Origin of the sequence: Micromonospora sp. CPCC 205546, assembly GCF_036902715.1 — a bacterium.
Lineage (GTDB): Bacteria > Actinomycetota > Actinomycetes > Mycobacteriales > Micromonosporaceae > Micromonospora.
Genome location: NZ_JBAKHL010000011.1, coordinates 1 through 57,671 on the forward strand (window position 1 = coordinate 1; position 57,671 = coordinate 57,671).

Consider the following 57,671-nt stretch of genomic DNA (forward strand, 5'->3'; position numbering starts at 1 on the left):
GGATACCTCATACCGCCGATCTACCCGACACCACAACCGTCACACCAGCAACGCCATCCACATCAGACGAACCTGGCCTTTCAAGATCTGTACTCGTCGCCGGCGAGCGCGACCTGACCGACAAGGACCTGACCGGCGCTCCCGACTTAAGAATTGGGCCGACGGCCTGCGCGAACTCCCGCCGGGCATGCCGCCTACCTTTGAATCCTAAGTCTCACGGACGCTCGGTGAGCGCTGCCGTCCTCGGTCGACACGCGCTCGCGGCGACGACCAGCGAGGGTCCTTGGCGGCAGACGACGACGGTGCCCGCCAGGCGCGACGACGTCGATGGTCACCAGCCGTGATGGTGCTCCGGTGGTGCTCGGATGTTCGGGACTTGGCCAGCACGCTCGGAACAGGAACAGCACAGCACGTCCTGCAAGGGCCCGACAGCCGCCTGCGGGATGTCGCACCTGCTCGCGGCACCGCCCTGACCAGCAGACACTCAGCCGCCTGTTTCGGCACGCATAAGCACACAGCAGCACGCGCGAAGCTGCCCTTACGCAGCGTAGAGATCATCTAACGGGTTCGGACTACGGATCAGAAGGTTAGGGGTTCGAGTCCCTTCGGGCGCACTTCACGATCAAGGCTGTGACCAGCGGAAACGCCGGTCACAGCCTTGATTGCTTCTGCGCCTTGGGACGGACCTTCCCAATTTTAAGTCTGGTGCCCCGATGGTGCTCCGTTGTCGCTGTGCGTCAGCGGCGCCAGCGTCTCTTGCGTGTAGCCGGCGGCCCTGCGTGGCTCGGTGAGCCTCTACCTGCTCGCGGGTGTTTCAGGTGCTACTGATGCTGATCCGGTGCGGGAACTTGTCCCGCGAGTACCCGGTCGTCGAGCCCTCGCCCGGCCGGACGTCCGGAGTGCGCCGTCTATTGGGGACGTTCAGGTGAGTCGGCCAGGGCAGACGGTCATCTTGGCTAGATACTCATGTTGCTTGTATATTCGGCGCCATGCGATCGACTTCGCGTCCCGCGCTGCGGGAACCGTCGTACTTCGTCCTTGCTGCCCTGCTCGGTGGCCCTCTCCACGGGTATGCCGTGATCAAGCGGGTGACCGAGCTGTCCGACGAGCGGGTGACACTCGCTGCCGGCTCGCTGTACTCGGTGATCGATCGGCTGCTCGGCGAGGGACTCATCACCGCCGACGGTGAAGAGATCGTCAACGGGCGTGCCCGCCGCTACTACCGGCTCACCGACGAGGGCTACCGCGTACTCGCCGAGGAAGCCGACCGGCTCGCCCGGGCCGCCCGGGTGGTCATGGATCGCCTGCCACACCGCAGCTTCCCGCAGGGAAGCGCCCATCAACCTTCTATCGCGAGGATCAGACCAGCATGAGTTCTGATGTTCTGGAGAAGCGTTACCGCATGCTGCTGCGGGCCTATCCGGCCGGTTATCGCCGCGAACGTGCCGACGAACTGATCGACACGTTGATCGGCGAGGAACCGACCACCCGCCGCTGGCCCAGCGTCCGGGAGGCGGCCTCGCTGATCCGGGGCGCCCTGCAGGTGCACGGTGGCAGCACCGCGGCCCGTCCCACCGCCGTGCTGATCTGGCAGGGCATCCACCTGGGTGCCATGGCGGTGCTGGCGCTGGGTGCGCTCATGGGCCTGGACGACCTCGTCGAGGCGTTCCAGTTCGGCGGATTCCTGGACCCCCTGGCCGTCCTGCGGGACCACGGCGTCTACGCGGTCATGATGATCGCGGCGCTGGTGGCGCTCGTCGCGGGCCATACCCGCACCGCTGCCGTCCTGGTGGTAGCTGCGGTGGTGGTGCCGACCGCAATCTCCCCGTACCTGTTCCTCAACGGCCTGCCGCAGTGGTGGGCACCGGTTGTCGCCGCGCCTTTGATCATGGTGGGCCTGCGGCGTCCGTCGGACGTGCCGCCGGCGCCCCGGGCCAACGCCGTTCTGGTCACCGCCGGCATACTCGCCCTGCATCTGATCCCTGCGGAAGGCTTCCGCCGCGTCGACATGAGCTCGCAGATCGTTGCCGCCACCATGGTGATCGCCGGGGCAGCTGCCTTCCTGTGGGTGGCGACGGCCGACCAGCGACTGCTGATTGCCGTCGCTCCCACCCTCCTGCTGGGCACGCTCTACCAACTGGGCAACGCCGGGTCGACGGTGGAACTGCTGCACCGGCCCGACGCCCTGCCGTCCCTGGTCGTCGCGGTCCTCATGGTAGTCGGCGCGGTCGTCTCAACCCGGGTGCGGCAGCGTACCCGCGCCTGACCAACCGACGGGCGGTCCGGCCCACGGCCGGACCGCAGCAGGGCCAGGCCGATGGTCACCCGGGCCCACCGGAGCGGGGCGAAGGAGTGCACGACGGCGGCAGGCTGCCACGCCATCCAGACGACGATGCCGGTGGCCGCGAACGCTCCGAAGGTCGGTACGGCCCAGGACGCCTGCCCAGCGATGTGTTCGGCTGCCGTCCAGATGCCAGCGAGCGCGGTCGCGGTGGTGAACGAGAGGACGGCGCCGAATCGCCTCAGGTGGCTGCCGCCGAGCACCCGCCCGCCTTCTCAACGTCGCTGCGGGCGAGTGCTTTGGTCAGCAGCGTGGCGAGTTTGGCGGCGCGGGCGGGGTGGCGCTGGCCGATCCAGGTGACGCGTCCGGCGAGGTGTTCGGCGAAGGCGGGGTGGCCGGTCCGGTTCTGCGCGTCGATGCCGGTGCGGGTGGCGTTGTGGAGGACGGCGCGGAGCTGGTCGTACTCCTCGCGGGGTGTGGCGGGGTGTTGGTTGACGACGAGTCCGGCGAGGAGTTGCCGATCGGCGCTCCCACGGACGCGGGTCTTGTCCGGGTGGATGCGGAAGCCCTCGTCGCGGGCGATGTCGGTGACGGCGGCGATCAGGTTGCGGGCCCGGCGGGTGGGGAGGTCGCCAGAGAAGGCGAGGTCGTCGGCGTACCGGGTGTAGGTGATCTCGTAGGCGTCGGCGAGGCCGGTGAGGCGGCGGTCGAGCCGGTAGGCGCAAAGGTTGGCCAGCGCGGGGGAGGTGGGTGCCCCCTGGGGGAGGTGGCTGGTGCGCAGCGCCGCGAGCCGCGTCGCCCGGTGCGGCAGGTCGGTGGGTGCCTGGCGGAGTACCGGGTGCGGGGTGCGGGTGGTGCACAGGCCGGTGAGGGTGTGGGCGACGGGTTCGGGGTAGCCGGCGGTGCGGAACAGTCCGTAGGCGCGTGTGCCGGGGACATGGGCAAAGAAGGCGAGCAGGTCGATTCGGACGACGACCGGCTGTGCGGTGTGGGGAGCGGCGAAGGTGTATGCGGAGCGGCCGGGTACGAAGCCGTGGGCGGCGGGGTGGACCGGGATGGGGCCGAGGACCTCGGCGAGAAGCCGGCGTTGCAGGGCACGGAGCCGGGACTTGGGCGCCTCGATCAGCCGGCCGCGGTAGTGGTGCAGGCGCTGGTCGGTGGCGCAGCGGTTCATGGCGCGTCGGTCGGCGTACCAGTCGAGGTGCTCGACGCTCAGACCGAGCATCGAGGCCAGGGCGCCGACATCGTCGACGACCGGGGTGTGCCAGGGGCGGCGGACGGTGCGGGTCGGCGTCACGGGCCGGCTCCGGATGACGATCGGCCGGTCGTGCTGGCGGGCGGCGACGACTGCTGCGTGTAGCGGGTCGAGGGTGGTCAGGAAGTCGGCCAGTTCGCGTGGCCGGTCGGTAGGTGGGTGGGGGTAGGCGACCAGAACGGCGTCGGTGACCGGCCACAGCCATCGGCGTCGGACGCCGAGGACGAGGCCGCCGCGGTCGACGAGATCGGTGCGGCGCCAGTTTTCGCTGGCGAGGAACGCGTCGGCGAGTGCGGTGGCGAGGGCGTGGACGGTGGTCACGGGCGGGCCGGTATGGATGGCGGCGTGTCCCGACGATGCCCGGTCGTGCGGGTGCACAGGCTCGCGGAGCGTGCCGACGCACCTGTGGTGTGGTGCCGAGGTGAGTGTCGCGTCCCCGGGGTTGCCCCGGAGAGACCGTGACCGGACCCCGCGTGGGGGAGCGGCCTGGCCAGCTCGAGACACGCTGCCATTCGGGCAGCGTAACGAACCGAGACCTTCCTCGGCGTCGCCCCCCGTACGTGGCGCGATGAGAGAACCATTTCGCAGAGTGATGCTCCCTAACCCTGCGTGACAGGCGTGGGCGATGAGGAGCTGTCGCGGCCACCGGTGGAACCCGGTCCGTCCACGCGCAGCCTGCGGGCAACCGCACGCGAATGCCAGCCGGGGGTACGCCGCAACGCGACACCGACCTCGTCAATCACCTCTGCCGGTACTGGCGTCCAGGCTGTCGGATCAACGAGGTTGCGGAGAAGGTCGCGTGTGCTCTGCTGGAGTTCCCGACCAAGCTCGTGACGTTCGGTGCGGATCCGGTGTCGGCGACTTGCCGTCGCGAGCAGCAGGCACGCGGCAGTGCCCACCCCGATCAAGAGGCTCGGAGCCAGCCGTCCGGCCGGGACGCCCGTCGCCATCCGGTAGATGCAGAACACCACCAGCGACACCGGCGGCACGAGGGCCAGGGAAGTGACGACGACCAGCCACCGGCGTTCCCGGCCGAGTGCGGCCCGCCAACCGCCGTCGTCGAAGGTGGCAAGCCGACAACCAATGCGGTTCACCCGCACCAATTTGATACGCATCGCCTCGCGGGAACGCAGGTCGGGTTGGATGGGTTCGGCCAGCGTGGCCTTGGCCCGAGCCACCACTGTCCGATAGCGGACCTTCGGTGTCAGCCGGTTGTAGCTGCCAGCGGCGTATCGCGAGAGGTACCAGCCTGCCAGCCCCACTCCGACCAGCACCCAGAAAAGGGGCAGATCTGATCTGCTCGTGCGTTAACCTCACCGTCCCTCCAGCGCGTTCATGTGGTGGGAGGTGCATATGCACATGCGACGGCCCCGGGAACTGACACCGCCGGACGGCTTCGCCGAGTTCGTGGCGGCGCGCTCGGATGCGCTGCTGCGTTCGGCCTGGCTGCTCACCGGTGACGCCGGGCGGGCCGAGGACCTGTTACAGACGGTCCTGGCAGACCTCTGGGGTCGTTGGGCCACGATCAAGACGGTCGGGCATCCCGAGGCGTACGCGCGCAAGGCGTTGTTCACCACGTATGTGTCCTGGTGGCGGCGGCGCTGGCGCAGCGAGATTTCAAGCCAGCCACCGGACAAGTCCGAACACGGCGACATAGCCGCGGAGTCCGCCAACCGGGACGCGGTACGCCGCGCTTTGGCCAGGCTCAGCCGCCAGCAGCGGGCGATCGTGGTGCTCCGCTACATCGAGGACCTGACGGTCCAGCGGACAGCGGAAGTGCTCGGCTGCTCGCACAACACGGTCAAGGTGCAGGCCTTCCGTGCCCTACGGATTCTGCGTACCGATCCGCACCTTGAGATGCCTGCCACCTGGAGGTCACGAAATGAGGCATGAAGATGAGGACATCAAGCGCCTGCTGACCGAGGCTGTTCCCCGGCTGACGCCGCCGATGGATCGGGTTGGCGCGGTGGCGGCGCGGGTCCGCCGGCGCCGGCAGCGCCTGATCGGAAGCAGCGCGCTCGCCGTGGCCATGGTTGTTGCGCTCGGCGTCGGAGGGGTGCAGATGAGCACCGGCAACCACGCCCCTCCACTCCGAACGGCGGGCGGCTCCGGCGGAGAAGGGCGCTGGACGTCGTGCGCCGAGGCGGCACCGGGGATGGCCAGGCTCGGCTTCATGACCCCGGAGGATGATGCGGCCGCCCTGCCCCGCCTGGACGGTGACTTCGCCCCAACCGGGGTTGTCATCTGCGAACGAGAGCCGCAGCGACGCGCTGACGGGGGCGAGGACCTGGTGCTGACGGAACGTCGTGGCGATGACGTTGCCGCCCTCGTCATCGCGCTCCGCCTGCCGGACGAGTCGAGCACAGCCCGGAGCTGCACCTTGGAGATGCCGATGCTGCCATGGCTGGCGGTCGTCGACGCCGACGGCCGGTGGATGCGGCCCAGGATTCCGGTCGGTGCGTGCGGAAAACTGCGGCCCGAGGTACGTGAGGCCCTCGCCGCACTGGAGTTGACCACCGTGGCGACCCGGCCGGTTGCCGAGATCGAGTCCGCCGAAGCCGCTGCGGCCGGTTGCAGCCAGAGCTGGAAGGACGTCGTGTCGGTGGAGACGACGAGGAAGCCCGGCCCCCGCACCGGTGCCCTGCCGGAGCCGTTCCCCGCCCGGCAGCAGGTCCGGCTGTGCGTCTATGAGGTGTCGAAGAGCGAGACCGGCAACTTCGTGCACGGGACGGTGCTGGAGGCGGACCGCCGGACGGCGATCGAGAAGGTCCTCAAGGCTGCCGGACCGGCCGAGCCCTGCAGCGCACACGCCAGCCGCTTTGCGTTGCTGCGGTCGGTGACGGGCGGTGACCCGCAGACGTACGTCGAACTCGACGGCTGCCGCCGGATCATGGTGGTCACCTATCCCGGCGCCGGCGGCCCGGTCATCGCGCAGGGCGACGACGCACTGGCCAAGCTGATCGACAAGCCGTGACCTGTCGGCGAGGCCGCCTTCGGCGGCCTCGCCGCGGTGGTCTGGCCTCGGCCGGGTGCGAGCCGGGCGCCGAGTCGACGTGCTCGGACGGCATCGCCTTCAGCGGGCAGGGTGGCGATCTGTGCTGCGGGGCGCTGCTGAGCCAACCGCGGCGACAGCAACTGGAGTCCGGACGAGTCGCTTTCGTGTCATTTGGAGCAGAGCCACCACAAATCGTTGATCCGACAGACATAGGCCCGGGCGGCCGGCCTGACCGCCGAACAGGCGAGCGCCCTGCAGGGGAAGGTCGACACCTATCTGGCCAAGCTCGGCGCGGAGGCTGCCCAGGCGGACTTCAACACGATCGCGCTCAGGGGCGCCGACCTGCACGTCGCCGTGCCCGGCGAGGCGCACCCGTTCGGCCTCGCGGCCGTGCCCTGCCCCTCCCTGTACTTCTGCGCGTACAGCACCCAGTGGCAGACCGGCGATGCGATCTTCATGACCATCTGCGGCAGGTACAACGCCATCCCGTGGGTCACCACGGGCTCGTGGGTGAACAACCAGACCACGGGCACCCGTCCCCTCCTGACGTTCACCATCGGGTCCACGTGGACCATGCCGGCCGCGCCCTCCAGCCAGGCGACAGGCGTCGACTGGCTCCCGGTGCGGAACATCAAGCCCTGCTGATCCAGGCAGCGCCGGCTCCGGGATCACCCGCGCCCGCCGGTTCTCGTGAGTGGGTCCGGGTCGCGAGCCTGCTGACAGAACCGCGCTGACCTGCACCGTGGGATGTCGTCAGGTGGTGAGGCAGCACCAACCGGTCGGTCTGTCGAAACGCAGAAGGCCCCGCCGAAGCGAGGCCTTCTGCGTTTCGACACTGGTGTCGACGCCGCGCCGGAGCCGCCGCGGGCAGGTCGGCGCACGACGTGGTTGGACTCGACCGACGTACGGTAGCTCGGCGCGGTCAGTCGCGGGCGCCGAGCGGGCGCATGTCGGTCCAGGACCGCTGGATGTACGCCAGGCACGCCGCCCGGGAGTCGTCGCCGTGGACCACCCGCCAGCCCGTCGGCACGGGGATCGCGCTGGGCCACAGCGAGTGCTGCTGCTCGTCGTTGACCAGCACCTGGAAGACACCCTCGGGATCTTCGAACGGGCTCACGGCCAGTTCACCCCCGGATCCGGCGGTCGATCCGTACCCGCACCCCGCGCCGGGGCACCGGGACGATGTTGCGCATCGTCATCTGCTCGTCGGCCATCCGGTCCGGGCTCAGCTCGACGTGGAGTAGCACGGTACGCAGGATGTTCTCCAGCTCGGCCTGCGCGAAGATCGCGCCCAGGCAACGGTGCGCGCCGCCGCCCCACGGCAGGAACGCCCGGGTCGGCGGGTCAGGTTCCAGCCAGCGTTCGGGCCGGAAGGCCGCCGCGTCCGCCCCCCAGTAGCGGGGGTCGCTGTGGATGGCGCCGATCGACGCCCAGACGAACGTCCCCGCCGGCACCCGGTAACCGCCCAGTTCCACCGGCTCGGTGGTCCGGCGGCCCACGTTGTAGCAGGTCGGGCGCAACCGCAGCGTCTCGTTGACCACCGCGGTGCGGTACTCGTCCTTCTCCTCCGACAGCCCGGCCCTCACCCTGGCCAGGGCGGCCGGGTGGCGCAGCAGCCGCTCGAACATCCACGCCGCGGACACCGCGGTGGTCTCGTGCCCGCCGGCCAGCATGGTGACCAGCTCGACCCGGACCAGCTCGTCGTCGGGATCGCCGTCGAGCAGCATGGACAGCACGTCCCGGCGCTGCCGCCGCCCCGGGTCGCGGCGGTGCCGGTCGATCTCCTCACAGAGCAGGTCGTCGGCGTGGTCCAGCCCCTGCACGGCCCGCCGCCACGGGCCGAACCCGGCCAGCTTCGGCCAGATCCACATGAGCATGTCCAGCGTCCCGATGTCCACCACCCGGCGCAGCGCGACGACGAACTGGTCGGCCCGTTGTGGGTCCTCGACTCCGAGGACCACCCGGGTGATCACCCGGAGGGTGAGTTCGCGCATCCGGTCCAGCAGCGAGAAGGTGCGGCCCACCGGCCACTTCGCGACCTCGTCGGCCGTCGTCTCCCTCATCTGCGAGATCACCCCGGCGACCCGCTCGCTGTGGAAGGGCGGCATCATCCGCCGCCGCTCGGCGCGGTGCTCTGCCCCGTCGAGGGCCAGCACGTTCCGCCGGCCGATCACCCCGTCGAACAGCGAGTTGTTCTCCCCGATGGGAAAGACGGCGGGGGCGCCGAGGGCGACCTTGCGGACGTCCTCCAGCCCGCAGACGATGACGACCTTGCCCACCGGCGTGATCCGCAACAGGAAGGTGTCCCCGTACCGGCGCTGCATGCGGGGGAAGTAGGTGTTGCGACCACCCCAGACGCGCAGGGACTGCACCGCGCTGGCGGTGCCCGGTCCCGGCGGCAGGGACTCGCCGGGCCCCGGTACCGGGTGGTGGATGTCCGGTCGCCAACCGTGCAGCCGTTGGCGGGCGTACGTCCGGGTGGAGGTGCTGCCGTCGTCCATGGTGGTGCTCCGCTCCTTCGAGTTCACTTCCAGCCCGGGAAATAGGGGTCGACGCGGAATCGTGGGACGGGCTTGGCGTTGTCGGGGTCGAGCGCGTTGAGCACGTGCAGCCAGGCGCGCTCGTTGTAGATGATGCCGGCGTGTTCGCACAGGTCCTCGGGGCAGCCGTCCTGCAGGAGGATGTTGGTGACGTTGTCGCCGTGGAGGAACGCCTTGTGGTACGGCGTGACGATCTGGTCGTGCTCCGTCATGATCACCGTGTACTGCGGCCCGGGGCGGGTGTCCCCCTTGCCGTAGATGAGCTCGATCATCTCCGAGTCCGGCGCGCCCTGGTCGCAGAGCGGGAAGAGCTTGCGGGCCATCAGGTGGTACGACAACGGGAACGCGTTGCGCATCACGTAGGTCATGGTGCTGAACGAGACGCCGTGGTTGGACGGCGCGATCGAGACGGCCTTCTCGACGTTGGGGTAGCCCTCCAGGACATTGAGGTAGTACTGCATCAGCAGCCCGCCGCCGCCGGAATGCCCGACCAGGTCGATCTTGGGAACGCCGGTGAGCTTCTTGATCCGCTCCACCTCGGCGGCCAGTTGCTGGCCGCTGTGCCGCAGGTCGGCGTTGCCGTGGAACGGCACGCTGAACGGCCCCGACCACTGCGGCTTGCCCCAGTTGAAGGTGAACACGCAGTATCCGTGGTTGCGCAGGAAGGGCGCGCCCGCCTGGAAGTTGAACGACTGGTTGGACATGAACGCGTGCAGCAGCAGCACCGGCCGGGGGTGCTCGGGGGTGGGCCGGAAGGTCGGGTCGTTGGCGCCCGGCGGCGGCTTGTCCGGCGTCCACCAGGCCCGGACGCCCGTCCGCATGTCCCAGACCACCGGCAGCGGGCCGCTCTTGCGGGCCGACCCCTCGGACGTCGTGGCTGCCGTTTCGGTCATGACACTCCTCCTGTTCCGTGCTGCGTTCGGGTGACGGGCGCCGGCGTGGCCGGCAGTTCGTAGCGCATGGGAGCCAGGTTCTGGCGGCGGACGACGGACATCGGCAGCCAGCGCAGGGCGAGGTCGCGCAGCCCCACCGCGACCGGGTGCTCGATCTGCTCCATCCGGCTCAGCCGGCGGGACGCCGAGACCAGCCATCGGGTGCGCTCGCGGCGGCTCCGCTCGTAGCGGCGGAGACTCGTCACGATGTCGTCGCCGACGGTGAGATGGTGGGCCAGCGCGTGACCGTCCTCGATCGCCGAGCCGGCACCCTGACTCAGGCTGGTCAGCATCGGGTGGGCCGCGTCCCCGACGAGGGTCGTCGGTCCGTCGCCCCACGATTCGAGGAAGGGGCGATCCTGGGCGGGCACGCTGACGATGTCGGCCTGGGGGGTGAGCGAGACGGCCTGGCGCACCTCGTCCGCCCAGCCCGCGAAGCAGCGCAGGATCTCTTCCTTGCTCCCCTGGCGCAGCCGCACGTCGTCCGGGCGGACGTTCCTCGTGCCCCACCAGTACGCGTGACCACCCCCGACGTCGATCAGGCCGAACCGCTGCCCCCGGCCCCAGTAGTGCCGCGCGCCGCCCGGCCGTAGCCGGGGGTGGTCGAACGGCACGGTGGCGATCCAGCAGACGTAACCGTGCTCGGTGAGCTGCTGCGGGCCGGCGATCCGGGCGCGGACCACCGACCGGATCCCGTCCGCGCCGACCAGCACGTCGCCGGTCGCGCTCCGGCCGTCCGCGCAGGTGACCGACACGCCGCCGTCGACGTGGTCGTAGCGCGTCACCGCCGCGCCGTGGTGGATCGGCGTGCCGGCCAGCGAGTCGCGCAGCAGCGTCACCAGGTCGTTGCGGCGCACGTTCACCACCGGCGACCCCAGCTCCTCGGCGATGGACCGCAACGGCAGTTCCCGCAACGGCCTGCCGGTGGGGGTGCACAGGTCGAACCGTTCGCACACCCGGCCGACCCCGGCCGCCACCAGGTCGACGTCCAGGGCACGGAGCACCTTGGTGGCGTTGCTGGCGATGCCCAGCCCGCCACCGGAGGTACGGGCCTTCGGGTCGGCGTCGAACACCTCCACCTCGACGCCCCGGCGGCGGAGGGCGATCGCGGTGGTCAGGCCGGCCACACCGGCGCCGACGACCAGGACCTTCATCGCACGGACTCGCGCCGCCGGCCGTCCGCGGCCGGGCCGGTGCCGTCGCCGTCGGGTCCGGTCGTCGGGAACTGGCGGCCGATCACCGCGTCGAGCATCCGGTCGGGCAGCAGCCGCGCCGCCACCGAGGCGGCCCACGAGTCCGGTCCGACGCGGTAGCGCGTCCGCGGGCGTCGGACGGTCATCGCGTGGCCGATGGCCCGGGCCACGGCCTCCGGTCGGGTACGGCTCTGCCGGGCCCGCTGCGCGTTCAGCGCGAGGAAGCGGTCGAACCGTTCCCGGTACCACTCGGTGACCTCGTCGGGGGCCTCGTCCACCACCCGGTGCGCGGTCGAGGCCACCTTGGACCAGATCGGCGTCATGATGGCGCCCGGTTCGACCACCGAGACGCTGACCCCGAGCGGGGCGAGTTCCCGGCGCAACGCGTCGGACAATCCCTCCTTGGCGAACTGGGAGGCGGCATAGGCGCCGAGGAAGGGGGCGGCGACCCGACCGATGCCCGAGCTGACGTTGACGATCCGCCCGACCGGGCCGGTCGGGGCGGCGGCCGGCCGGGCGCGCAGCATCGGCAGGAACTCCTGCGTCACCGCCACCGCGCCGACCAGGTTCACCTCCAGCTCGGCCCGCAACTCCTCGACCGGCAGGCACTCCAGGGGCGCCGACACGCAGATCCCGGCGTTGTTAACCAGGCCGTGCAGGCTGGCGTCGCCGGTCCACTCGCGTACCTGGCGGCCCGCCTCCCTGATGGACTCGGCGCAGGTGACGTCGAGGATCAGCGGTCGGATCTCCGGTGTGGCGCTGGTCAGCCGCGCGGCGCTCTCCGTCGACCGCACCCCGGCGTACACGGTGAAGCCGGTGGCGGCCAGGTTCCGCGCGGTCGTCTCGCCCAGCCCGGACGAGGCGCCCGTGACGAGGACCGCACCCAGATCGTTTCCCATGTTCAACCTTTCGTCGCAGTGCCGGCCGGCGTCGCGTCGTGCAGGCCCGACAGCAGGGCCCGGACGGCCGCGTCCGCGATCTGCCCGGCGCGCTCGGGACTCACCGCTCCGTCGATGTACGTGAAGTTCCAGTGCAATTTCCCGTGGCTGGTGTTCACCGCGGCGACCACCTGACCACTGACCGAGATGCCGGCGACGAACTGCGCCCCGGAGAGCCCCCAGCCACCGACCCGGTCGGGCAGGTCGACGCGGCCGAGGTTGGACAGGCAGACGTTGCCCGGCCCCATCCGGTCGACCACGGCGACCGCCCGGGCGCTGCGTGCCACCGACGGGGGCGACATCCGCCGCAGCAGGGAGACCAGCGCCAGGTGCTGCCGCCACCGTCGTCGGCGGCGCAGGTCCCGCGACGCGCCCCGGGCGGCCGTCCACAGGTCGACGGAGGGGCCGACCCGCACGTACGACGGCACGGTGGCGACGTACGCGCCGGCGTCCTCCCGGGTCACCGGGGGATGCAGTTCGGTGCGGAAGTCGACCGGCGAGCCGACGCAGATCCGTCCCGTCCACCCCGGCGACGCGACCTCCGCCACCCCCGCTGCCATCGCCGCGGCCAGCGCGGTGTGCACGGTCACGCCCTCCCTCGAGCACCGGCTGACCAGCGCGTCGAGCTGGTCCGCGGTCAGCTCCCGGCGCAGCAGCCGGCTCCGCCTGCGGTCGACGGGCACCGGCGTCTGCGGGGTCAGCCGGCGGGGCCGGGCGACGGCCGTGACCGCGCCGTCGGCGAGCACCGCCGCGACCAGGTGTGCGGCCCGGGGCAGCCCGGCGACCCGCCGGGGCAGCAGCGCCTCCGGCGCCGGCAGCGGCCGTCGTGGTCGCGGTGCCCCACCGGCGGTCAGCTCCACCAGCCGGCGCAGCAACTCCAGCGCGGTGGTCCCGTCGGCGATCACGTGGGACGCCGTCAGGACCAGGTCGTGATGTTCCTGGTCGGTGCCCACCGCGTGGCCGACGTCGACGATCCGGGCCAGTGGTCCGCTCCGCCAGTCGACGGGGGTGGCCAGCTCGACGTCGTCGACCTCGCGCTCCCACCGGCGGCCGTCGGCGGGGTCGGCCCGTACGGTGCGGACCGGGATCCCGGCCTGCCGGGCGGGTACGAAGCACGGGTCTGCGCCGTCCGGCCCGGCGGCGATCGCGACCCGCAGGAGCGGATGCTCGCGGGCAAGCGACGCGCCGGCGCGCACCAGGTCCTCCTCCGGGTACGCCCCGGCCACGCGCACCCGGGCGACGACGTTCAGGGGCGAGACCTGGTCACAGACCCAGTACCACCGCTCCATCGGGCTCAGCGGTCGACGCACCTCGCCGGTCATCGCACGGCTCCCCGGGCGCCGGCGTCGGCGGCCGCATCGCCACCGGCCTCGGCGTCGGCGAGGGCCGTGCCCAGCCGCTGGGCCAGCACCTCGACCTGGGGGGAATCCATCATCGACAGGTGGTGGCCCGGTACCGGGACCGTCGTCACCGACCGGTCGGCCAGCCGCTGCCAGCCGTTGCTGGCGCTGTCGAACATGCCGCCGAACGTCCGGTGCACGGCGGCCAGGCCCGCGGGCAGTTCCTCCGCGGCCTTCAGCAGGCGCAGCGGGTGGCGTATCCGGTCGGGGCGGTAGTCCAGCGCGGCGCGGTAGTTCGCCCGGAACACCCCGTAGAGCCGGCGCAGCAGCCTCGGCGAGCCGTCCGCGGGCAGGATCCCCAGGCCGACGGCGCGCTGGAACATCGCCCCGAACAGCTCGTCGAGGGTCCCGTCCGGCAGGTCCGGCCGGTCCGCCACCGCGGTCTCCCCGGCGGAGTACAGCAGTTCGCGGAAGAACAGCTCGACCAACTGCCGCTCGTCGATGACCGGCCGGACGTCGTCGGCCAGGGCGACGGTGTCCAGCAGCGTCACCGAGGCGACCTGCGGCTCGTCGAGCCGGCGGGCGATCTCCACCGCCAGGTAGCCACCGAAGGACCAGCCGGCGAGGTGCAGCGGGCCCTCGGGCCGGATCCGCCGGATCGCCGCCAGGTAGGCCTCGGCGAGCGAATCCATCGAGGCCAGCGGCGTGGTGCCCGGCTCGATCCCGGCCGCCTGGAGGCCGTACACCCCCCGGCTGCCGGGCAGGTGGCCGGCCAGCTTCCGGTAACACAGGACGGTGCCGCCGATCGGGTGCACGAGGAACAGCGGCGGTCCCTCCCCCGGTTCCCGCAGGGTGACCACGGGATCGAAGGCGTGGCGGACGCCGCCGGCGCGGACCACCGCAGCCAACTCCCGCGCGGTCGGCGCGGCGAGGAACGTCCGCAGCGGCAGGTCCACCCCCCACTGCCGGGCGATGGTCATCGCGACGCGGGTGGCCCCGATCGACGTGCCACCGGCATCGAAGAAATCGGTGTCGACGTCGAGCGACTCGACCCCGGCGAACTCCGCCAGCAGCTCGGCCACGGCTCGCTCCAGCCCGGTCCCGGCCGGTCCGGTGGCCCGGGACGCGGGCGGAGCGAGGGCCCGCAGCGCGGCGTCGTCACGCTTACCGCTGGGGGTCAGCGGCAGCGCCGCCACCCAGCGGCAGTGGGCGGGAACCATGTACGCGGGCAGGACCCGACGCAGCTCGGCGCGGAGCGCGTCGAGGTCGACCAGGTGGGGATCGCCCACCAGGAACGCCTCCAACACCGCGTCGGAGTCACCCAGCTCGCGCGGGAGCACCGCCACCTGGCCGATCCCGGGGTGCCGGGCGGCGAACTCCAGGACGGCGAGCTCCACCTCGGCGCACTCGACCCGGTGGCCGCGTATCTTGACCTGGCCGTCGGTCCTGCCCAGGCACACCACCTCGCCGTCGGGCAGCACCATCCCGAGGTCGCCGGTACGGTACCGGACCCGCCCGTGCGGCCCGGCGACGAACCGTTGGGCGGTGAGGGCGGGACGGCGCTCGTATCCCTGGGCGAGGCACGCACCCTCGACGTAGATCTCGCCCCGCACGTACGGCGGCACCGGGCGCAGCCGGTCGTCCAGGACGGTGACCACGGCGCCCGGGACCGCCCGGCCGACCGGGGGCAGCGCCGGGTACGCCGCGGCGTCCGCCGGCAGGCGGTGGGCCAGCACCACGTGGGTCTCGGTCGGTCCGTACTGGTTCTCCAGCACGATCCCGGGGTGGGCGGCGCACAGGCTCCGGATCTCCGGGGTGACCCGGAGCTGCTCGCCCGAGGAGATGATCGTCCGCAGCGCGCCCGGGTACCGGCCGGTACCCGCCGCGACCTCGGCCAACGCCTGCAACGCCACGTACGGCAGGTGGATCCGGTCCACCGCGCCGTCGTCGATCACCCGGAGCAGGGCCGCCACGTCCCGGTGCACATCCTCGTCGATCAGGTGCAGGGTCCCGCCCGCGCACAGCGTGGAGAAGATCTCCTGGAAGGCGACGTCGAAGCTGAGCGGCGCGTACTGCAGGGTGGTCCGCCCGGCCCCGCCCGTGGTCCTGTCGTTCTGCCACCGCACCAGGTTGGCCAACGCCCGGTGCGGCATGGCCACCCCCTTGGGTTCACCGGTGGAGCCGGAGGTGAACAGCACGTACGCGATGTCGTCCGGCCGGATCCGGGGTAGCGGGACCGGGTCGTCGGCGTCCGGGGCGACGAACAGCGCGGCCGCTTCGACCGACGTGGTCCCGCCGGGATCGGTGGCGTCACCGCCCGCCGGGTCGGCCGCTTCGGCGACGGTCAACCGGGGCGCGGCTATGTCGATCATCGAGCGGAGGCGTGCCGCCGGGTACGTCGGGTCCAGCGGCACCACCGCTGCCCCGGCCCGCATCACCCCCAGCACCACCGCCACCACCTCGGCCGAACGCCTCAGGCGGACCGCCACCCGGTCACCGCGCCGCACGCCCCGACGGGCGAGCTGCTGCGCCACGACGTCCGCCGTGTCCGACAGCCGGCGGTGGTCCCAGCGCTGCCCGAGCCCGACGAGGGCCGGCCGGGTCGGGTACCGGGTCCCCGCGTGCGCGACCTGCCCGGTGACGTCGGGCTCGCGGAGCACCGTCAGGTCGACGTCGCCGTCCGGATCCCGGACGAGCTCCGCCAGGACGCCGACGAGGAGGCGACCGAACTCCGCGCACTGGGCGCCGACCAGCCCGGTGGCGCCAGCGCTGAGCCGCAGTCGGAGCCGGCCGTCGCGGGGGTCGACCAGCGCGGTCGTCAGCAGCGCGAAGTTCGTCTCCTCGCGCACCTCGACGTCGACGAGCGTGACCCGCCCTTCGGTCAGCAGGTCTTCGAGGCTGTGGTAGTTGACGAAGTTGAACGCCGTCTCGACGACCGGAGCCCCGGGCTTGCCCATCTCGCTGACGGGGAAGCGGCGGTACGGGAAGGCGTCACGCTCCCAGCGGACCACCTGGCGCACCGCCTCGAGCCAGCTGCGCTCGCGTCCGTCGAGCCGTACCGGGACGGTGTTGAGGAACAGTCCGGCGCAGCGCTCGGCGTCGGGGCGTTCCGGCCGGGTGTGCGTGACGCAGCCGGTGACGACGTCGTCCGTCCCGGACATCGCCCGCAGCGCGAGGCAGTGCGCGGTCAGCAGCAGCGACTTCAGCGGTACGCCGCGCTCCCGCACGAACCGCCGCAGGCAGTGGTCCAGCCAGGCGGGCAGCGCCACGTCGTGCGTACCGTCGTCGGTCTCCGGTCCGACGTGGGGCCGTGCCGGTTCGATGGTGGTGGGACGGCTGCCGGCCAGGGCCCGGGCCCAGAACGTCCGGGAGGCGGCGTCGTCCAGCGACTCGCGTTCGGCCCGTACCTGCTCGGCGAGCAACAGCGTGCTCCCCGCCGGCGGCTCGTCCCCGCCGGGCGAGAGGTAGTCGTGCAGCAGCTCGCGGACGAGGTTGGCGACGCTCCAGCCGTCCAGGATCGCGTGGTGGAAGCTGATCACCAGGTCGACGCCGTCCGGCCGGACGAAGACCCGCACGGCGTGCAGGCCCGCGGGGGCGGCCTCCTCGCCGGCCAACGGATACCGGACCCGGCGCATCTCGTCCAGGTACGCGTCCACGTCCACGTCGGTCGCGTCGACGATCTCCAGCCGGTCCGGGATGTCGTGGTAGACCAGTTGCAGTGGCGTCGACCGGCCGGTGAGATCGAAGTTCGCCCGCAGCGCGGGCTGGCGCCGCACCAGCCGCCGGTACGCGTCGCGGAACGCCGGCTCGTGCCAGGGCATGGTCAGCCGGTACCGGAAGACGTCGTGGTAGAGCGGCGAGTCCTCCCGTTGCAGGCTGTGGTACAGCATGCCGAGCTGGAGCCGGGAGGCGGGGAAGGCATCCTCGACGTCCGGCAGGGCCGCCAGGTCGATCAGCGGCACGAGCGCGAACGGGGCGGTCACCGCCCTGTCGGCCGTACCGGGCCGGGCATCGGCGGCGACCTGGGCGGCGAGTCCCGCGATGGTGGGGCGGGCGTGGAAGCGCTCGACGTCGAAGGGCAGCCCGCGTCGTTCCGCCTCGGTCCGCAGCCGCAGCACCAGGATGGAGTCACCGCCCACGGTGAAGAAGTCGTCGTGCACCCCGAACCTGTGGGACCCAAGCACCGCGCGCCAGACCTCGGCCAGTTCCGCCTCGATCGGGCTGGCCGGCTCGTCCGGGCCGGTCGTGGAACGGTCCGGTGCGGGCAGCGCCCGCCGGTCCACCTTGCCGCTGTGGGTGAGCGGGAGCCGGTCGAGGCGGACGAACTCGGCCGGGATCATGTACGAGGGGAGCCGGTCGGCGAGGAAGGCGACCAGGCCCGCCACGAACGCCCGCCGATCCTGCGGGGCGGCCTCCCCGGTCGGGACGACGTACCCGACCAGGCGTGTCCCGGTGTCGGTGCGCTCGTCGACCACTGCGGCGGACGCCACCGTCGGACACCGGGTGAGGGCCCTCTCCACCTCACCGAGGGTCACCCGGTTGCCGCGGACCTTCACCTGGTCGTCGAGTCGGCCGAGGTACTCCAGGGTGCCGTCGGCCAGCCAACGGGCCATGTCACCGGTGCGGTAGCGGCGCCGCTCCGGGAGGGACTCGTCGACCACGAAGACCTCGCTGGTGCGGGCGGGCTGTCCGAGGTATCCCCGGCCGACGCCCACGCCGGCGATGTTCAGCTCGCCCGGCACTCCGATCGGGCAGCGCCGGCCTGCGGGGTCCAGCACCAGCAGCGCGACGTTGTCGATGGGCCGGCCGATGGGCACGCGGGTGACCGGTCCGGTGGGCGGCACGTCGTACCAGGAGACGTCGACCGTCGCCTCGGTCGGCCCGTACAGGTTGACCAGCTGCACCCCGGGCTGCCCGGCCGCTGCGAACACCGACCGGAACCGTTCGGCCAGCGCCGGGGTGAGCGCCTCGCCACTGCAGAACACCCGGCGCAGCGAGCGCACCTGCCTGGCGGCCCCGGCGTCCTGCGCCAGGTGGTCCAGGAAGGGACCGAGCATCGACGGAACGAAGTGCACGACGGTGACGCCGTGCCGGGCGATGGCCGCGGCCAGCTCGCGGGGATCACGCTCGGCGTCCACCGGCGCCAGCGCGACCCGGCTGCCGGTGTGCGCCCACCACATCAGCTCCCAGACCGAGACGTCGAACGTGGCGGGGGTCTTGTGCAGTACGACGTCGTCGTCCCGCAGCGGGTAGCGGCGCTGCATCCAGGTCAGCCGGTTCACCACCGAGCGGTGTTCGATCATCGCCCCCTTCGGGGCGCCGGTGGAGCCGGAGGTGTAGATGACGTAGGCCAGGTCGTTCGAGCGGGTGGTGGTCGGCGGCGCGGTGTCCTCCTCCCCGGCCGCCTCCGCCGGCACCGGCACCGCCTGGATGCCCAGGCCATCCAGCAGCTCCTCGGGCGCTCCGATCGCCATCCGCGCCCCGCAGTCGGTCAGGATGACCCGGTTGCGCTCGCGGGGGTGCTGCGGGTCGAGCGGCACGTACGCGCCACCCGCGGCGTGAATCGCGTGCACGGCGACCAGGAACTCCAGGGAACGGGGCAGTACCACCGGCACGCACTCCTCGGGGCGTATCCCGGCCCCGCGCAGCCGACCGGCGAGGGCGCCGACCCGCCGGAGGAACTCCCCGTAGGTGACCGTGAACGTCCCGCCGTCGGCCGCGAGGCCGACCACCGCCGGCCGGTCCGGGGTGCGCCTGGCCTGCTCGGCCAGAAGCCGGTCCAGGGTCGCCGTCTCGTCCAGCTCGGCCGGGGCCGGACGTTCGAACCGGCTGATCCGGGCGGTCTCGTCCGGGCCGAGCATGGTCAGCGTCCGCAGTGCCGCGTCGGGACGGCGCAGCCCTTCGTCGAGCAGCGCGGCGACGTACCCGATCGCGGCCTCGATCCGCAGGTCGTCGTCGAAGACGTCGGCGGCGTAGAACACCTCGATGTCCAGGGAGCCGTCCAGTTCGTGCTCCCGGACGACGACGTTGACCGCGTCGAGGGAGTACCCGGAGGCCAGCACGGTCATCTCGACGTCGTCGCCCCCGCCGGGGACGGTGATGTAGGAGTAGGTGACATCGAACAGCTCGCGGGCCGGGTGACCCTCCTCGCGCAGCGCGGCACGCAGGTCACCGAGCGCGAACCGCTGGCGGGCGGTGAGGTCCCAGACGTCGGCCCGGATCCGGTCGGCCAGGTCGAGCAGGCTGTGCTCCTCGTCGACCGGGACGGGCAGCGGCAGGATGGAGGTCACGTCGGATACGGTGGCCAGCTCCTCCGGGGTACGCCGGTTCAGCAGCGGGACGCCCAGCACGACGTCGCCGTCGCGGTGCAGCCGGTGCAGACAGGTGGCGAGCGCGGCTGCGGTGACCGAGAAGATCGAACGGCCGGTGGCCCGGACCCGGTCGGCCGTGCGGGCGTCGACGTGCAGGGACCGCTGCCGCCTGCGGTGCTCGCGCACGGTGGCGGTGCGTGGGAACAGGGCCGGGTTCAGCCCCGCGACGGCAGCCACGAGCGCGTCCCGGTCCGCCCGCCAGTCCGGCGAGTGCCGGTACGCCTCGTCCGCGTCGACGACGTCGAGGCAGCTCGGCGCCGGGTCGGGCGGAGTCGGGTCGTCGGTCGCCCGGTAGCCGGTGCGGATCTCGTCGACCACCAGGTTGATTCCCCAGGCGTCCGCGACCACGTGGTGGAACCGGCAGTACAGGATCAGCGAGTCGGGGTCGTCGACCAGGATCGCGAACTGCGCCAGCGGCCCGTCGAGCGCGACGACGGTGTCGGTGGTCCGGCTGATCCAGCGCCGGCACGCCTCGGCCGGATCGGGTTCGGCGAGGAAGGACACCACCTCGGGCTCGCCGATGTCGGGCAGCACCCGCTGTCGCCACTCGTCGCCGCAGCGCACCAGCCGCAGCCGCAGCGCGTCGTGTCGCGCCACGGTACGCCGGACCGCCGCCCGGAGCCGGTCCACGTCGGTCGCGCCCCGCAGCCGCAGATAGCCGCTGGGCTGGGCGAGCGGCAGGTCGGGGTAGGTCAGCGCGACCGCGACGACGTCCCGCTGGTGCCGGCTCAGCCCCCGGTCCGCCGTGTCGCGGTCTGCCGTGTCGCGGTCCGCCGTGTCCCGGTCCGCCGTGTCGCGGTCCGCCGTGTCGCGGTCCGGCGGGGTCGCCACCCGTCCGGGGGCAGCCCCCCGGCCGAGGTCTGCAGGTGTCGGTCCGGCAGGGTCGGGTGCCGCGATCGGTGTCGGCGCGGTGTCCCCGACCGTCGGCTCGTCGACGGTCGGGCCGAGCAGGTCGATCAGGTGCCCGGCCAGCGCCGTGGGCGTCCTGTAGGTGAAGACGGCCGTGGCGGCGATCGGCAGGCCGGTGGCCTGGCGCAGCCGGTTGCGGAAGTCGACGGCGCCGAGCGAGTCGAATCCGATGTCCCGGAAGTTCGCCTCGGGCTGCACCGCCTCCGGTGAGTCGTGACCGAGCACGGTGGCGGCGACGCGCCGGACGAGGTCGAGCACCGCCACCGACCGCCGTGCCGCCGGCATGTCGGCCAGGCCGTCGACCGACTCCCCGGCCGGACGCCGGCCGTCGCTCGCCGCGCGTAGGCCAGGCCGGACGGGTCCGCCGAGGATTGCGGGGCGCTCCCCCGGCTCGGCGCTCCGTCCGGCGGTGGGGGCGAGGCGGGCCGGCACGAGGAACGACCGGCCGGTGTCCAGCGCGGCATCGAACAGCGCCAACCCCTGCTCGTCGGAGATCGGCGACCACCCGGTCCGGCGCAGCCGTGCGTGGTCCCGGTCGTCGAGGTGGCCGGTCATTCCGCTCGCCTGCGCCCACAGCCCCCAGGCGAGGGAGGTCGCGGACAGGCCGAGATGACGCCGGTGCGCGGCCAGCGCGTCCAGGAAGGTGTTCGCCGCGGCGTAGTTGGCCTGGCCGGCGGTGCCCAGCACCCCGGCGGCCGACGAGAAGAGCACGAACGCGGCCAGGTTCAGATGACGGGTGGCCTCGTGCAGATGCCAGGCCGCGTCGAGCTTCGGCCGCAACACCCGGTCCAGCTGCTCGGGCGACAGGGTTCCGAACAGCGCGTCGTCGAGCACGCCCGCGGCGTGCACCACCACGGTCAGCGGGTGCCGTGCCGGCACCGCGGCCAACACCGCGTCCAGGGCGCTCCGATCGGCGGTGTCGCAGGCGACGATCCGCACCCGGGCGCCCAGCGCCCGCAGGTCGTCGGCGAGCGCCCGCGCCCCGGGGGCCTTCGGGCCGCTCCGGCTGAGCAGCAGCAGGTGCCCGACGCCGTACGCGGTGACCAGGTGCCGGGCGAACAACGCGCCGAGTGCCCCCGTTCCGCCGGTGATCAGCGCCGTTCCGGCCGGGTCCGGCCGCCGGGGCAGGGTGACGGCGAGCTTGCCGGTGTGTCGGGCCTGCCCGAGGTGTTGCAGCGCCGCCGGTAGCTGCCGGACGTCGCGCACCGAGACCGGCAGCGGCCGCAGCTCCCCGCGGTCGAACATGGCGCCCAGCGTGCGCAGCATCCCCTGGGTCTCCTCCGGCCCGACCAGAGTGAGGTCGAAGTGGCGGTAGTGGACGCCGGGGTGGCTGTCGGCGACCGCGCGCGGGTCGCGGACGTCGGTCTTGCCCAGCTCGATGAAGTGGCCTCCGCGGGGCAACAGGTCGAGGGAGGCGTCGACGAATTCGCCGGCGAGCGAGTCGAGCACGACGTCGACGCCGGCACCCCCGGTCGCTGCGAGGAACCGGTCCCTGAACTCACAGGTACGCGAGCTGGCCAGGTGCTCCTCGTCCACCCCCAGCGCGCGCAGGACGGGCCACTTCGACGGGCTGGCGGTGGCGAAGACCTCGGCGCCGGCGTTGCGGGCCAACTGCACCGCGGCCATGCCGACCCCGCCGGCACCGGCGTGCACCAGCAGCCGTTGCCCGGCGTCCAGCCCGGCCAGCCTGTGCAGCGCGCAGTACGCGGTCAGGAACACCGCCGGCGTGGTCGCGGCCTGCGCCCACGACCACTCCGCCGGGAAGCGGGTGAGGAACCCGTGGTGCCGCACGACGCGCGGACCGATCCCGAAGAAGATGCCCATCACCCGGTCGCCCGGCCGCAGCGTGCGTACGTCGTCAGCGACCTCCAGCACCACGCCGGCGCCCTCGTTGCCCAGGTCGGCTCCGGCATCCGGGTACAGGCCGTAGGCGATCATGACGTCCCGGAAGTTCAGGCCCACCGCGCGGACGGCGATCCTGACCTCCCCGGCAGCCAGCGGCTGGGCGGCCTCGGGCCACGGCTCGAGCCCCATGTTGCCCGCGTCGAGGGTGCCCTCGCCCCGGGTGCGGAGCTGCCAGTCGTCGTCGCGCAGCCGGTCCAGACCAGCGGTCACCGATCCGGCGGCCCGGGTCAGGCGCGGGACCCGGAGCTCGCTCCGCCGGACCGCCAGCTGCGGCGCGCCGCTGGCCAGCACGGTCGGCACCAGGTCCGGCCAGCGCGTCTCGGCGTCCACGTCGACCAGGACGATCCGGCCGGGGTGCTCGGTCTGCGCGCTGCGCAGCAGGCCCCACACCGGCGCGTACGCCAGGTCCTCGACGTTCTCGCCGTCGTGGGTGGCGACGGCCCGCCGGGTGAGCACCACCAGCGGCGCGCCCTCGAACCGGGGCTCGGTCACCCACCGCCGGGCCACGTCGAGGACGTCGGTGAGCGCCCGGCGCACCCGGTCCGGCAGGCCGTCGCCGGGGGCGGCGGCGCAGCTCAGCACAGCGGCGGCGCCCGGCGCGGTGTCCGGCCACCGCGTCCACGGCTGCCCGCCGCCCGCCGGAGCCGGCACGGTGACGGGGGTCCAGTCCAGACCGAGGAGCATGTCGTCGGTGTCGGCACCGGCCGCGAGCAGCCGGTCGCGGGCGATCGGCTGCAGGACCAGCGACTCGACGGTGCAGACCGGCTGCCCGTCGGCGTCGTCGATCCGCAGTCGGTAGCCGTCCGGCCCGTTCGCCCGGATCCGCACCCGGGCGACGGTCGCGCCGACGGCGTGCAGGCGCACCCCGGACCAGGCGAAGGGCAGACGGACCGGGGCCGCCGCCGCCCGGTCCGGATCGAGGTGCTCCAGCGCGTGCAGCGCGGCGTCGAGCAGGGCCGGGTGCAGTCCGAAGCCGCCCGGGTCGACCCCGTCGGGCAGGGCCACCTCGGCGAGGACCTCGTCGTCGCGGCGCCACACCGCTCGCAGGCCACGGAAGGCCGGGCCGTACTGGTAGCCCCGCGCCGCCAGCCGTCGGTAGGCGTCCGACACGTCGATCCGCTCGGCGTCGTCGGGCGGCCAGGAGATCGGATCGTCGTCGGTGGTCGGGCCGGTCGGACCCGGCACCAGGACCGCCTCGGCGTGCCGGGTCCAGGCCGGCCGGACGTCGACCGCTGTGGACGACTCGCGGCGCGAGTAGATCCGCACCGTACGTCCCCCGGCGGACTCCTCGGCGACCACCAGCCGCACGGCGACGGCGGTGTGTTCCGGCAGGACCAGCGGATGGTGCAGCACGAGTTCGTCGACGACGGGACAGCCGACGTGCTGGCCGGCGGTGACGGCCAGCTCGGCGAGGGCCGCGCCGGGCAACAGCACGACCCCGTCGACGGCGTGGTCGGCCAGCCAGGGGTGCTGGTCCGTCGACAGTCGGCCGGTCAGTTGCGTCCCCTCCACCTCGGGGTGGTCGTGCGCGGCGTCGAGCAGGGGGTGCGCCACCGCGTCCGGGCCGGCGGGCTTGGCGGCCGGGCCGGGCGCCAGCCAGAACCGCTTGCGCTGAAAGGCGTACGTGGGCAGGTCCACCGGGCGGGGCCGGTATCCGGCGAGGTGGCTCCCCATGTCGACCGTCCGGCCGGCCACGTGCACCTGGGCAGCCGAGAGCAGCAGCCGACGCAGCCCGCCCTCGTCCCGGCGCAGGCTGCCGACGACCAGGGTCGGGTCGGTCGACGGGGCCTCCGGCAGGGACTCCTCGGTGCCGACCGTGAGCACCGGGTGCGGACTCGCCTCGATGAAGATCCGGTGCCCCCGGTCGTACGCGGTGCGCACCGCGTCCGCGAACCGCACCGGCTGGCGGAGGTTGCGGTACCAGTACCTCGCGTCCAGCGCGCTGCCGTCGACCGGGCCACCGGTCACCGCGGAGATGAACTCGGTCGGGCAGTCCACCGGGGCGATGTCGGCGACCGCCCCGCGCAACGTCTCCTCCAGCACCTCGACGTGTCGGGAGTGGGACGGGTAGTCGACGGGGAGCCGGCGCGCCTGGACGTCGGACGCCGCGCACTCGGCCATGAACTCCTCGATCGCGGCGACGTCGCCGGACACCACGGTCGCCCGCGGGCCGTTGACGGTCGCGATCTCCAGGCGCCCGGCCCACCGGCGCAGGCGGTCGGCGACGTCGGCGGCGGCGAGCGGCACCGACACCATCCCTCCGGTGCCGGCGATGGCCATGATCGCCCTGCTGCGCAGGGTGACCACCTTCGCCGCGTCGCGCAGCGAGAGGGCTCCGGCCACGTACGCCGCCGCGATCTCCCCCTGGGAGTGTCCGATGACGGCGTCGGGGCGGACGCCGAACGCCTCCCAGCAGCGGGCGAGCGAGACCAGCACGGCGAAGAGCGCGGGCTGCACCACGTCGACCCGGTCCAGGCGCGGTGCGCCCGGGGCGCCACGCAGCACGTCGGTCAGCGACCAGTCGACGAACTCGGCGAACGCCCGCTCGCACGCCTCGATCTGCGCGGCGAAGACTGCGTCGCCGGCCAGCAGGTCGGCCGCCATGCCCGGCCACTGCGAGCCCTGGCCGGGGAAGACGAGGACCACGCCCCCGTTGACGCCGGCCCGGCCGGTGAGGCGGCGGTGCTCGTCCGGTCGGTCCTCGGCGAGCGCGGTGAGCGCGGCGAGTGCCTCGGTCCGGTCGCCCACCACCAGGGCGGCGCGGTGGTACAGGTGCGCGCGGCGGGTCGCCGTGGCGTGGGCGACGTCGACCGGGCGCACCGACGGCCGGTCCCGCAGGTAGGAGTGCAGCCGGGCCGCCTGCTCACGCAGCGCCGCCTCCGTCGCGGCCGAGAGGAACAGCGGTACGACCTGCGGCTCCGTTTCCGCTGGGCCGGCGTCGGGCTCCGGCGGGGGCTGCTCCAGGAGGACGTGGGCGTTGGTGCCGCTGATGCCGAAGGCCGACACGGCCGCCCGCCGCGGCCGGTCGCCCGTGTCCGGCCAGGGGGTGTTCCCGGCCACCACCCGGACGCCGCCCGACGACCAGTCCACCGCGTCGGTCACCCGGGACAGCAGCGCGGTGCCCGGCACCTCGGCGCGGCGGATCGCCTCGACCATCTTGATGACGCCGGCGATCCCGGCGGCGGCCTGGGCATGGCCGATGTTCGACTTGACCGATCCCAGCAGCAGTGGCGGGTCGCCGGCCGACCGGGCCGCGCCGTAGGTGCCCTGCAGGGCCCGCGCCTCGATCGGGTCACCGACCTTGGTGCCGGTGCCGTGCGCCTCCACCACGTCGATGTCGGCGGGCGACAGCCCGGCGTCAGCGAGCGCCGCCCGGATCACGCGCCGCTGACCGGCCTCGCTCGGCGCGGCGAGGCCGTCGGAGGCGCCATCCTGGCCGAGCGCGGTCCCGCGCAGCAGGGCCAGTACGGGGTGTCCCCGGCGGCGGGCGTCGGAGAGCCGTTCCAGGACGACCACGCCGGCGCCCTCGGAGACACCGAAGCCGTCGGCGTCGGCGGAGAACGGTCGGCTGAGCCCGTCCGGCGCCAGCGCGCCGAGGTGCCCGAACCCGACGAAGATGCTCGGCGCGCACACCACGTTGGCCCCGCCGGCGAGCGCGACGGTGCACTCGCCGGCCCGCAGCGCCCGCACCGCGAGATGCACGGCGGCCAGTGAGGACGAGCAGGCGGTGTCCACGGTGACCGCTGGTCCCGTCAGACCGAGCTCGTAGGCAACCCGGCCGGACGCCACGCTCGGGGTGGTGCCCGTGGTGAGGTGACCGGCGTACTCCGCGTCGCCGACGAAGACCCGAGGCCCGTACTCCTGGGCAACGACGCCGAAGTAGACCCCGGTCGGGGTGCCGGCGAGGGTGGTGGGGTCGATGCCCGCGCGTTCCAGCGCCTCCCACGAGGTCTCCAGCAGGAGCCGCTGCTGCGGGTCCATGGCCAGCGCCTCCCGGGGGCTGATGCCGAAGAACGCGGCGTCGAAGTCACCTGCCTCGGCCATGAACGAGCCGCCACGCGCGTAGGTCGACCCTGGCGCCGACAGGTCGGGATTGGTGAGGGCCGCGAGGTCCCAGCCCCGGTCGCTGGGGAACGCGGGCGTCGCGGCGGTCCGGCCCTGGGAGACGAACTCCCACAGTTCCTCCGGTGCGCAGAGGCCCCCCGGATAGCGACAACCGATGCCGACGATGGCGATCGGTTCCGCGGCGGACATGGGCATGCCAAGATCGAATTGAGTCGACACTCTGCGGCCCCTCGTGAGTTCTCGCTGCCGTCCGGCGCTCGGCATCGGCTTACTGACGAATCGACAAGCGCCAATCAGTCCGATCTCCCGGTGAAGCTTCCCCCGGGGTCGGCTGGATGCCCGAGAACATAACACGGAGATCGATAGCCAACAGCAATGTTCATCTATGCAAGATTATGACAGTGGCAAATGCTGGCGATCGAAGTCCCACGATGGCATGATCGGCCCGAACCCAGCCGGGTCAACGCACCGGCGTTCCGCCCTGCCCCGGCGTCGCGGACCTGAAAGGCAGCCCGCATGACGATGCGAACGGGAATGGCGCCCTCCCAGAACGCAGGACTCGTCGAGGTCACCTCACTGGGAATCCTCGATGAACTTCTGGCCCGCACCCCGTTGCGGCCGGGCGTCCTGGCCACCCCGCCGGCCGGCAGCGGCCTCAAGCCGGTGCCGGGTGACCGTGGGTTGCCCTTCGTCGGGCTGGGCCTGCAGACCGTCCGGTACGGACCCGCCTTCCAGATCCAGCTCATGCGACGGCACGGCCCCGTGTCGTGGTGGCAGGCCTTCGGTCGCCGGATAGTCGCCGTCTGCGGGCCGGAGGCCGTTTCGGCGGTGCTGTCCAACCGGGACCGGGCGTTCGGGACCGGCTGGCCCGCCGTCATCGGACCGTGGTTCGACGGGGGCCTGCTCGCGACCGACCCGCCCCGGCACCTCGCCGACCGGCGGCTGATGCAGGCCGCCTACAGCGAGGACGCCCTCGGTGGCTACCTGCGGCGGATGGCCGCGGACATCGGGACCGCCCTGGACCGATGGCCCACGGACCGGCCCGTCAAGGCGGTGCCCGCGATCCGTGCCCTGTCCGGCGAGATCACCACCGGGGCGTTCCTGAACGAGCCGTACGACCCGGTCGGGCGGGAGGTGATGGACGCGGTCGAGGCCTGCATCCGCGCGGAGACCGCCCTGGTCCGGCAGCCGGTGCCCGGCACCGCCTGGCGCCGGGCGGACCGGGCGCGTCGCTGGCTCACCGGGCACCTCGGCGCGGCCCTGCCCGCCGCGCGCGCCCGTACGGGCGACGACTTCCTCTCCGTGCTGTGCGGGCTGACCGGGACCGACGGCTCCGGGTGGGACGACGCCCAGCTGGTCGAACACATGATCTTCACACTGATCGCGTCACACGACACCACCACGGCGGCGACCATCGCGACCCTCTACTTCCTCGGCAAGCACCCGCAGTGGCAGCGGCGGGCCAGGGCCGAGTCGTTCGCCTGCGGCGACGTACCGGCGGACCTGGCCTACCTGGACCGGCTCCGGACCCTCGACCTGGTCGTCAAGGAGAGCATCCGCCTCGTCTCGCCCTCGCCGATCGCCATGCGGGTGACGGTCAAGGACACCGACATCCTCGGCCACTTCGTGCCCGCGGGCCAGCTCGTCTGCGTGTGCACCGGGGTCAACCAACTGCTGCCCGAGCTGTGGCCCGAGCCTCAGCGCTTCGACCCGGAGCGGTTCGACGAAGACCGGGCCGGGGACCGCGTCCACCGGCTGGCCTGGGCACCCTTCGGCGCGGGCCAACACAAGTGCATCGGGATGCGGTTCGGGATGCTGAAGGTGAAGGCGACCCTGGACGCCCTGCTGCGCAGGTTCACCTGGTCCTTCCCGCCCTCGTACGAGGCACGCTGGCGGTTCACCTCGCTCCCGGCGCCGGCCGACGGGCTGCCCGTCGTCCTGCACCGGGCGCACGCGCGGACCGCGGGGTCGGCGTAGGCGCGCCGCACCACCGTCCTGCCGTGCGGCGAGCGCCTCCGACGACCGTCGCCCCCGGTCTTCCGGTAGCGGCTGGTGTGCCGGCCGGGCTCCGGCACCGCGTGCCAGCCGTACTGCCCAGGGGCGGCGCATCCGGGGTCCGGACGACCGACCGGATGCTGCTCCGCGCCATTCTTCGGAGATCACGTGCGCCTCGGCATGGACAGCGTGCCGGAGGTCAGCTTCGCTGACCACCTTGTCCGACCATTACGAAACAAACCCTCACGGTAAATGCACCGCACCCGGTCCCGGCATAAGCCGGTGTCCACATTTTGGGAGACCGGAAAGCGGCCGTGAGTGCCGGGCTGCGTCAATGGCCCGCGGGCGTGGCGGCGGTACGCCGCGCGGACGGGCAAAACCCTCGCTGTCGGCAGTCGCTCCACTAGCATTGGCGCCATCTGCTGGCGCCGAGACCACTTCATCCAGGCTGCCATCGACAAGGAGTGGATGTGACGCAGACCGCCCCATTGGTCAGAGACTTCCTCGACCGGCTCGCCAACCTGCGCGAGCAGGCCATGCACGCCGCTACCACGGTGGAGACCACCGGTGAGCTGACACAGGTGCGTCGTCGCTTTCTGGGCCGGTCGGGGGAGTTGCTGGGTCTGCGCCGGACGATCGGTGCATTCTCGTCGGCGGACCGCAGGGTGGTCGGTGCGGCTCTCGGGGACGCCCAGTCGGAGCTTGAGCGCACGCTCGCCCGACGCGAGGAGCAGCTGCTCGAGTCGGAGCCGGCGCTGACCGGACCTTTCGACGTGACGCTGCCCGGACTGCCTGTCTCGGGCGGCTCCGGCGGCCTGCACCCGACCACCCAGCTGATGTACGACCTCAACGACGCGTTCACCGCGCTCAACTTCGAGGTGTACGAGGGTGCGGAGATCTCGTCGGAGCTGTACGAGTTCGACCACCTGAACTTCCCGGCCGACCACCCGGCGCGCGAGTCCATGGATACCTACTGGCTGACCGGATCGGAGACCGCCACCGGGCCGCGACGGCTGTGCCTCCGGCCGCATCTGACCGGCGCGAGCATCCGCTACATGCGCGAGCACGAGCCGCCGTTCCGCTTCGTCTACCCCGGTCGGGTCTACCGCAACGAGAGCACCGACGCTCGGCACGAACGGGCGTTCTACCAGTACGAAGTCCTCATCGTCGATCGTCACGTACCGCTGGCCGCGGGAAAGTTCCTCGTGGACACCGTCCTCGACACCGTCTTCGGCAGGCACGTGGTGACACGGATGCGGACGGGCTTCTTCCCGTTCGTCGAACCCGGATTCGAGATCGACATGCTCTGCCAGGTCTGCGGTGGACAGGGATGCCGCACCTGCCACCAGGTCGGCTGGCTGGAGGTCATGCCGGGCGGTGCGCCCCACCCCAACGTCCTGCGCGCGGGCGGGCTGGACCCGGACGAGTGGACCGGCTGCTACGTCAACATCGGCCTGGACCGGCTGGTGATGATGCGCTACGGCATAGACGACGTGCGGCTGATGCACTCCGGTGACCTCCGTTTCCTGACCCAGTTCGCCTGAAAGGTTTTCGTGTGAGGATCTCCCTCGACTGGATCCGTGACTACGTCGACCTGCCCACCACCGTCGACGTGAAGGAACTCGCCCACGTCCTCACGCTGAAGACCGTCGAGGTCGAGCGCTGGATCGACACCGGCGAGCGGTTGGCGCACGTCGTGGTGGCCTCGGTGACCGACGTCCAGCCGCTCGGCACCCGGGGGGTGTCGCTCACCTGCGACGTCGGAACCGGCCAGGCGGTCTCCGTCGTCAGCCGCGTCGCGGGCGTCACCGCCGGGCGGGTGCTCGCCCTGGCGCTACCGGGAGCCCGGTTGGCCGCCCGGGGCGAGGGGGAGCAGCAGGCGGAGACGGTGGCCGTACGCGAGGTGTTCGGCGTGCTCAGCCACGGGGTGCTGGTCTCGCCGGCCGACGTCGGTCTGCAGAACCTGTTTCCCGAACCCGGCGACGGCCTGCTGGACTGCGCCGAGCTGGAGGTACCACCGGGGACGCCGCTGGCCACGGCGGTCGGATTCGACGACTGGGTGCTGGAGATCGACAACAAGTCGCTGACCAACCGGCCCGATCTGTGGGGCCACTACGGCATGGCTCGCGAGATCGCGACCATCCACGGACTTCCGCTGAAGGCTCTGCCCGGGCACGCGTCGCCGCCGCTCACCGACGGGCTGGTCGGCGCTGTCGATCCCGCGCTGTGCCGGCGCTTCACGGCCGTGCGGTTCGCCGTGGACCGGCTGCCGCCGACGCCGATGTGGCTGCGTTCGCGCCTGGCCAGGGTCGGCGAGAGCCCTCGTAACCTCTGCGTCGACCTGTCCAACTACGTCATGCACGCCGTCGGTCAACCCAACCACGTCTACGACGCCGGACGCGTCGCCCTTCCGCTGAGCGTCCGCGCCGTCGAGTCGCGCACCAGGTTGGACCTGCTGGCGGGGCACACCCGTGAGGTGGAGCCCGGCACCCCGGTCGTCGCCGACGCGGACGGGCCCGTCGGGTTGGCCGGCATCATCGGGGGCGCCGGCAGCGGCGTGGGTCCCGACAGCCGCACGTTCGTGCTGGAGACCGCCAACTTCGACCCACGAGCAGTCCGACGTGCGTCCCAGCGGACGGGGCTGCGTACCGAGGCGTCCTCCCGGTACGAGAAGAACCTGGACACGCCTCGGATCGACGCCGCCGTCGGGTTCTTCCTGCACCTGCTCACCGGTGCCGCCGATGCGGTTCGCCTCGACGGCATGCAGGACGTGACCCACGTGGCCACCGAACGGGCGGTCGTCACCACGAGCCTCGACTTCCTGTCGGCACGCATCGGGGAACGGCTCGGCGTCGCCGAGGTGCGGGACGCGTTGACCCCGCTGGGCTTCGAGGTCGTCGGTGCGGACGGACGACTGACCGCGACAGCCCCGCCGTGGCGGTCCACGGGGGACATCAGCCTCCCGCACGACATCGCCGAAGAGGTGGCCCGGATCCGGGGCTACGAGAACATTCCCAGTGCCGGTCTGACGGTCACGCTGAACCCGGTGCGGCAGCTCAACGCCAGACCGGTGGACCGGGTCCTACGTGAACAGCTGGTCCGGGCAGGCATGCGTGAGGTGATCTCGTACCCGTGGACCGCCGACTCGTTGCTGCTCGCCACCGGGCACGCCAAGGCCGACACGGTCCGGCTGGTCGGCGCGCCCGCCCCTGACCGGGAGAGCCTGCGACCCTCGCTGGTGCCGAATCTCGTCGAGACGGTGGCTGCGAACCTGCGCCACCAGCCGGAGTTCGGCATCTTCGAGGTCGGCACGGCGTTCCGGGCCCGACCGCCCGGCGACGCCGGGGACGACCCGGAGGACGAGCACCTGCCCGAGCAGCGGCGGCTGCTCGCCGCGGCGTTCGTCGGCGCCGACGGGCCGACCCTGTTCCGCCGGGCGAAGGGCGTCCTGGAGTTCCTCACCCAGCGGGCCCAGCTGGCGGACACGGACCTCGATCCGGTGTCCGACCCCGCAGCGCAGCGGGACAGCTGGGCCGACCGATCGGCGTGCCTGGCCATCGTCAGCGCGGGGCGCCGGGCCGGCACGCTGGGTCTGGTCACCACCCGGGTCCGGCGGGCGGCCGGTATCGCCGGGCAGGTCGCCGTGTTCGAGCTGGACGTCGACGTCCTCTCGACGTACACGTCGCGGCACAACGTCCACCAGCGGGTACCGGACCACCCGGACGCCGACTTCGACCTCTCGCTCGTGGTCGCCGAGACCGTGCGCTGGCGGGACCTCGTGACGACGGCCCGCCGCGTCGACCCGTGCGTGCACGACGTCGCGTACGTCGACGAGTTCCGCGGTTCCTGGGTGCCCGCGGGTCATCGTTCGCTGAGCCTGCGGATCACCGTCCGCTCGGCCGAGCGGACCCCCACCGCCGACGACATCGGACGAGCCAGGCAGCGGGTCCTGGACGAGCTGGCGGCGCGGCACGGGGCACACCTGCGCGTCGTGTGAGTCGGCCGGGCGACGGGGTGGCGTGCCGTGACGGCGCGCCACCCCGCCCCGCAGATGCGGCTACCGCGGAGCGACGAGCCGCCGCAGCTGGTCGCGCGCGGCGTCGCCGTCAGCTCCCGGGAGGGCCGGGGCAGAGCTGGGTCGCTGCCCGGCCACCTTGGCTGGCGTCGGCCTCGGCACCGGCTCGCACTGGACGTCGGAGCGCCGGCCGGACCTGCGCTCGGGCAGCGCACCGGTCAGCAGGTAGTCGGCGATCCGGTCGTCGACGCAGGCGACGCCGCCCAGCGAGCTCGCGTGGGTGGTGCCGCCGACGCCCTCGATGAGTACCGACTTCGGGAAGCGGCTGCGCACCTCGAGGGCACCGGAGTACGGCGTGGCCGCGTCGAACGTCTCGTTCACCAGCAAGACCGGTGGTGCCGCGGAACCGTCGACCTCGACCGGCCGGCCGGCTCCGGCACCCCAGTGGCGGCACGGCGCGTTGTACCACGCGTTGCTCCAGGTGTAGAAGGGCGCCCGAGCGAAGACCCGCCAGGTGTCGGCCTTCCACCGGGCCCAGCTCCTCGGCCACTGCACGTCGGTGCACTGGACCGCGAGGTAGACGGCGTACCCGTTGTCGGCGCCCACTCCCTGCGGGTGGCTGGAGTCGTACAGCGCCTTGATGCCGGAGACGTCACCGTCGTGGACGTAGCTGGAGAACGCCTGCGCGACCGGCTGCCAGGCGTAGACGTTGTAGCCGGCGGGAAGGAACGCCTCGGTCAGCTCACTCGGGCCGATGATCCCGTCCGCCGGTGCCCTGAGCAGTTTGTGCTGCACGGCGTAGAAGCGCCGCTCGACCTCACCGCCGCTCCTGCCCAACCGGTAGACGTCATGGTGCTCGGCGATCCAGTCGAAGTACGCCTTCAGGTTGCGGTCGAAGGCGACGTCCTGGTTGAGGTTGGCCTGGTACCACACCGTGCGCGGGTCGGTGTTGCCGTCGAGCACCATGCGGCGCACCCGCTGCGGGTACAGGGTGGCGTAGACCTGGCCCAGGTAGCTGCCGTACGAGAAGCCGTAGAAGTTGAGCTTCGGCTCACGCAGGGCCCTGCGGATGCTGTCCATGTCCTTGACCGTGTCGGTCGTCTTCATGTGGTCCAGAAGCCGCCCGCCCGCCCGGTCGCAGGCGTGGGCGTAGTCCTTCGTCCGCCGTAGCCAGGTGCGTTCGAGCTGGCCGGTGACCGGCACGTGGAACGGTTGGCGGTAGCCGAAGTAGCTGCCGTCGCAGGACAGGGAGGGTTCGCTGGCGCCGACGCCGCGCGGATCGAAACCGATCCAGTCGTACGCCTCGCCCGCCTGCTTGGGTACGAGCCCGCCGACGACGGCAGACAGCGGCAGGCCGGACGCTCCGGGACCACCCGGATTGATCAACATGATGCCCTGGTACTGCGCGTCGGGCGTCTTGTGCCGCACCCGCGACACCGCGATCTTGATCTTTTCGCCCCGCGGGCGGTCGTAGTCCAGCGGGACCTGCACGAAGCCGCACTCCGCGCCGCCCTGCTGCAGGCCGGGATCCGCACAGCGGCCCCACGCGATCGGCGGCGGTAGGTAGGCCTCGTGCTCGGCCGGGATCGGCGCCGCCTGGGCCCCCGGCGAGACGACCAGCGCACCGGCGAGCAGGCTCGCGACGGTGGCGGTCGCAAGGAGTCTGTTCATTCCGTCCCTTTCGCTCTCCCTAGCGTCGGTGGGTTCCAACCCATCCATGCCCACCGAAGTGTCCGAAACAGTGTGCCGCGTAGTGTTTGATTTCCACACCCCCGCGCCGGGTTGCATCGCCGCGGGGCATTGTGTTAATGCCGATATGGTGTGCGGCTTTGATGGCCGGTCCGCGCGGCACTGTCGCACTAGGAACGATGGCTCCGAATGTCGGAATCGCCACCAAACCGCGCGTAGAACCCGATCTGACTGCCGCCCGCATCGCCGATGTCGGCGCTTGGTGACGTCCTCCCACTATCAGGCATCCGACAGTTGTCGCCGCAACAATGACCGCCTCCGGGCGCTTAGCTGCAGGTGAATGGGGGGATGCCGGCCCCATGACGCAGGGCTAGCGGGCGACTCCAGCCAGTGCTATGCTCCCGTTCATCGATTAATTAACTCCTATGTCGTGTGGAGGTGGGGCGTCCCGCGCCAGTCGTTTCCGGCTCTCGACACCGTGGCACAAGCGGGTTGTGGTGCCGGCGGCCCGGGGGTGGTAACCAGGCGCAACTCTTTTTTTTGTGCTCAGGACCCCGACGCGACTCGACGTGCCGAGTCCGGTTGGTCGGCGTCCCTGTGCAGTGACAACGCTGGGGCGTTTCTTTGCGCTTCCGTCCTATCTCCGACGGCAGTGGGTGCAAAAGCCGAAAGGCAGCTGGAGGGCGCGTGAATATTTTCCTGTCCGGCCGCGGGTTCTTCGCCGTGCAGACGGCGGAGGCGCTTCAGGAGGCGGGTCACCGAATCCTTGGAGTCGCCTCTCCCCGCACACGCAAGGGCCACACCGACGATAGCGAGCCGCTGTCGTGGGACCGACTACGCTCCTGGTCGTTCCCCCGGCAGATAATGTGGTCCGAGGCGGCCGAACTGCGGGCACATCACATCCCCGACAAGGTCGACGTCATCGTGGCTGCGCACTCACACGCGTTCATCGGCCGGAAGACCAGGGCACGGGCGGCTCTGGCTTCCATCGGATACCACCCCAGCCTCCTGCCGCTGCACCGCGGGCGCGACGCCATCAGGTGGACGATCCGCGACGGCGACAAGGTCACCGGTGGAACCGTCTACCACCTCACCGAACGTACGGACGGCGGCCCCATCGCGGCCCAGGAGCACGTGCTGGTCCCGCCGGGTTCGACGCCCGAGAGCCTGTGGCGCGAACACCTCGCCCCGCTCGGTGTCCGGCTGCTGTTGCGGGTGGTCAACGATCTCGCGAACGACCGCTGCGTCGAGGTGCCGCAGGACGAACGGCTCGCCACCTGGGAGCCCGCGATGGACTCGCCGCCGCTGTTCAAACCGGAACTCATCGCGCTGGCCGGAAAGAGCACCCCCAGAGCGAAATCGGAAGCCAGCAGGTGGGCCCTCATCGACGGGTGAGCGTGCAGGTCGCACTTCGCCAGTCGTAAGAAGCTGGGCATGCCCGGCGAATCCTCGCCGATCGTTGCCCTTTCGTCGCCGCAATCAATTCGTGCCTAGGGAGAAGTATGCCTCCGCACAGCCGACTCGCCACGGTCAGGTCACTGGACTCGGAAGTGATGACCAAACTGTTCGACGGTGAGGTCATCGCTGTACGCGTCCCCCAATTCTACGACCCCCTGTACTGCAAGAGCCTCGCGGACGCGCTCTACCGTGCGATCGAGGAAGCGGCCAAGGGGAGCATCTACGAAAGCGACATCGACTCCTTCTGGAACGTGATGGACGATGCCGAGCGCCGGGAGAGTTACTTCGCGATGGCGCTGCCGCTGCAGGAGAAACTGCGTGCCCTGAGCGCGCCACATCCGTCGCCCATCGATCTGCTCCGACTGGCCCTCGACGAGGCGTGGCCGGGCGGCGCGAGTCTGATGACCATGTCCGGACGGAAGATGCCGTTCGGAATCACCAGGCTCTGGCGGACCGACAGCGAAGCCCTGCCCCACCAGGACATTCTCTGGCGCGAGGTGAAAGAGGCCGACGACATTCCGCCCCTGGTCAGCCAGCTCGGCGTGAACGTCTACCTCGACACCGCTGACGAAGGCGGGCAACTGGAGACCTGGGACCGCGTGATCAGCGACGAAGAGTACGAACAACTACGGGATAAATACCCGGGAAGTTACGGCTATCCACGCAGCATGCTTCCTGAGGATTCGCTGCTGATCGCCCCCGAGGTGGGGGACCTGGTGCTGGTGAACACGCTGCGCGCCCACGCTGTCCGCAAGATCGAGCAGGGGCGTCGGATCACCCTTTCGGGCTTCGTGGGCAGCGCCGGTACGGACCAACCGCTGCGGTGCTGGAGCTGATGATGACCCCTACGTCCCGACCCACGGTCGACAACGCCCAGGCGCCGGAACTGAGCAAGGAACTTCTGGCGCAACTGGCTGAGATCGAGCTTCCCGATCCGCTGGGCTTCGGGCGCCTGATGGCACCGGTGATGGCGATCGCCCACTACCAGGACGGAGTGTGGCAGCGACCCCGGCTGGAGCCGCTGGCGCCGCTGGCGCTCGACCCGCACGCCCAGGCGCTGCACTACGGCCAGGCCATCTTCGAGGGCATGAAGGCGTACCGGAACCTCGGCCCGGCGTCGGTGGGCGGCACGGCGCTGCTGTTCCGGCCGTACGACCACGCCCGTCGCTTCAACCGCTCCGCGCAGCGACTCGGCATGCCCCCCATCGACGAGACGTACTTCGTCGGGGCGCTCGAGGAGCTCGTGGCGATGCTCGACCGGTTGGTGCCCGGCCGGCAGGGCCAGTCGCTCTACCTGCGCCCGACGATGTTCGCCGAGTCGGCTGACCTGTCGGTCGTACCGGCCACCGGGTTCTGCTTCGTGGTCCTCGCCACTCCGTCCGACGTCTTCTTCACGACGCCGATCTCGGCGTGGGTGGAGCGCGAGTTCAGTCGGGCCGGGCCGGGCGGCACCGGTGCGGTCAAGGCGGCCGGCAACTACGCGGCCAGCTTCGCCGCCGCGGCCAAGCTGCGCGAACACGGCTTCCAGCAACTGCTGTGGCTGGACGCGGTGCACCACCGGTACCTGGAGGAGTTCACCGCGATGAACGTCTTCGTCCGGATCGGTGACCGCATTCTGACGCCGCCGCTGTCGGACACGATCCTCGCCGGCATCACCCGCGACAGCCTGTTGCAGCTGGCCGGCCCGCTCGAGCTGGACATGCGGGAAGAGCCGATCGAGGTCGAGACGCTCATCGAGGCGCTGCGCGGCGGCGAGGACGTCGAGGTGTTCGGCTGCGGCACCGGCTCGGTCGTGGCGCCTGTCGAGCTGATCGGCGACGCGTCCGGTCTGCGGCTGCCCGTGCCGTCACAGAAGCTCGCGTGGCACCTGCGCCAGAGCCTCCTCGACATCCAGCACGGTCTCGCCCCCGGGCCGGACGGCTGGGTGCAGCCCGTGCCCGCCGTCGGCGCGAGCGTGCTGGAGGTCCAGCGATGAGTCAACCGCAGGACGAGGAGCAGTACCTCGTGGTGACCAACGACGAGGACCAGTACTCGATCTGGCCCGCCTACCGTGACCTACCGGCGGGATGGCACGCCCGGACCCCCGCCAGCGACCGGCAGGCGTGCCTGGACTACATCGGACAGCACTGGGTGGACATGCGCCCGCGAAGCGTGCGTCTCGCCACGACGAGTCAGGGCCCGGACGGAAACTCACCGTGATCCTGTTCTGCATCCCCTACTCCGGCGGCGGCGCCGAAGCGTTCGCCGGATGGCGGGAGGCGCTCGCCCCGACCGTCGACGTCCGGGTGGCGGCCCTGCCCGGACGGGGCGAGCGCTTCGGCGTTCCCCTGGTGCGCGACATGCCGACGCTGGTCGAGCAGATGGCCGAGCAGTGCGAGAGCTGGTCGTCGGAGCCCTTCGCACTGCTCGGTTACAGCTTCGGTGCGGCCGTCGCCTACGCACTCACGTTGCACCTGCAGCAACGCGGCCGCGCGCCGCGCCGGCTCATCGCCGGCGCGGCCCGCGCGCCGTTCCTGCCACACGTCGGACCGATGCGCCACCAGATGGCGGACCCCGCCCTGATCGCGGAACTGGTGGCCTTCGGCGCCACGGACCCCGCCGTCCTCGCCGACGACGAACTGATGCGCGTCTACCTGCCGATCCTGCGTTCGGACTTCGAGGTGGCGGAGACCTACCGGCCCGCGGAGCAGAAGGTGGCCTGCCCGCTGTCCGTCTTCGGCGGTACCCGGGACGTCTTCACCCCGGTCGCCGACCTCAAGCTCTGGAGCCGGCTCAGCGACCGCGACACGAACGTCCGCCTCTACGAGGGCGGCCACTTCGTGCTGCACACCCACCGGGCCCGCATCTGTCGTGCCGTCCGTGCCGACCTGGCCCTAGACGCGTACGGCGTGACCGCCACGACACCTGACCGCTCGGACATCGAGGACATAGCGCGATGAACCCTGGTAGCAGCCTGGCCGTCCCCGAGGAGGAGGAGTTCTTTCCCGCCTCGTCCGCACAACAACGTCTGTGGTTCCTGCAGAACCGGCATCCGTCCACCCGGGCGTACGTGGAGACCGAGGCGGTCTGGCTGCGGGGGCCGCTCGACGTCGACGCGCTCGAACGTGCGCTCGCGGCGGTGGTCGACCGGCACGGACAGTTGCGCGCGGTCTTCGCCCACCGCGACGACGAACTGGTGCAGTCACTGCGGCCGGTCACCGCGGTGCCGGTCCGGCTGGCACGACGGACCGTCGCTCGGGGCGAGCTGAAGCAGTGGTTCGACGACGAGACCGGGCGGGGATTCGACCTGGCCGAGGGACCGCTGTGGCGAGCGACGCTGGTGCGCCTCGCCGAGGACGAGCACGTCCTGGCGTTCGTCGCCCACCACATCATCACCGACGGATGGTCGGCCGGGTTGTTCTTCCGGGACCTGAGCCTCGCCTACCGCGCCGGCGTCGGCGGGCAGGCGCCGCAGTGGCCCGACGCCCCGGCCGACTACCGCGACGCGGTGCTCGCCGAGCGGGCGCGGCTCGCCTCACCGGCCTTCGCGACCCGGCTGGACGCCGCGGCCGCCGAGCTCGACGGCGTCCGATTCGATCTCGACCTGCCCGTCGAGGCGACCAACCGTCGGGAACCGGCACCGGCCGGGACGGTGCGCGTCGCGCTGCCCGAGCTGCTCGTCAAGCGGCTGGAGGGCCATGCCGCCACCCACGGCGTCACCCCCTTCATGCTCTACGCCGCCGCCTACACGGCGCTGCTCGCCCGCTACACCGGGCAGGACGAGCTGGTGGTCGCGATGCCGACGGCCGGGCGCGACGATCCGGCCGTCCAGGACACCTACGGGCTCTTCGTCAACACGGTGCCGCTGCGCGTGTCGGTGAGGCCGGGCGACAGCTGGCTCGACCTGATCCGGCGGGTGCGTGGCGGGGTGCTGACCGCGTACGGCTACGGCGACGTGCCCCTCGACCGCCTGGCGGGGCGGTTGGGAGGGATGCCGCTGCAGACGATGCTGGTGGTCCAACCGGAGGACGAGCCGCTTCCCGAGCTGCCCGGCATCGAGGCCGCGCGGGTGTTCGCCGGCCACCGGCACACCAAGTTCGAACTGCTGCTGCAGATCGACACCGCGTACGCCCTGATGCCCGGCGCCGACCGGCCGCAGCACGGCTGCTTCGCCACGCTGGAGTTTCCGGCCGACCGCTTCCCCGAAGCGCTCTCCAACCGCATGTTGGCGCACTGGCTGCAACTCCTGTCCGCGCTCGTGGACGACCCTGCGGGACGGGTTGCCACCGTCGATCCGGTCGTCTCCCGCGAGGGCGACCCGCGCGCCGCAGCCCGCCGGCTGTCCAACGCGCCGGCCGGGCTGGATCCGGTGGCCGCCTTCGCCGCACTGGCCACCGCCGAGCCGGACGCCCCGGCGGTCCACGTCGCCGACCGCACGATCGGCTACCGCGCGTTGGCCGCCCGCGTCGCCACGATCCAGCAGGCACTGCGCGACGCCGGGGTGGGCCCGCAGGACTTCGTCGGCATCTGCCTGCGCCGTACGCCGGACCTGGTCGCCGCGCTGCTGGCGGTCCTGCGCTGCGGAGCGTCCTACGTGCCGCTCGACCCGGGCTACCCACCCGAGCGGTTGGCCTTCATCGCCCGGGACTCGCAGTGCGCCCTGGTGCTGGTCGAGCCCGACACCCGGGACGCACTGCCCGCCGACGTCGGTCCCACGCTGGACGTGACGCGGCTGGCACCCGTCGCGGAGCTGCCGGCGGCCGCGGCACCGGCACCGGAACACATCGCCTACCTGATCTACACCTCGGGATCGACCGGCCGCCCCAAGGGCGTCGCCGTGCCCTACCGGGCACTGCACGCCTTCCTGGGTTGGGCCCGCGGCGAGTTCGACCGCGCGGACCTGGCCGTGGTGCTGGCGAGCACCTCGGTCTGCTTCGACCTGTCGGTGTTCGAGATCTTCCTTCCGCTGTCCGTCGGTGGGTCCGTCCGGTTGGTGGACACCGTCCTCGAGCTGGCACAGCAACCCGGCGTGCCGCCCACCCTGGTCAACACCGTCCCGTCGGCGATGGCTGAACTACTGACCGCCGGTGCCCTTCCGTCGGGTACCCGGGTGGTCAACCTGGCCGGCGAGGCGCTGCCACGGACCCTCGTCGACCGGATCCACGACGGGTCGCCCGTGGTGCGCGTGTTCAACCTCTACGGCCCCTCCGAGGACACCACCTACTCCACCTGGTGCGAGGTGCCGCGGGGAAGCGCCGAGGAACCGTCGATCGGCCGGCCCATCGACGGCACCAACGCCTACGTGCTCGACCGCCACCTCGTGCCGGTGCCCGTCGGTGTGGCCGGCGAGCTTTACCTCAGCGGCCTGGGACTGGCCCAGGGCTACCTGCGCCGACCGGAGCTGACCGCCGAGCGCTTCCTGCCGGACCCCTTCAGCGACGTGCCCGGCGCGCGGATGTACCGCACCGGTGACCGCGTCCGGATGGGCGAGGACGGCTCGCTGCACTACCTGGGCCGCTACGACCACCAGGTCAAGCTGCGTGGCTTCCGCATCGAGACCGGTGAGATCGACAGCCGCGCCCGAGCGGTCGACGGCGTCGAGCAGGCGCTGGTGGTGGTGCGTACGGTCGGGGACACCCCGCACCTGGTCTGCTACTGGGTCGGTGACGCCACCGCCGAGGCGATCGAGGCCGCCCTGCGGGCCGAACTGCCGGGCTACATGGTGCCCCGGTACTGGGTGCCGTTGCCGGCCTTCCCGCGCAACGCCAACGGCAAGATCGATCGGAACGCCCTGCCCGATCCGTCCCGCCACGTCGGTGACGTCGCCACGCTGGACACCGCGACCGAGCGTGAGGTGGCCACGCTCATGGCGCGGGTGACGCGCAGCGGACCGCTCGGGGCCGACGCCGACTTCTTCGATCTCGGTGGGCACTCGCTGCTGGCGATGCAACTGATGGTGGCCGTTCGGGAGCACCTCGGTGCGGAGATCAACCTGTCGGACATCTTCGACGACCGCACGGTTCGCGCCCTGGCCGCGCGGATCGACCGGACGCTCACGCAGGAGGTCGCCATACCGGCCCTGCGCCGTCGCTCCGGCACCGGACCGGCGCCCCTGGCCTTCGCCCAGGAGCGGATGTGGCTGGTCGAGCAGCTACGACCCGGTAGCGCCGTGGCGAACATCGGCACGGCGATGCGGATCTGCGGGGACCTCGACCACGCCGCGCTACGCCGCGCCCTGCAGGCGTTGACCGACCGGCACGAGGCGCTACGCCTGCGCATCGACCGTCAACCTGACGGGCAGCTGCGCCAGCAGGCGGTGAGCAACCAGCCCGCCGTACTGCCCGATCTGTCGTCGGAGGGCGCCACCAGCACCGAACGGCTGCTGACCAATGCCGTCGGCATACCGTTCGACCTGGCCACCGAGGCCCCGGCCCGGTGGCTGCTGATCCAGGAACCACCGGCGCCTGACGGCAGCCCGGTCGCTGTCCTCGGTCTGGTCATCCACCACGTCGTCGCCGACGCGTGGTCGCTGCGGCTGCTGTTCGACGAGCTGTTCACCGACTACGCGGCGGCGGTCGCCGGCACCCCGACCGCGGGCGCCGCCCGCCTGTCGGTCCTCGACTACGCCGAATGGCAGCGTCAGCACCTGGATCGACTGCCCGTCATCCGCAGGGACGTCACCTACTGGCGGGAACGGCTCGCCGACCTGCCGAGCCGCCTGCCGCTGGCGTTCGACCACCCTCCCGAGACCGCCGTGTCGTTCCGAGCGGCCCGGCTCACCCGCCGGCTGCCCGAGGACACGACCGACCGCCTGCTGTCGATCGGCCGCGCCCAGGGAACCACGCCGTTCACCACGCTGCTCACCGTCTACCAGGCCCTGTTGCGGCGGCTGTCCGGACAGACCGACATCGTGGTGGGCACGCCGATCGCCAACCGCGACCGTCCCGGCACGGAGAGCCTGATCGGCTGCCTACTCAACACCCTGGCGATCCGCGCCGACCTGGGCGGTGCCGTGACGTTCCACCAACTGCTGGCCCAGACCAAGGAGCGTTGCCTCGAAGCGTTCCACCATCAACACGCCCAGATCGAGACGGTGGTCGCCGCGCTCGACCTGGAACACAGCTTCCACCACACGCCGGTGTTCCAGACGATGTTCGTGTTGCACGCCGCCCAGCAGAAGCCGCTCACGCCGGACGGCCTGAGCTGCAGCGTGCTGGAGGTGCCGCCGGTCGCGACCCAGTACGACGTGACCCTCATGATCAGCCAGGACGAACACGGCTGGCTGGCCGAGTGGGACTACCGGACCGACCTGTTCGAACCTGAGACGATCGCTGGGTACGCCGACTGCCTGGACAACCTGATGGGTGAGGTCGCGCGCCACCCGGGACGGCCGATCGACCACCTGCGGCTGTGCTCGGCGGATGAGCAACGCGCGCTGGTGGCCCTGGCCCAGCCGGAGACGACGGAAGCTCCGGCCACGCTGCCGGCGTTGTTCGCCGAACAGGTCGCGGCGCGGCCGGACGCCCCGGCCGTGCAGGACGACCAGGGCGTGCTCAGCTACGGGGAACTGGATGCCAGGGCCGAACGCCTGGCGAGAGCCCTGGTCGCCCGGAACGTCCGCCCGGACGATCTGGTCGCCATCGTCCTGCCTCGGGACCGCACCATGGTCATCGCCCTGCTGGCCGTCGCGAAGGCGGGCGCGGCGTTCCTCTGCCTGGATCCCGCACTGCCGGCCGAACGGATGGCCTGGATCGCCGACGACGCCAAGGTCCGCCTGCAGGTGACCGACGACACGCTGGCGGGACGGCTGGACCCGAACGCCGTACCGGCGCTGCGGGTGGACACGGCGGAGCCGGATGGCGGGCACACCCCGGCCAGCCTGCCGCCGGCGGAACTCGGCACGGAACACCTCGCGTACGCCATCTACACCTCCGGATCGACCGGCACACCCAAGGCGGTACTGCTGGCCCACCGGGGCCTGACGCAGCTTCGCGAGCTGCACCAGTCCCGGTTCGCGGCCGGTCCGGGCGCACGGGTGCTCCAGTACGCCCCGTACTCGTTCGACGCCTCCGTCTGGGAGTGCGTGATGGGTCTGCTCACCGGGGCGTGCCTGCACCTGACCGCGCCGGACGCCCTGCTGCCCGGCGCCCCCCTGGCCCAGACGCTGGCGGCCCGGGGCATCACCCACCTGACCATGCCCCCCTCCAACCTCGCCATGGTGGACGCGTTGCCCGCCACTCTGCGGCACCTCGTCCTGGCCGGCGAGGCGTGCCCCGCCGAGCTGGTGCAGCGGTGGGGCGACCGGGTGCACATCTGGAACGCGTACGGCCCGAGCGAGGCCACCGTGTGCGCCACCATCGTCAGCTGCGCCGGCCTGAGCCCCGACACGGATCCCACCATCGGCAACGCCTTCCCCGGCGCGCAGGCCTTCGTGCTCGACGCCGGGCTCAACGTGCTGCCGCCCGGTGTCCCCGGCGAGCTCTACCTCGGTGGGCTGGGACTTGCGCGGGGCTACCTGAACCGACCCGAACTGACCGCCCAGACGTTCGTCCCACACCCGTACTCCACCCGGCCCGGTGAACGCCTGTACCGCACCGGCGACCTGGCCCGGCTGACGCGCACCAACGAGATCGAGTTTCTCGGTCGTGTCGACGACCAGGTCAAGCTGCGGGGCATCCGGATCGAACCCGGCGAGATCGAGCGCGTGCTCGTCGGCCTCGATCCTCGGATCGTCGACGCCGCCGTGCTGGTGGTCGGCGAGGGGGGTGACCAGCATCTGGTCAGCTTCGTCGCCGCACCCGCCGAGGTCGACCCGGAGCTGCTGCGTTCCGCACTGCGCACGAAGCTGCCGGGCTACATGGTTCCAGCCTGGATCGGCCGCCTCGACAACTTCCCCCTGACCGGCAACGGCAAGCTGGATCGCAGGGCGCTGGCGGCGAAGGCCGCGCAGCGGCGCCGGTCGAACAACCGCGCCGCTCCGCCCCGAGGCCCCGTGGAGCAGGAGGTCGCGGCGATCTGGCACGAGCTCCTGCCGGAGGCCGACATCGGGCGCGACGACAGCTTCTTCGCCATCGGCGGAACCTCGCTGACCCTGACCCGACTGCACGAGCGGCTCGACGCCCGGTATCCCGGCGCGCTCAAGCTGATCGACCTGTTCCGCCTCAACACCGTGGCCGCCATCGCTGACGCGCTGGACAGCGCTGGTGCAACCGACCAATCCGTTGCCTCCGACTTCAGCTTCCGTCTGTAGAGGTCGCCCATGAATCCACACGCTCAACCCATTGCCATCGTCGGCATCGCAGCCGCGCTGCCTGGCAGCGGTGACGACCTGTCCGACTTCGCCGACGTGCTCGACAGCCGTCGTGACCTGGTTGGTCCTGTGCCTGCCCAGCGTCGCGGCGACGGCGGGCTCGATGCCGAGACGGCGTTGTCGGACTGCGCACTCCTGGACCGTGTCGACACCTTCGACCACGCCTTCTTCGGTCTGTCCCTCCGCGAAGCGCGTCAGATGGACCCACAGCAACGCTTCCTGTTGCAGTTGAGCTGCAAGGCGATCTGGGACGCCGGCTACCCCCTCGCCGACTTCCGGGGCAGTCGTACCGCGGTGATCTTCGGGGCCGCGGCGGAGACCTACTCCGCGCTGATCGACCCGGCCGATTCGCCCATGGTCACCGGCCTGCTGCCGGCCGCCCAGGCCGGCCGGATCGCGCACACCCTGGACCTGCGCGGGCCGGCCATGACCGTCGACACCGCCTGCTCGTCCGCGCTGGCCGCGATCCACGAAGCCTGCCGTCGGCTCGCCGCCGGAGAGGCGGACTGGGCCCTGACCGGAGGCGTGCGGCTGCTGCCGATCCCGCCGCTCGCCAACGAGCCGGGCACCGAGGGAATCGTCTCGCCCGGCGGGCGGGCCCGTAGCTTCGACGCCGCCGCCGACGGCACCGGCCTCGGCGAGGGCGGCGTCGTGTTCCTGCTCAAGCCGCTCGACCGGGCGCAGGCCGACGGTGACCCGGTGCACGCGCTGATCCTCGGTGGCGCCGCCAACCACGACGGTGCCCGCAGCAACGGGTTCGCGGCGCCCAGTTCACAGGCCCAGGAGGAACTGCTGCTCGAAGCGTGGCGAGCCGCGGGTGTCCATCCCCAGTCACTGGGCTTCATCGAGGCGCACGGCACCGGCACGCGGCTGGGCGACCCGATCGAGTTCCAGGCGCTGTCCAGCGCCTTCGCCCGGCGTACCGAGCGGGTGGGGTTCTGCGACCTCAGTTCGGTCAAGTCCAACCTCGGCCATCTCGACTCGGCGGCTGGCGCGGTGGGGCTGCTCAAGGCGGTGATGGCGGTCAAGCTCGGCAAGCGGTACGCCTCGGCGCACTTCACCACCCCCAACCCGCTGCTGGAGACGCAACGCTCGGCGCTGCGCCTGTCGACCGGCACCGAGCCGTGGCAGACGCCGGCGCAACGCCGGGCCGGGGTCAGCGCGTTCGGCTTGACCGGCACCAACGTGCACCTCGTGGTCGAGCAGGCGCCACCCACCTACCCCGACCGGGTGCCGCGGGAACGCCCGCCCCTGCTGATCCCGCTGGCCGCCCGGAGCGAGGGTGCCCTGCGCCAGCACGCCGGCCGGCTGGCCCAGCACCTGAGCAGGACCAGCGACCCCCTGGCACTTGCCGACCTGGCCTGGGTGCAGGCGGTCGGACGCGACCACGACCGGTGGCGGAGCACGGTGCTGGCCGCCGACGTCACGCAGGCGGTGCGAGGGCTCCAGGAGTTGGCCGACGGCGGCGGCGAGGTGGTCGAGGCCCCCGACGCCACGGCACAGATCCTGTTGCTGCCCCACGACGGCACGGTGGACCAGGAGACGACCGAAGCCTGGCTGACCGCGTTCCCCGCCCTGCGGACGTGGCACGAGCAGCACCGTGGTGTGGTGGCGGACGCCGAGCCGGCCTCCCGCGCCGCCGCGGAGCTGCTGCTCTGCCGGCTGACCCTGCCCCAGTCGCTGCTGGCCGCCGGACTGTCGGACCGCATCCTGATCGGGCACGGCGACGGCAACCTGCTGGTTGACGTGCTGCGTGGGCAGTCCGACCTGCTCGCCGCCGCGGCACGACTGCCCGAACTGCGCGACGTGCCGGCACCCGACCCCGCGCGCACCGCCGCCGCCTTCACCACGATCTCCGCCCAGGGCGAGCCGGTGTTCCTGGCGCCCTGGTCCGGCCGGCTCGTCGAACTGGCGGCGAACCACCACGGGACCGTGGTCCGGCTGGACGCATCGAGCACGTCGCCCCGCGACACGCTGCTGACCGCGCTGGCCGCGCTCTACAAGGCGGGCGTACGGATCGACTGGGCGCGTACGGTCGAGCTTCTCGGTGGGTACGGCGGGCGCAGGTCGATACCGACGGCGCTCTTCGAACCGGTCCGCTGCTGGGTCGACCTGCCGAACCTCGCCGCCAAGGCGCAGCCTGAGCCTCGCACCGGTGCCCCGGCGCAGGCGACGGCGGTGCAGCGGCTCGCGGAGGACGACGGCACGGCGTCCGAGCGGCGACTGGCGGCCATCTGGTGCAACCTGCTCGACACCGAGCGGGTCAGCCGCGACGACGACTTCTTCGACCTCGGCGGCGACTCGCTGATGCAGGCCCAGATGGACAACGCGATCGTCAAGGAGTTCGGCGTCTCGGTGTCCCTCGAGGACCTCTGGGACCATTCCCAGCTGCGGCAGCTCGCCGAGTACGTCGACTCGCTGGTGCCAGCCGCGTCGCCGGGCGCCCACTCCGGGCCGCAGCACGACCCGAACCGGGACCGCGCGCCCGCCACCCACTCCCAGCAGCGCATGTGGATGCTGCAGCAGGTGAACCCGAAGTCGGGCGCCTACAACGTGAGCTGTGCCTTCGAACTGCGTGGGCCGGTCGACGTCGACACCCTGCGGCAGGCACTGGATCGGCTCGTGCAGCGGCACGCGCTCCTGCGCACCCGGTTCGCACTGGCGGACGGTGAGCTTGTGCAGCTGGTCGAGCCGACCGGCAGCCTGGACCTGACCGTGACCGCCACCGCAGCCTCCGCCGACGGTGCGACGCTGGAGCTGCGGGAGCACGCGTCGCAGCCGTTCGACCTGGCCAGGGCCGGCGCGGTGCGGGCCCTGCTGCTGGTCGACGAGGACGACCCGGCGCACGGGTGGTTCCAGTTCGTCCTGCACCACGCCATCTGCGACGAGCGGTCGATGAATCTGCTGCTCGACGAGCTGACGCAGGACTACACCGCGCTGCTCGGCGGCACGCGAACGGAGGTCGAGCCGCCGCCGCTGCAGTTCACCGACTGGGCCGTCTACGAGGCGGCGCTGGCCCGGCAGCCGGCCTTCGCGGAGGACGCGGCGTTCTGGCGGGACCACCTGGCCGGCGTACCGACGCAGCTGCCGATGCCGACCGACTTCCCGTACGGCCCGCAGCAGGACCACAACGGGGCCTGGTACACCCTCGCCGTGCCTGCGGACGTCGTGGCGCGGATCCGCGAGGCCGCGCGGCAACGCAACGGCACCCTGTTCACCTGGATGATGACGGGGTACGCGGCGTGGCTGGCCCGGCTGACCCAGGCGGAGAAGTTCCTGGTGGGCGTCCCGGTCGCGGGCCGGCACCACGCCGACGCGGAGCGACTGCCCGGCTGCTTCATCAACACGTTGCCGGTCCTGGTCGACGCGACAGGTGACCCGAGCTTCGGCACCCTGTTCGAGCGGGTCCGTACCGCTCTGAACGGAGCCTTCGCTCACCAGCGCTACCCGTTCGACCTGCTGGTCGACCAGCTCGGCGTCGGCGGGGACGCCTCCCGCCCGCCGCTGGTGCAGACCCTGCTGTCGTTGCAGGGCTCCGGGGGCGACGACGACCGTTTCCTGGGCCGGACCCGTCTCACCCCGGTGCAGTTCGACGGCGCCGTGTCGTGGTTCGACCTGTCGGCGGTGCTCTGGGACAGCGACGACGGAGGGCTGGCGGGGATCTTCGCCTACCGCAGCGCCCTGTTCGAGGAGGCCACCATCGCCGGCTTCTGGCGTGACTGGCTCGCCCTCTCCGAGGCCGGATTGACCCGGCCTGGGGAATCCATCCACACACTGCTCGAGGAAGACTCATGGTGAACCAGGAACTTACGGAGTTGGCCGCGCAACCCAACCACCTCGGGCAGTACCTGAATCAGGGCATCGCCACGCTGCGGCGTGACGACCCGGAGGTCTTCCGGCTGATCGAACTCGAACATCAGCGCCAGTGCCGGTCCCTGTCGCTGGTGGCCTCCAGCGGCGGCACCGACTCCTCGGTGCAGGCGGTCGTCGGTTCCAGCGTCGTCAACGTGACCGCCGAGGGCTACCCAGGCCGGCGGTACCACGCCGGCTGCCAGTACGTCGACAGGCTCGAGGAACTGGCGGTCGAGCGGGCCAAGCAGGTGTTCGGGGCCCGGTACGTCAACGTGCAGCCGCACTGCGCCAGCTTCGCCAACCACACCGTCATGCAGGCGCTGCTGCGCCCCGGCGACACCATCGTCGGCATGGCACTCGACCAGGGCGGTCACCTGACGCACGGCTCGTCGGTCAACCTGAGCGGCAAGCTGTACAAGGTGCACAGCTACGGGCTCGACGAGCGCGGCCTGATCGACTACCGGCAGCTGGCGCAGTTGACCCGGGAGCACCGCCCGAAGCTCATCGTGTGCGGCACCACCTCGTACACCCGGGTCATCGACTTCGATCGCATCCGGGAGATCGCCGACACGGTGGGCGCGTACGTGCTGGCCGACATCACCCACATCGCCGGTCTGGTCGCCGCCGGCCTGCACCCCAGCTCGATCGACGCCGCGCACTTCACCACCACCTGCACCTTCAAGCAGCTGTACGGCCCCCGCGGCGGGCTGATCATGATGGGGCGCGACGCGGACACCACCACCGGCGACGGCGGTCGCACCCTGGCGCAGCGCATCGACAGCGCCGTGTTCCCGATGATGCAGGGGTCGCCCGAGGTGCACACCATCGCGGCCAAGGCGAGAGCGATGAGCCGGTTGCTCGACCCCGGCTTCCGCCAGCTGGCACAGCGCATCCGCGGCAACGCCGACGCACTCGCCAGGGCGCTCACCGCGCGGGGCTACGAACTGGTCGGCGGCGGCACGGACAACCACATCGTGCTGTTCCGGGTGCCGTCCGGACTCGACGGCCTGGTGGCCGAACGGGCCCTGGAGAGCTGCGACATCCTGGTGAACAAGAACAAGATCCCGGGGGACACCCGTACCGCCGCGGTGGGCAGCGGCGTACGTCTCGGCAGCAACACGGTCGCCCTGCGCGGCATGGGTCCGGCCCAGATGCAGCGCTGCGTCGAGCTGATCGACACCGTGCTCACCCACACGCAGAGGGGCGAGGGCGGCGACTTCTTCCTGCCCGACGCGGTACGGAGCGGCGTGAGCGCCGGCGTGCACTCCCTGTGCCGCGAGTTCCCGCTGCCGTACGACGTGGCCGCCGGACTCCCGCCGGCCGTGCCGGATCCGAGAACTGAACTGACCGAGCCCGCACTGTCGGCCGGCAACCGGTGAGGAGCGGACATGGCGAATAACGTCGAGGCGGCCTACCCTCTGTCCCCCCTGCAGCAGGGACTGCTGTTCCACACGCTCAGCCGGCCCGGTGAGCCGACCTACTTCGAGCAGATCCGGTGCACCGTCGCCGGACCGCTCGACCTGGCGGCGTTCGGACAGGCCTGGAACTGGGTGGTGGCCCGTCACCCGGTGCTACGCACGGCGTTCGCGTGGCAGAAGCTCAAGGAACCGATCCAGGTCGTCGGTCGTACGGTCACGGTGCCGCTCGACTGGGCGGACTGGCGCGACCGCGCCGACCCCGACGCCGACTGGCGTGACCTGCTGCACGCCGATCAGCAGCGCGGCTTCGACATGGCGCGGGCACCGCTGATGCGCCTGACCCTGCGGCAGGTCGGCGAGCACGAGCACCGCTTCGTCTGGAGTCACCACCACATCCTGCTCGACGGCTGGAGCTTCGGCACCGTCATGCGCGAGGTGCTGGAGTGCTACGCCTCGCTGGTCGAGCACGGCAGGCTGCCGGCGGTCGAGCCGGTGCGGCCCTTCGGCGAGTTCATCCGCTATCTCGGCGAGCGCGACAAGGCCGCGGACGAGCGGTTCTGGCGCGACTATCTCAGCGGGTTCACCGCGCCGACCCGACTGGCCGTGGACCAGGGGCAGGGCGTCCACGAGGGCGGTGGCGGCACCGAGATCGCCCTCTCGGTCAGCCTCGATCCTCAGGTCAGCGCGGCCGTCCAGGCCACCTGCGCCCGACTGGGTGTCTCGGTCAGCGCGCTGGTGCACGCGGCCTGGGCTCGACTGCTCGGTGCCTACAGCAACGAGGACGAGGTGCTGTTCGGCTCCACGACGGCCGGCCGCCCGCCGGAGCTGACCGGGGTGGAGCACATGGTCGGCCTGTTCATCAACGCGGTTCCGCTGCGGGTGCGCATCGACCCGGCCCGCCGGGTGGCCGACTGGCTCACCGACGTCCAGCGTGACCTGCTCCGGCTGCAGTCACATCAGTTCACCGGCCTGGCGGACATCCAGCAGTTGTCCGAGCTGGAACGCGGTAAGCCGCTGTTCGAAACCCTGCTCAGCTTCCAGAACTACCCGCTGGGCGACGAACACGCGTCCCGCTGGGCGGGGATGCAGCTCGTCGACTACGACTGGAGCGGGCCGACGAACTACCCGGTCGCGGTCCGTGCGTTCACCGGTGAACAGATCATGCTGGTGCTCAGCTACTACCGGCACCGGCTCGACGACGAGGTGGCCAAGGCCATGCTCGACCAGTTCCGGCTGCTGGTGGAGCGGCTGGGCACCGAACCGGACCGCCACGTGTGGGAGATCGAGGCGGTCGCCGGCGAGCACGCCGAGCGGATCCAACGGCACTGGAACGCGACGGCTCGACCGTACGACCTCGACCGCACCCTGCACGGTCTGGCCGAGCGGCAGGCGGCCGCGCGGCCGGCCGCCCTGGCGGTGGTGGCGGGCGACGGCCGCCTGACCTACGCCGAGCTGGAGGCGCGCGCCAACCAGGTGGCGCGGTGCCTGGTGCAGATGGGTATCCGCCCGGGCGACCGGGTCGGCGTGTGCACCGACAAGTCCACCGCCACGGTGGTCGGCGTGCTGGCCGTGATGAAGGCCGGCGCCGCGTACGTGCCGCTCGATCCGTCGTACCCGAGAGACCGGATCGCGTACATGGTCGCGGACTCCGGGCAGCGCGCCCTGCTGACCTGGGGCCGCGGCACCCGGGCGACGAGCGGGTTCGAGCTGCCCCGACTGGCCCTCGACGACGACTGGTCGACCATCGCCGCGCAGCCCGCGACGCCGCTCGACCTGCGGGTGCCGCCCGAGGCGTTCGCGTACGTCATCTACACCTCCGGCTCGTCCGGCCAGCCGAAGGGCGTGATGCTGGACCACCGGGGCCGGATCAACAACGTCGAGGACTACTGCCGCACGTTCGACATGGGCCCCGACGACCGGACGCTGTGCGTGTCGTCGCTGAGCTTCGACATCTCGGTCTGCGACATGTTCTGCAGCCTGAACGCCGGCGGCGTCCTGGTCTTCCCCGAGCCGGGTCGGGAGAAGGACCCTGAGCACTGGTGGGACCTTCTCGACCGGGAAGGCGTCACCCTGTGGCACTCGGCCCCGGCACTGATGGACGCGTTGCTCGACGTGGCCGCCGAGCGGGCGTCCGAGCAGGACACACTGCGGCTGGCGGTGCTCGACGGCGACTGGATCCCGCTGACGCAACCGGACCGGGTGCGGGCCGTCTTCCCCCGGGTCAACTTCGTCAGCGCGGGCGGAGCGACCGAGCTTTCGGTGGACTCGATCACGTATCCGGTCGGCGCCGTGGACCCGGCGTGGCGCAGCATCCCGTACGGCAGACCGATGGCCAACCAGTCGGCGTACATCCTGGACGAACGGATGCAGCAGGTGCCGGTCGGAGTGCCCGGCGAACTGCTCCTCGGGGGCGTGGGGGTGGCCGCCGGCTATCTGGACCGACCGGAGCTGACGGCCGAGAAGTTCGTCCCTCACCCGTGGCCGAGCCGGCCGGGTGAGCGGCTCTACCGCACCGGGGACCTGGCCAGGTTCGGGCCGGACGGCACCATCGAGCTGCTCGGCCGGATCGACTTCCAGGTGAAGATCCGCGGTGTGCGCATCGAGCTGGGGGAGATCGAGGCGGTGCTCGGCGAACATCCGCAGGTACGCGCCTGCCTGGTCGCGGCCCCGCCCGACGAGTCGGGCGACCGCCGGTTGGTGGCGTACGTGGTGCTGACCGACCCCGCGCCGGCTGACGACCTGCCGGCGCGACTGCGCGGGTGGCTGCGTCGGAGGGTGCCGGAGCACCTGGTGCCGGAGGGTTTCGTCCAACTGGAGAAGCTGCCGTTGACCTCCAACGGCAAGGTCGACCGCCGGAACCTGCCCGCACCGCGGTTCGCCGCGACCAGCGGTCGCTCCGCGGCCCCCGCGAACGAGGTCGAGGAACTGCTGGCCCGGCACTGGGCCCAGGTCCTGGCAATCGACTTCGAGGCGCTGGACGTCGAGGCGAGCTTCTTCGACCTGGGCGGGAACTCGCTCAAGGCGCTGCGTGCCTGCCGGATCCCCGAGCTGCCGATCCCGATCACCGCGCTCTACCAGTACCAGAGCGTCCGTGCCCTGGCGGAGCACCTGGGCCGGGGCCAGTCGGAGACCGGGGTCCTGGTGCGGCTGACTCGATCGGACCCGGCCCCCGTGCTGATCTGCGTGCCCTACGGCGGCGGCCACGCGGGCGTCTACCAGACCCTCGCCGAGGCGGTGGAGGGTCGCTTCGCCCTCCACTCGGTACGGCTGCCGGGCCACGAGCACGGCGGCACCGACGAGGCGTTGCAGCCGCTCGACACCGTGGCCGACGCGGTGGTCGAGGCGTCGCGCGGGCTGAAGGACCGTCCGGTGGTCATCTACGGCCACTGCGGCGGGGTGGCCCTGGCCACCGAGATCGCCCGACGGCTCGAGCAGCAGGGTTTCGACCTGCGCGGCCTGACCGTCGGCGCCTCGTACCCGCCGGAGCGCGTGAACGAGCTCGACGACGACCCCTTCGCCGTGGTCGACGACGTCGAACTGGCCATGCGCTTCGCCGCGCTGGGCGGCTTCGACGACCTGAGCGACGACGAGGCGCGCACCATCGGGCGCCTGCTGCGCCATGACGGCACCGAGGCGCGGCGCTACTTCCGCCGGCTGCTGGCGCAGCCGGGCGAGCCGCTCCGGGCGCCGCTGTCCTGCCTGATCGGCGACAAGGACCCGCTGACGGAGGACTACGCCGAGGGCTGGCGCAGCTGGCAGCGGTTGGCGGCCCGGTCCGAGCTGCTGGTGCTCCCCGGCGATCACTACTTCGTCCGAGAAAGGCCGCAGGACGTGGCCGAGCATCTGGCTGCCGTCCTGGCCGCGTCCAACCCCGAGCACCGTACCGAAGCAGAGGTGACCGCATGACCAGCCCTTCCCCGTTCCGCCTCGCGGTACTCAACGTGATGCCGGAGGCCGAGGTCTACCTGGACTACCTGGCCGGCGTGGTGCCGGCCGGCACCGAGCTGCACTGGATCAAGGTACGTAACCACCCGTACAACAGCAGCAACCAGGAGATCCTGGCCGCGACACACCGCTTCTACGACGAGGTCGACATCGACTCGTGCGACGCGCTGCTGCTCAGCGGCTCGGTGATGGACCGCAACCCGGTCTTCACCGAGGCCCGGTACTGGGACGAGGTCGTGGAGACCCTGAAGGACGCCAGCGGGCGGGTCGGCTCCCTCGCGGGCGTCTGCTGGGGTGCGCAGGTGGTGGCGAAGGTGTTCTTCGACATCGACAAGAAGCACTTCAGCGAGAAGCTGTCGGGCGTCTTCGAAATGACCAACCTCCAGCCCGAGCACCCACTCATGCGCGGACTCGACGACCGCTACTGGTTGCCGCAGAGCAGATACGCCGAACTCGACCCGGAGCCCTTCGCGGAGGCGGTGCGGGCGGGCAAGCTCATCCCACTGGACACGTCCGAGCAGAGCGGGCCGACCACCGTGGTCTCCGCCGACGGCAGATACCTGCTGCTGCAGGGGCACCAGGACTATCCGACCGGACGGCTGGCCCTGGAGTACCACCGGGCGCGGGCCAAGGGCGAGAACCCGCCGGTGCCGGTCAACTACGACCCGGACCGGCCGGTCAACCGTTGGCGGGCCAACAACCGGGCCCTGATCGCCGCCTGGCTGCAACTGGCCGCGGAGCGCAAGCGCCAGGGCAGCCGGTCCGTCGAACTCGCCGCCGCGACCCAGTCCTGAGGAGAGCAGTCGTGCAGCCACATCCGTTCACCACCACGACCACCCCCGCTGAACTGGTCGAGCGGGTCCTCACCGCGCTGCGTTCCGGCGCCGACGACCTCGCCCCGGGCACGTTCGGCGGTGCGGCGACCGCCGATCGGGTCACCGCGCTGACGAAGACGCTGGGCGGCCACGACGTCCAGCCCGGGGAACTGGTCGCCGTGTCCGCCGGCGGGCCGGCGGACACGGTGGTCTCCTGCCTGGCGGTCTGGTTGGCCGGCGGGACCCCGCGGGTCGGCCCCGGCCCCACCGACACCCGGCTCGAGGTCACCGCGGAGTCGGGCGTACGCGTCAGCCCGGTCGAGCCGCGGTGCCTGGACGCGGCGCTGGTGGTGACCGAGCCGCTCGTCGGCTGCGTGGCTCACCCGTGGTCGACCCTGGGCCGCCTCGAGTTGCCCACGCCTGCCCCCACGGCGTTGCAGGTGCTCGCCGACTGGCGGGTGGACGCCTGGCTGCCGTTGGTGGTCGGCGCCTGGTTGGCCGGGGTCGGCCGGCTCACCCTCCGGACCGCCGACGCCGTGCCGGTACCCGATCCGCAGGCGGTGCTGGCCTGTCCCGTCGGCCGGTTGTCCGCTGCTCCGGCGGCGACCGACCCGACCGGTCACGCGGGCTGGGTGACCTGGGGTAGCGGCTGCCCGGACGACCTGCCCCCGGCCGACCGACACCGACACGGCTTCGGCGACCACTTCCTCATCGCCGACACCCGCCCGTCGGGCACGGCCGAGGAGCGTACGCACCGGGGGCGGGTGCCAGGACGGCACCGGGTCTGCAACCGGGCCGGGCGGCCGCTGCCGGACAACGCCTGGGGCTGGCTGGCTCTCGCCGGGCGGCCGCCGGTCGTCGCGGACGACCTGGACGCGCTGGTGGCCACCGCGTCGACGGCCGAAGAACGGATCTGGGTCACCGACTACCGGGCGCGTCGGCGCAACGACGGCACCATCGAGTTCGACCTGCGCGAGCTGGACCCGCTGCGGATCGCCGGACGGCGGCTGGCGCCGGGTCTGCTCGACCGGCTGCTGGGCGAGGCCGGGCTGGGCGACGCCGCGCTGGTGACCCGCGACCCGGACACCGACCGCAACCGCCTGGTGCTGTGCGCATCGGACGGCAGCGTCTCGCCGGGCGTGCTGGACCGGCTCGTCGCGCTGCTGCCCGGCTGGGCGGCGCCGGTGGCGACGGCGTCCGTGCCGACGCTGCCCCGTGACGAGCAGGGCACGGTGGACCTGGCGCGCCTGGTCGCCGCGGCGCCGCCGGACAGTTGGTTGCTGGCCCGCGCGGAACAGACCCTGGGCGAGACGCACGGCGCCCCGGTACGCCTGCACGTCCGCTGCGCACCGGCCGGAGCCGCCCCCGCGCCGCTGCCGGCCAACTTCGTGGCATCCGGCGGGACCTATCCCGGTACCAGGCCGGCGGAGGCGGTCGGGCCCGAGGTTCCCGCCCCCACCGACGACCTGTTGGTACGCCTGCGTCGCGCGGCCGACACGGGTCGCGGCCTGCTGCTCGTCGACGCCGACGGCAACGAGCAGCAACTCAGCTACGCCGAGCTGCTCGACCGGGCGGCCCGGATCGGCAGCTACCTGCGGGAGCAGGGGCTGGGTGCCGGCGACGAGCTGATCCTCCACAGTTCCCGGCCGGACGAGCTGTTCTCGGGGATCTGGGCCTGCATCATGACGGGCGTGCTGGCGGTGCCTCTCATCCCGGCCGTCCCGTACGAGGCCGCGGGCAATCCGCTGTGGCACCTGCTCGGGCCGGACACCATGCTCACCCGCCGGGTCATCCTCACCACGCAGGCCCAGCGGGATGCGACCCTGCCAGCCCTGGAGCAGCGCGGCCTGACCGCACAGCTGCTGTCCCTGGAGACCGCGCAGGCCTGTGCGCCGTTGCCGGTCGAGAGCTGGTCACCCAGTCGGCACGCGCTGCTGCTGCTGACCTCGGGCAGCACCGGTGCGCCCAAGGGCGTGGCGTTGTCGCACACCAACCTGGTCAGCCTCGCCGACGCCATCGGTCGGGAGTTCGCCCTCGACGACGACGTTTCGATCAACTGGCTGGCCGTAGACCACGTCGGCGGCCTGGTCCAGCACCACATGCGCGACCTCTGCCTGGCCAACCAGCAGATCCACGTGAACACCAGCTATGTGCTGGCCGAACCGACCCGGCTGCTGGACCTGTGCGACCGGCACCGGGTCACCATCACCTGGATGGCCAACTTCGGCTTCAACATGATCAACGAGCAGGCCGAGAAGATCGCCCGGGGCAGCTGGGACCTCAGCACGATCAAGGTCTGGGAGAACGGGGGTGAGGCCGTCACGCACGAGGGCAACCAGCGTTTCCTCAACCTGCTGGCACCGCACGGCCTCCGCCCTGACGTGGTGAAACCGGTCTTCGGCATGACGGAGACCAGCTCGGCCATCATCGTCGCGCACAACCTGATCCGGGGCCGTCAGGACAACGTGCAC

Annotated in this window: 29 protein-coding genes (1 of these 29 running past the window's edge); 19 read left to right on the forward strand and 10 right to left on the reverse strand. The window is 71.9% G+C overall.

Features of this window, described 5'->3' with window-relative positions:
- The first annotated feature begins 989 nt into the window (after positions 1 to 989).
- Together V6U77_RS08920 and V6U77_RS08925 are read left to right on the forward strand one after the other, a co-directional pair.
- A complete protein-coding gene (locus V6U77_RS08920; RefSeq protein WP_334605765.1) occupies positions 990 to 1,373 on the forward strand; it encodes a PadR family transcriptional regulator in 384 nt (127 codons plus the stop codon).
- Between the two features lie 29 nt (positions 1,374 to 1,402).
- On the forward strand, positions 1,403 to 2,266 hold the full coding sequence (locus tag V6U77_RS08925) for a hypothetical protein (RefSeq protein WP_334605766.1): 864 nt from the start codon (positions 1,403 to 1,405) through the stop codon (positions 2,264 to 2,266).
- Positions 2,267 to 2,522: 256 nt separating this feature from the next.
- Here the strand turns inward: V6U77_RS08925 and V6U77_RS08930 are convergent, their stop codons facing one another.
- Positions 2,523 to 3,857: a reverse transcriptase family protein gene (locus V6U77_RS08930; protein ID WP_334605767.1), complete on the reverse strand. Its 1,335-nt coding sequence runs from the start codon at positions 3,855 to 3,857 to the stop codon at positions 2,523 to 2,525.
- A 278-nt stretch (positions 3,858 to 4,135) separates the two neighbouring features.
- Positions 4,136 to 4,810, reverse strand: a complete 675-nt coding sequence (locus V6U77_RS08935; RefSeq protein ID WP_334605768.1) for a hypothetical protein — start codon at positions 4,808 to 4,810, stop codon at positions 4,136 to 4,138.
- Between the two features lie 85 nt (positions 4,811 to 4,895).
- Between V6U77_RS08935 and V6U77_RS08940 the strand changes: the two genes are divergently transcribed.
- The 3 genes from V6U77_RS08940 to V6U77_RS08950 all read left to right on the forward strand — a co-directional run bounded on the left by V6U77_RS08940 (position 4,896) and on the right by V6U77_RS08950 (position 7,176).
- Positions 4,896 to 5,429, forward strand: a complete 534-nt coding sequence (locus V6U77_RS08940) for a SigE family RNA polymerase sigma factor (protein ID WP_334605769.1) — start codon at positions 4,896 to 4,898, stop codon at positions 5,427 to 5,429.
- Positions 5,356 to 6,510 (forward strand): hypothetical protein, encoded by a 1,155-nt coding sequence (locus tag V6U77_RS08945; protein ID WP_334605770.1) that lies wholly within the window; start codon positions 5,356 to 5,358, stop codon positions 6,508 to 6,510. The genes V6U77_RS08940 and V6U77_RS08945 overlap by 74 nt, the downstream gene beginning before the upstream one ends.
- Before the next feature lie 375 nt (positions 6,511 to 6,885).
- Complete coding sequence (locus V6U77_RS08950) at positions 6,886 to 7,176, forward strand: hypothetical protein (RefSeq protein ID WP_334605771.1); 291 nt, start codon at positions 6,886 to 6,888, stop codon at positions 7,174 to 7,176.
- 277 nt (positions 7,177 to 7,453) lie between these two features.
- Here the strand turns inward: V6U77_RS08950 and V6U77_RS08955 are convergent, their stop codons facing one another.
- The 7 genes from V6U77_RS08955 to V6U77_RS08985 are packed head-to-tail and all read right to left on the reverse strand — an operon-like array spanning position 7,454 to position 26,919.
- A complete protein-coding gene (locus V6U77_RS08955; RefSeq protein WP_334605847.1) occupies positions 7,454 to 7,654 on the reverse strand; it encodes an MbtH family protein in 201 nt (66 codons plus the stop codon).
- 1 nt (position 7,655) lies between these two features.
- Complete coding sequence (locus V6U77_RS08960) at positions 7,656 to 9,032, reverse strand: cytochrome P450 (RefSeq protein ID WP_334605772.1); 1,377 nt, start codon at positions 9,030 to 9,032, stop codon at positions 7,656 to 7,658.
- A 23-nt stretch (positions 9,033 to 9,055) separates the two neighbouring features.
- A complete protein-coding gene (locus V6U77_RS08965) occupies positions 9,056 to 9,964 on the reverse strand; it encodes an esterase/lipase family protein (RefSeq protein ID WP_334605773.1) in 909 nt (302 codons plus the stop codon).
- A complete protein-coding gene (locus tag V6U77_RS08970; protein ID WP_334605774.1) occupies positions 9,961 to 11,157 on the reverse strand; it encodes an FAD-dependent oxidoreductase in 1,197 nt (398 codons plus the stop codon). The genes V6U77_RS08965 and V6U77_RS08970 overlap by 4 nt, the downstream gene beginning before the upstream one ends.
- A complete protein-coding gene (locus V6U77_RS08975; RefSeq protein WP_334605775.1) occupies positions 11,154 to 12,095 on the reverse strand; it encodes an SDR family oxidoreductase in 942 nt (313 codons plus the stop codon). Before V6U77_RS08975 ends, V6U77_RS08970 begins: the two co-directional genes overlap by 4 nt.
- 2 nt (positions 12,096 to 12,097) lie before the next feature.
- Entirely contained in the window at positions 12,098 to 13,456 is a 1,359-nt protein-coding gene (locus tag V6U77_RS08980; RefSeq protein ID WP_334605776.1) for a phthiocerol/phthiodiolone dimycocerosyl transferase family protein, read from the reverse strand.
- Positions 13,453 to 26,919, reverse strand: coding sequence for a non-ribosomal peptide synthetase/type I polyketide synthase (locus V6U77_RS08985; RefSeq protein WP_334605777.1), 13,467 nt, complete (start codon positions 26,917 to 26,919; stop codon positions 13,453 to 13,455). Before V6U77_RS08985 ends, V6U77_RS08980 begins: the two co-directional genes overlap by 4 nt.
- Positions 26,920 to 27,240: 321 nt before the next feature.
- Here V6U77_RS08985 and V6U77_RS08990 point away from each other — a divergent pair, with 321 nt between their 5' ends.
- The 3 genes from V6U77_RS08990 (at position 27,241) to pheT (ending at position 32,716) form a co-directional block, all read left to right on the forward strand.
- Positions 27,241 to 28,701 carry a cytochrome P450 gene (locus V6U77_RS08990; protein WP_334605778.1) on the forward strand — a complete coding sequence of 487 codons (1,461 nt, stop codon included), beginning with the start codon at positions 27,241 to 27,243 and terminating at the stop codon, positions 28,699 to 28,701.
- A 488-nt stretch (positions 28,702 to 29,189) separates the two neighbouring features.
- Complete coding sequence (locus V6U77_RS08995; protein ID WP_334605779.1) at positions 29,190 to 30,263, forward strand: phenylalanine--tRNA ligase subunit alpha; 1,074 nt, start codon at positions 29,190 to 29,192, stop codon at positions 30,261 to 30,263.
- Positions 30,264 to 30,274: 11 nt separating this feature from the next.
- On the forward strand, positions 30,275 to 32,716 hold the full coding sequence (gene pheT / locus V6U77_RS09000) for a phenylalanine--tRNA ligase subunit beta (RefSeq protein WP_334605780.1): 2,442 nt from the start codon (positions 30,275 to 30,277) through the stop codon (positions 32,714 to 32,716).
- Positions 32,717 to 32,776: 60 nt separating this feature from the next.
- Here pheT and V6U77_RS09005 read toward each other — a convergent pair whose 3' ends face one another.
- Entirely contained in the window at positions 32,777 to 34,405 is a 1,629-nt protein-coding gene (locus V6U77_RS09005) for an alpha/beta hydrolase (RefSeq protein ID WP_334605781.1), read from the reverse strand.
- Positions 34,406 to 35,110: 705 nt separating this feature from the next.
- Between V6U77_RS09005 and V6U77_RS09010 the strand changes: the two genes are divergently transcribed.
- The 11 genes from V6U77_RS09010 to V6U77_RS09060 form a co-directional block, all read left to right on the forward strand.
- A complete protein-coding gene (locus tag V6U77_RS09010) occupies positions 35,111 to 35,818 on the forward strand; it encodes a formyltransferase family protein (protein WP_334605782.1) in 708 nt (235 codons plus the stop codon).
- Positions 35,819 to 35,976: 158 nt separating this feature from the next.
- Positions 35,977 to 36,717, forward strand: a complete 741-nt coding sequence (locus tag V6U77_RS09015; protein ID WP_334605783.1) for a 2OG-Fe(II)-dependent halogenase WelO5 family protein — start codon at positions 35,977 to 35,979, stop codon at positions 36,715 to 36,717.
- A gap of 2 nt (positions 36,718 to 36,719) precedes the next feature.
- Positions 36,720 to 37,856, forward strand: coding sequence for a branched-chain amino acid aminotransferase (locus V6U77_RS09020; protein ID WP_334605784.1), 1,137 nt, complete (start codon positions 36,720 to 36,722; stop codon positions 37,854 to 37,856).
- Complete coding sequence (locus V6U77_RS09025) at positions 37,853 to 38,080, forward strand: MbtH family protein (protein ID WP_334605785.1); 228 nt, start codon at positions 37,853 to 37,855, stop codon at positions 38,078 to 38,080. The genes V6U77_RS09020 and V6U77_RS09025 overlap by 4 nt, the downstream gene beginning before the upstream one ends.
- On the forward strand, positions 38,077 to 38,820 hold the full coding sequence (locus tag V6U77_RS09030; protein WP_334605786.1) for a thioesterase II family protein: 744 nt from the start codon (positions 38,077 to 38,079) through the stop codon (positions 38,818 to 38,820). Before V6U77_RS09025 ends, V6U77_RS09030 begins: the two co-directional genes overlap by 4 nt.
- The gene (locus V6U77_RS09035) at positions 38,817 to 45,110 is read left to right on the forward strand and encodes an amino acid adenylation domain-containing protein (protein ID WP_334605787.1); all 6,294 of its coding nucleotides are present in this window, start codon (positions 38,817 to 38,819) and stop codon (positions 45,108 to 45,110) included. The genes V6U77_RS09030 and V6U77_RS09035 overlap by 4 nt, the downstream gene beginning before the upstream one ends.
- 9 nt (positions 45,111 to 45,119) lie before the next feature.
- Positions 45,120 to 48,968, forward strand: coding sequence for a condensation domain-containing protein (locus tag V6U77_RS09040; protein WP_334605788.1), 3,849 nt, complete (start codon positions 45,120 to 45,122; stop codon positions 48,966 to 48,968).
- Entirely contained in the window at positions 48,965 to 50,401 is a 1,437-nt protein-coding gene (gene glyA, locus V6U77_RS09045) for a serine hydroxymethyltransferase (protein WP_334605789.1), read from the forward strand. Before V6U77_RS09040 ends, glyA begins: the two co-directional genes overlap by 4 nt.
- Positions 50,402 to 50,410: 9 nt before the next feature.
- On the forward strand, positions 50,411 to 54,346 hold the full coding sequence (locus tag V6U77_RS09050; protein WP_334605790.1) for a non-ribosomal peptide synthetase: 3,936 nt from the start codon (positions 50,411 to 50,413) through the stop codon (positions 54,344 to 54,346).
- The gene (locus V6U77_RS09055) at positions 54,343 to 55,179 is read left to right on the forward strand and encodes a homoserine O-acetyltransferase/O-succinyltransferase family protein (protein WP_334605791.1); all 837 of its coding nucleotides are present in this window, start codon (positions 54,343 to 54,345) and stop codon (positions 55,177 to 55,179) included. Before V6U77_RS09050 ends, V6U77_RS09055 begins: the two co-directional genes overlap by 4 nt.
- 11 nt (positions 55,180 to 55,190) lie before the next feature.
- Positions 55,191 to 57,671: the 5' end (the start) of an SDR family NAD(P)-dependent oxidoreductase gene (locus V6U77_RS09060; RefSeq protein ID WP_334605792.1), read on the forward strand. The gene runs 3,840 nt beyond the window's last position; 2,481 of the gene's 6,321 nt are visible here — the first part of the coding sequence; the start codon lies at positions 55,191 to 55,193; the stop codon falls past the right edge of the window.

Coding starts and splice junctions, on each gene's coding strand:
- V6U77_RS09015 (WP_334605783.1), top strand. CDS start 35,977: ATGACCAAACTGTTCGACGGTGAGGTCATCGCTGTACGCGTCCCCCAA.
- V6U77_RS09020 (WP_334605784.1), top strand. CDS start 36,720: ATGACCCCTACGTCCCGACCCACGGTCGACAACGCCCAGGCGCCGGAA.
- V6U77_RS08920 (WP_334605765.1), top strand. CDS start 990: ATGCGATCGACTTCGCGTCCCGCGCTGCGGGAACCGTCGTACTTCGTC.
- V6U77_RS08990 (WP_334605778.1), top strand. CDS start 27,241: ATGACGATGCGAACGGGAATGGCGCCCTCCCAGAACGCAGGACTCGTC.
- V6U77_RS09055 (WP_334605791.1), top strand. CDS start 54,343: ATGACCAGCCCTTCCCCGTTCCGCCTCGCGGTACTCAACGTGATGCCG.
- V6U77_RS09040 (WP_334605788.1), top strand. CDS start 45,120: ATGAATCCACACGCTCAACCCATTGCCATCGTCGGCATCGCAGCCGCG.
- V6U77_RS08975 (WP_334605775.1), bottom strand. CDS start 12,095: ATGGGAAACGATCTGGGTGCGGTCCTCGTCACGGGCGCCTCGTCCGGG.
- V6U77_RS09025 (WP_334605785.1), top strand. CDS start 37,853: ATGAGTCAACCGCAGGACGAGGAGCAGTACCTCGTGGTGACCAACGAC.
- V6U77_RS08965 (WP_334605773.1), bottom strand. CDS start 9,964: ATGACCGAAACGGCAGCCACGACGTCCGAGGGGTCGGCCCGCAAGAGC.
- V6U77_RS09035 (WP_334605787.1), top strand. CDS start 38,817: ATGAACCCTGGTAGCAGCCTGGCCGTCCCCGAGGAGGAGGAGTTCTTT.
- V6U77_RS08970 (WP_334605774.1), bottom strand. CDS start 11,157: ATGAAGGTCCTGGTCGTCGGCGCCGGTGTGGCCGGCCTGACCACCGCG.
- V6U77_RS09050 (WP_334605790.1), top strand. CDS start 50,411: ATGGCGAATAACGTCGAGGCGGCCTACCCTCTGTCCCCCCTGCAGCAG.
- V6U77_RS09005 (WP_334605781.1), bottom strand. CDS start 34,405: ATGAACAGACTCCTTGCGACCGCCACCGTCGCGAGCCTGCTCGCCGGT.
- V6U77_RS08960 (WP_334605772.1), bottom strand. CDS start 9,032: ATGGACGACGGCAGCACCTCCACCCGGACGTACGCCCGCCAACGGCTG.
- V6U77_RS08985 (WP_334605777.1), bottom strand. CDS start 26,919: ATGCCCATGTCCGCCGCGGAACCGATCGCCATCGTCGGCATCGGTTGT.
- V6U77_RS08980 (WP_334605776.1), bottom strand. CDS start 13,456: ATGACCGGCGAGGTGCGTCGACCGCTGAGCCCGATGGAGCGGTGGTAC.
- V6U77_RS08925 (WP_334605766.1), top strand. CDS start 1,403: ATGCTGCTGCGGGCCTATCCGGCCGGTTATCGCCGCGAACGTGCCGAC.
- V6U77_RS08940 (WP_334605769.1), top strand. CDS start 4,896: ATGCGACGGCCCCGGGAACTGACACCGCCGGACGGCTTCGCCGAGTTC.